The organism is Amycolatopsis methanolica 239 (assembly GCF_000739085.1).
GTDB lineage: Bacteria > Actinomycetota > Actinomycetes > Mycobacteriales > Pseudonocardiaceae > Amycolatopsis_E > Amycolatopsis_E methanolica.
This window is the reverse complement of record NZ_CP009110.1, coordinates 6,007,816-6,063,946: the sequence shown is the minus strand read 5'-3', so window position 1 is coordinate 6,063,946 and position 56,131 is coordinate 6,007,816. Positions and strand designations below refer to the sequence as shown.

Annotated in this window: 51 protein-coding genes, 4 pseudogenes and 2 riboswitches (2 of these 57 running past the window's edge); of the genes and pseudogenes, 26 read left to right on the top strand and 29 right to left on the bottom strand. The window is 72.3% G+C overall.

Features of this window, described 5'->3' with window-relative positions; genetic code table 11:
* The 5 genes in view from mca to AMETH_RS29425 are tightly spaced (at most 55 nt apart) and all read left to right on the top strand, a layout consistent with a single transcriptional unit that may run on beyond the window.
* A protein-coding gene (mca, locus tag AMETH_RS29445; protein ID WP_017984807.1) for a mycothiol conjugate amidase Mca crosses the window boundary here: on the top strand, nt 1–240 show its end. 672 nt of this gene lie to the left of the window's left edge; only the last 240 of its 912 coding nucleotides appear in the window; its start codon lies off the left edge, out of view; it ends in the stop codon at nt 238–240.
* The gene (locus tag AMETH_RS29440; protein WP_026153482.1) at nt 237–557 is read left to right on the top strand and encodes a hypothetical protein; all 321 of its coding nucleotides are present in this window, start codon (nt 237–239) and stop codon (nt 555–557) included. Before mca ends, AMETH_RS29440 begins: the two co-directional genes overlap by 4 nt.
* A gap of 37 nt (nt 558–594) precedes the next feature.
* A complete protein-coding gene (locus AMETH_RS29435; protein WP_017984805.1) occupies nt 595–2,625 on the top strand; it encodes a thioredoxin domain-containing protein in 2,031 nt (676 codons plus the stop codon).
* A 55-nt stretch (nt 2,626–2,680) separates the two neighbouring features.
* A complete protein-coding gene (locus AMETH_RS29430) occupies nt 2,681–3,253 on the top strand; it encodes a hypothetical protein (protein ID WP_017984804.1) in 573 nt (190 codons plus the stop codon).
* Nucleotides 3,254–3,295: 42 nt separating this feature from the next.
* Nucleotides 3,296–5,185 carry an acyl-CoA dehydrogenase family protein gene (locus AMETH_RS29425; RefSeq protein ID WP_017984803.1) on the top strand — a complete coding sequence of 630 codons (1,890 nt, stop codon included), beginning with the start codon at nt 3,296–3,298 and terminating at the stop codon, nt 5,183–5,185.
* Nucleotides 5,186–5,253: 68 nt separating this feature from the next.
* On the opposite strand, the pseudogene AMETH_RS29420 reads toward AMETH_RS29425, so the two are convergent.
* Nucleotides 5,254–5,770: pseudogene (locus tag AMETH_RS29420) on the bottom strand (TetR/AcrR family transcriptional regulator); the annotation flags it as partial.
* A gap of 16 nt (nt 5,771–5,786) precedes the next feature.
* Here AMETH_RS29420 and AMETH_RS37450 point away from each other — a divergent pair.
* A pseudogene (locus tag AMETH_RS37450) lies at nt 5,787–6,280 on the top strand (FAD-dependent oxidoreductase); the annotation flags it as partial.
* Between the two features lie 7 nt (nt 6,281–6,287).
* Here AMETH_RS37450 and trhA read toward each other — a convergent pair.
* Complete coding sequence (trhA, locus tag AMETH_RS29410) at nt 6,288–6,953, bottom strand: PAQR family membrane homeostasis protein TrhA (RefSeq protein WP_017984800.1); 666 nt, start codon at nt 6,951–6,953, stop codon at nt 6,288–6,290.
* Nucleotides 6,954–7,042: 89 nt separating this feature from the next.
* On the opposite strand from trhA, the gene AMETH_RS29405 reads away from it, so the two are divergent.
* Nucleotides 7,043–7,819, top strand: a complete 777-nt coding sequence (locus AMETH_RS29405; protein ID WP_017984799.1) for an isoprenyl transferase — start codon at nt 7,043–7,045, stop codon at nt 7,817–7,819.
* A gap of 418 nt (nt 7,820–8,237) precedes the next feature.
* Nucleotides 8,238–9,551, top strand: a complete 1,314-nt coding sequence (locus tag AMETH_RS29400; protein ID WP_017984798.1) for a PhoH family protein — start codon at nt 8,238–8,240, stop codon at nt 9,549–9,551.
* 39 nt (nt 9,552–9,590) lie between these two features.
* Here the strand turns inward: AMETH_RS29400 and guaB1 are convergent, their stop codons facing one another.
* Nucleotides 9,591–11,030, bottom strand: coding sequence for a GMP reductase (gene guaB1, locus AMETH_RS29395; RefSeq protein ID WP_026153481.1), 1,440 nt, complete (start codon nt 11,028–11,030; stop codon nt 9,591–9,593).
* A 30-nt stretch (nt 11,031–11,060) separates the two neighbouring features.
* On the opposite strand from guaB1, the gene AMETH_RS29390 reads away from it, so the two are divergent.
* Entirely contained in the window at nt 11,061–11,510 is a 450-nt protein-coding gene (locus tag AMETH_RS29390) for a DUF309 domain-containing protein (RefSeq protein ID WP_026153480.1), read from the top strand.
* A 406-nt stretch (nt 11,511–11,916) separates the two neighbouring features.
* Here the strand turns inward: AMETH_RS29390 and AMETH_RS29385 are convergent, their stop codons facing one another.
* The 3 genes from AMETH_RS29385 to AMETH_RS29375 all read right to left on the bottom strand — a co-directional run bounded on the left by AMETH_RS29385 (nt 11,917) and on the right by AMETH_RS29375 (nt 15,462).
* On the bottom strand, nt 11,917–12,900 hold the full coding sequence (locus AMETH_RS29385; protein ID WP_017984795.1) for an ABC transporter substrate-binding protein: 984 nt from the start codon (nt 12,898–12,900) through the stop codon (nt 11,917–11,919).
* Nucleotides 12,901–12,920: 20 nt separating this feature from the next.
* Nucleotides 12,921–13,940, bottom strand: coding sequence for a FecCD family ABC transporter permease (locus AMETH_RS29380; protein WP_017984794.1), 1,020 nt, complete (start codon nt 13,938–13,940; stop codon nt 12,921–12,923).
* 496 nt (nt 13,941–14,436) lie between these two features.
* Nucleotides 14,437–15,462, bottom strand: a complete 1,026-nt coding sequence (locus AMETH_RS29375; protein WP_017984793.1) for a FecCD family ABC transporter permease — start codon at nt 15,460–15,462, stop codon at nt 14,437–14,439.
* A 197-nt stretch (nt 15,463–15,659) separates the two neighbouring features.
* Here AMETH_RS29375 and AMETH_RS29370 point away from each other — a divergent pair, with 197 nt between their 5' ends.
* Nucleotides 15,660–17,114: a CehA/McbA family metallohydrolase gene (locus AMETH_RS29370; RefSeq protein ID WP_223842964.1), complete on the top strand. Its 1,455-nt coding sequence runs from the start codon at nt 15,660–15,662 to the stop codon at nt 17,112–17,114.
* Nucleotides 17,115–17,159: 45 nt separating this feature from the next.
* Here AMETH_RS29370 and AMETH_RS29365 read toward each other — a convergent pair whose 3' ends face one another.
* The gene (locus tag AMETH_RS29365; protein WP_017984791.1) at nt 17,160–18,686 is read right to left on the bottom strand and encodes an ATP-dependent DNA ligase; all 1,527 of its coding nucleotides are present in this window, start codon (nt 18,684–18,686) and stop codon (nt 17,160–17,162) included.
* Entirely contained in the window at nt 18,647–19,573 is a 927-nt protein-coding gene (locus tag AMETH_RS29360) for a DMT family transporter (RefSeq protein ID WP_017984790.1), read from the bottom strand. The genes AMETH_RS29365 and AMETH_RS29360 overlap by 40 nt, the downstream gene beginning before the upstream one ends.
* 68 nt (nt 19,574–19,641) lie before the next feature.
* Here AMETH_RS29360 and AMETH_RS29355 point away from each other — a divergent pair, with 68 nt between their 5' ends.
* Together AMETH_RS29355 and nicT are read left to right on the top strand one after the other, a co-directional pair.
* Nucleotides 19,642–20,220 (top strand): TetR/AcrR family transcriptional regulator, encoded by a 579-nt coding sequence (locus AMETH_RS29355; RefSeq protein ID WP_017984789.1) that lies wholly within the window; start codon nt 19,642–19,644, stop codon nt 20,218–20,220.
* Nucleotides 20,221–20,290: 70 nt separating this feature from the next.
* Nucleotides 20,291–20,460: riboswitch (cobalamin riboswitch) on the top strand.
* Nucleotides 20,461–20,504: 44 nt separating this feature from the next.
* The gene (nicT, locus tag AMETH_RS29350) at nt 20,505–21,557 is read left to right on the top strand and encodes a Nickel transporter NicT (RefSeq protein WP_017984788.1); all 1,053 of its coding nucleotides are present in this window, start codon (nt 20,505–20,507) and stop codon (nt 21,555–21,557) included.
* On the opposite strand, the gene AMETH_RS29345 is transcribed toward nicT, so the two are convergent.
* Nucleotides 21,546–22,100 (bottom strand): sigma-70 family RNA polymerase sigma factor, encoded by a 555-nt coding sequence (locus tag AMETH_RS29345; protein ID WP_017984787.1) that lies wholly within the window; start codon nt 22,098–22,100, stop codon nt 21,546–21,548. The genes nicT and AMETH_RS29345 overlap by 12 nt on opposite strands.
* A 169-nt stretch (nt 22,101–22,269) precedes the next feature.
* On the opposite strand from AMETH_RS29345, the gene AMETH_RS29340 reads away from it, so the two are divergent.
* Nucleotides 22,270–22,998, top strand: coding sequence for a zf-HC2 domain-containing protein (locus AMETH_RS29340; RefSeq protein WP_017984786.1), 729 nt, complete (start codon nt 22,270–22,272; stop codon nt 22,996–22,998).
* Here AMETH_RS29340 and AMETH_RS29335 read toward each other — a convergent pair.
* Nucleotides 22,965–23,787 (bottom strand): annotated as a pseudogene (locus AMETH_RS29335) (helix-turn-helix domain-containing protein). The gene AMETH_RS29340 and the pseudogene AMETH_RS29335 overlap by 34 nt on opposite strands.
* A gap of 123 nt (nt 23,788–23,910) precedes the next feature.
* On the opposite strand from AMETH_RS29335, the pseudogene AMETH_RS29330 reads away from it, so the two are divergent.
* A pseudogene (locus AMETH_RS29330) lies at nt 23,911–24,872 on the top strand (aldo/keto reductase).
* Between the two features lie 42 nt (nt 24,873–24,914).
* Here the strand turns inward: AMETH_RS29330 and AMETH_RS29325 are convergent.
* Nucleotides 24,915–26,312 (bottom strand): class II fumarate hydratase, encoded by a 1,398-nt coding sequence (locus tag AMETH_RS29325; protein WP_017984783.1) that lies wholly within the window; start codon nt 26,310–26,312, stop codon nt 24,915–24,917.
* Nucleotides 26,313–26,415: 103 nt separating this feature from the next.
* Here AMETH_RS29325 and AMETH_RS29320 point away from each other — a divergent pair, with 103 nt between their 5' ends.
* Nucleotides 26,416–27,390, top strand: coding sequence for an NAD(P)/FAD-dependent oxidoreductase (locus AMETH_RS29320; protein WP_038532492.1), 975 nt, complete (start codon nt 26,416–26,418; stop codon nt 27,388–27,390).
* A gap of 1 nt (nt 27,391) precedes the next feature.
* Here the strand turns inward: AMETH_RS29320 and AMETH_RS29315 are convergent, their stop codons facing one another.
* The 6 genes from AMETH_RS29315 to AMETH_RS29290 all read right to left on the bottom strand — a co-directional run bounded on the left by AMETH_RS29315 (nt 27,392) and on the right by AMETH_RS29290 (nt 31,850).
* Nucleotides 27,392–28,240, bottom strand: a complete 849-nt coding sequence (locus tag AMETH_RS29315; protein WP_017984781.1) for a S1 family peptidase — start codon at nt 28,238–28,240, stop codon at nt 27,392–27,394.
* Nucleotides 28,237–29,307 carry a class II fructose-bisphosphatase gene (gene glpX / locus AMETH_RS29310; RefSeq protein ID WP_017984780.1) on the bottom strand — a complete coding sequence of 357 codons (1,071 nt, stop codon included), beginning with the start codon at nt 29,305–29,307 and terminating at the stop codon, nt 28,237–28,239. Before glpX ends, AMETH_RS29315 begins: the two co-directional genes overlap by 4 nt.
* Before the next feature lie 85 nt (nt 29,308–29,392).
* Nucleotides 29,393–29,608 (bottom strand): exodeoxyribonuclease VII small subunit, encoded by a 216-nt coding sequence (locus tag AMETH_RS29305; RefSeq protein ID WP_017984779.1) that lies wholly within the window; start codon nt 29,606–29,608, stop codon nt 29,393–29,395.
* Nucleotides 29,605–30,003: a hypothetical protein gene (locus tag AMETH_RS29300; RefSeq protein WP_017984778.1), complete on the bottom strand. Its 399-nt coding sequence runs from the start codon at nt 30,001–30,003 to the stop codon at nt 29,605–29,607. Before AMETH_RS29300 ends, AMETH_RS29305 begins: the two co-directional genes overlap by 4 nt.
* A gap of 3 nt (nt 30,004–30,006) precedes the next feature.
* Entirely contained in the window at nt 30,007–31,245 is a 1,239-nt protein-coding gene (gene xseA, locus AMETH_RS29295; RefSeq protein ID WP_017984777.1) for an exodeoxyribonuclease VII large subunit, read from the bottom strand.
* Nucleotides 31,242–31,850: a lipid droplet-associated protein gene (locus AMETH_RS29290; RefSeq protein ID WP_017984776.1), complete on the bottom strand. Its 609-nt coding sequence runs from the start codon at nt 31,848–31,850 to the stop codon at nt 31,242–31,244. Before AMETH_RS29290 ends, xseA begins: the two co-directional genes overlap by 4 nt.
* Nucleotides 31,851–31,985: 135 nt before the next feature.
* On the opposite strand from AMETH_RS29290, the gene AMETH_RS29285 reads away from it, so the two are divergent.
* The gene (locus tag AMETH_RS29285) at nt 31,986–32,939 is read left to right on the top strand and encodes a 4-hydroxy-3-methylbut-2-enyl diphosphate reductase (protein WP_081617608.1); all 954 of its coding nucleotides are present in this window, start codon (nt 31,986–31,988) and stop codon (nt 32,937–32,939) included.
* 476 nt (nt 32,940–33,415) lie between these two features.
* Here the strand turns inward: AMETH_RS29285 and AMETH_RS29280 are convergent, their stop codons facing one another.
* The gene (locus AMETH_RS29280; protein WP_017984774.1) at nt 33,416–34,456 is read right to left on the bottom strand and encodes a DUF6542 domain-containing protein; all 1,041 of its coding nucleotides are present in this window, start codon (nt 34,454–34,456) and stop codon (nt 33,416–33,418) included.
* Nucleotides 34,457–34,611: 155 nt separating this feature from the next.
* A complete protein-coding gene (rmuC, locus tag AMETH_RS29275) occupies nt 34,612–35,529 on the bottom strand; it encodes a DNA recombination protein RmuC (protein ID WP_017984773.1) in 918 nt (305 codons plus the stop codon).
* Between the two features lie 164 nt (nt 35,530–35,693).
* Here rmuC and AMETH_RS29270 point away from each other — a divergent pair, with 164 nt between their 5' ends.
* Both AMETH_RS29270 and AMETH_RS29265 read left to right on the top strand, forming a co-directional pair.
* On the top strand, nt 35,694–36,845 hold the full coding sequence (locus AMETH_RS29270) for an exonuclease SbcCD subunit D (RefSeq protein ID WP_017984772.1): 1,152 nt from the start codon (nt 35,694–35,696) through the stop codon (nt 36,843–36,845).
* Nucleotides 36,842–39,805, top strand: coding sequence for an AAA family ATPase (locus AMETH_RS29265; RefSeq protein ID WP_017984771.1), 2,964 nt, complete (start codon nt 36,842–36,844; stop codon nt 39,803–39,805). The genes AMETH_RS29270 and AMETH_RS29265 overlap by 4 nt, the downstream gene beginning before the upstream one ends.
* 2 nt (nt 39,806–39,807) lie before the next feature.
* On the opposite strand, the gene AMETH_RS29260 is transcribed toward AMETH_RS29265, so the two are convergent.
* Nucleotides 39,808–40,317 carry a methylated-DNA--[protein]-cysteine S-methyltransferase gene (locus tag AMETH_RS29260; protein WP_017984770.1) on the bottom strand — a complete coding sequence of 170 codons (510 nt, stop codon included), beginning with the start codon at nt 40,315–40,317 and terminating at the stop codon, nt 39,808–39,810.
* A 21-nt stretch (nt 40,318–40,338) separates the two neighbouring features.
* Entirely contained in the window at nt 40,339–41,841 is a 1,503-nt protein-coding gene (locus AMETH_RS29255; RefSeq protein WP_017984769.1) for an AlkA N-terminal domain-containing protein, read from the bottom strand.
* 106 nt (nt 41,842–41,947) lie between these two features.
* Between AMETH_RS29255 and ychF the strand changes: the two genes are divergently transcribed.
* Entirely contained in the window at nt 41,948–43,030 is a 1,083-nt protein-coding gene (ychF, locus tag AMETH_RS29250) for a redox-regulated ATPase YchF (RefSeq protein WP_017984768.1), read from the top strand.
* 462 nt (nt 43,031–43,492) lie between these two features.
* Here ychF and AMETH_RS38855 read toward each other — a convergent pair whose 3' ends face one another.
* The 3 genes from AMETH_RS38855 to AMETH_RS29235 form a co-directional block, all read right to left on the bottom strand.
* The gene (locus AMETH_RS38855) at nt 43,493–44,170 is read right to left on the bottom strand and encodes a VldE C-terminal domain-containing protein (protein ID WP_026153479.1); all 678 of its coding nucleotides are present in this window, start codon (nt 44,168–44,170) and stop codon (nt 43,493–43,495) included.
* A 369-nt stretch (nt 44,171–44,539) separates the two neighbouring features.
* Nucleotides 44,540–44,758 carry a hypothetical protein gene (locus AMETH_RS29240; protein WP_017984765.1) on the bottom strand — a complete coding sequence of 73 codons (219 nt, stop codon included), beginning with the start codon at nt 44,756–44,758 and terminating at the stop codon, nt 44,540–44,542.
* A gap of 64 nt (nt 44,759–44,822) precedes the next feature.
* Entirely contained in the window at nt 44,823–45,113 is a 291-nt protein-coding gene (locus tag AMETH_RS29235; RefSeq protein ID WP_017984764.1) for a 4a-hydroxytetrahydrobiopterin dehydratase, read from the bottom strand.
* A gap of 33 nt (nt 45,114–45,146) precedes the next feature.
* Nucleotides 45,147–45,256: riboswitch (TPP riboswitch) on the top strand.
* Nucleotides 45,257–45,278: 22 nt separating this feature from the next.
* On the opposite strand from AMETH_RS29235, the gene AMETH_RS29230 reads away from it, so the two are divergent.
* From AMETH_RS29230 to AMETH_RS29220, 3 genes are read left to right on the top strand one after another with little or no spacing between them, the layout of a single operon-like run.
* The gene (locus tag AMETH_RS29230) at nt 45,279–46,319 is read left to right on the top strand and encodes a thiamine ABC transporter substrate-binding protein (RefSeq protein ID WP_017984763.1); all 1,041 of its coding nucleotides are present in this window, start codon (nt 45,279–45,281) and stop codon (nt 46,317–46,319) included.
* Complete coding sequence (locus AMETH_RS29225) at nt 46,316–47,917, top strand: ABC transporter permease (protein WP_017984762.1); 1,602 nt, start codon at nt 46,316–46,318, stop codon at nt 47,915–47,917. Before AMETH_RS29230 ends, AMETH_RS29225 begins: the two co-directional genes overlap by 4 nt.
* 2 nt (nt 47,918–47,919) lie before the next feature.
* Nucleotides 47,920–48,927 carry an ABC transporter ATP-binding protein gene (locus AMETH_RS29220; protein WP_017984761.1) on the top strand — a complete coding sequence of 336 codons (1,008 nt, stop codon included), beginning with the start codon at nt 47,920–47,922 and terminating at the stop codon, nt 48,925–48,927.
* Here AMETH_RS29220 and AMETH_RS29215 read toward each other — a convergent pair.
* Genes AMETH_RS29215 through AMETH_RS29205 form a run of 3 tightly spaced genes read right to left on the bottom strand, consistent with a single transcriptional unit; the run spans nt 48,924 to nt 51,846 of the window.
* Nucleotides 48,924–49,790: an ABC transporter permease subunit gene (locus tag AMETH_RS29215; protein ID WP_017984760.1), complete on the bottom strand. Its 867-nt coding sequence runs from the start codon at nt 49,788–49,790 to the stop codon at nt 48,924–48,926. The genes AMETH_RS29220 and AMETH_RS29215 overlap by 4 nt on opposite strands.
* The gene (locus tag AMETH_RS29210; RefSeq protein WP_017984759.1) at nt 49,787–50,791 is read right to left on the bottom strand and encodes an ABC transporter ATP-binding protein; all 1,005 of its coding nucleotides are present in this window, start codon (nt 50,789–50,791) and stop codon (nt 49,787–49,789) included. Before AMETH_RS29210 ends, AMETH_RS29215 begins: the two co-directional genes overlap by 4 nt.
* Nucleotides 50,788–51,846 (bottom strand): LolA family protein, encoded by a 1,059-nt coding sequence (locus AMETH_RS29205; protein WP_017984758.1) that lies wholly within the window; start codon nt 51,844–51,846, stop codon nt 50,788–50,790. Before AMETH_RS29205 ends, AMETH_RS29210 begins: the two co-directional genes overlap by 4 nt.
* A gap of 143 nt (nt 51,847–51,989) precedes the next feature.
* Here AMETH_RS29205 and AMETH_RS29200 point away from each other — a divergent pair, with 143 nt between their 5' ends.
* The 3 genes from AMETH_RS29200 to AMETH_RS29190 are packed head-to-tail and all read left to right on the top strand — an operon-like array spanning nt 51,990 to nt 54,405.
* Nucleotides 51,990–52,694 (top strand): response regulator transcription factor, encoded by a 705-nt coding sequence (locus AMETH_RS29200; protein ID WP_017984757.1) that lies wholly within the window; start codon nt 51,990–51,992, stop codon nt 52,692–52,694.
* 32 nt (nt 52,695–52,726) lie between these two features.
* Nucleotides 52,727–54,022 (top strand): sensor histidine kinase, encoded by a 1,296-nt coding sequence (locus AMETH_RS29195; RefSeq protein ID WP_051079558.1) that lies wholly within the window; start codon nt 52,727–52,729, stop codon nt 54,020–54,022.
* Nucleotides 54,019–54,405 carry a (deoxy)nucleoside triphosphate pyrophosphohydrolase gene (locus tag AMETH_RS29190; RefSeq protein WP_017984755.1) on the top strand — a complete coding sequence of 129 codons (387 nt, stop codon included), beginning with the start codon at nt 54,019–54,021 and terminating at the stop codon, nt 54,403–54,405. The genes AMETH_RS29195 and AMETH_RS29190 overlap by 4 nt, the downstream gene beginning before the upstream one ends.
* A gap of 1 nt (nt 54,406) precedes the next feature.
* Here AMETH_RS29190 and AMETH_RS41775 read toward each other — a convergent pair whose 3' ends face one another.
* Both AMETH_RS41775 and trpS read right to left on the bottom strand, forming a co-directional pair.
* Nucleotides 54,407–54,493 (bottom strand): mycothiol transferase, encoded by an 87-nt coding sequence (locus tag AMETH_RS41775; protein ID WP_267283500.1) that lies wholly within the window; start codon nt 54,491–54,493, stop codon nt 54,407–54,409.
* A gap of 148 nt (nt 54,494–54,641) precedes the next feature.
* A complete protein-coding gene (gene trpS / locus AMETH_RS29185; RefSeq protein WP_017984754.1) occupies nt 54,642–55,607 on the bottom strand; it encodes a tryptophan--tRNA ligase in 966 nt (321 codons plus the stop codon).
* Between the two features lie 293 nt (nt 55,608–55,900).
* Here trpS and AMETH_RS29180 point away from each other — a divergent pair, with 293 nt between their 5' ends.
* Nucleotides 55,901–56,131 carry the 5' portion of a YciI family protein gene (locus tag AMETH_RS29180; protein WP_017984753.1) on the top strand. It continues 69 nt past the right edge of the window, so the window shows 231 of its 300 coding nt (coding positions 1–231); its start codon is at nt 55,901–55,903; the stop codon falls past the right edge of the window.

Here is a 56,131-nt window from a genome sequence, read left to right as displayed (position 1 = left end):
GACGTCATGGAGCGGGTCACCACGCGCATCGAGTGCGCCGACTACTTCGAGGTCCGCGACGAGGCGCTGAAGGCGCATGCCACCCAGATCGACCCGAACAGCCGGTGGTTCTTCGTGCCGCTGGACATGCAGCGCCGGGTGTGGCCGACGGAGGAGTACGAGCTGGTGCGCTCGCTCGTGGACAGCACGCTGCCCGAGGACGACCTGTTCGCGGGCGTCCGTGAGAAGGTGAACACATGAGTCTCTTGTTGCCGGTGACGGCGCCGGTCGCCACGACCGCCCTCGTCCTCGCGCAGCAGCCGGGCAACGGCGACAACGGCGGCCAGGGCGAGGACTTCGGCAAGTCCTCGCCGCTGGGGTTCCTGATCCTCCTGCTGTTCCTCATCGCCGTCGCCCTGCTGGTGCGCTCGATGACCAAGCACCTCAAGCGCGTCCCGGCCACCTTCGACCCGGAGGAGAAGGCCGAGGCCGACGCCGCCGAGGCCGACGAGAAGGACGCGGCCGGGAAGCCCGATCCGGAGCCGGTCAAGCAGCCGGAGAAGAGCGAGAGCAGCTAGCTCGGCGGCGCTACGAGTGCCGTGACACCCTGGTGGCATGGCCAACCGACTCGCCGCCGCGACGAGCCCCTACCTGCTGCAGCACGCCGAGAACCCGGTCGACTGGTGGCCGTGGAGCGCCGAGGCGCTCGCCGAGGCCAAGCGCCGGGACGTGCCGATCCTGCTCTCGATCGGTTACGCCGCGTGCCACTGGTGCCACGTCATGGCCCACGAGTCCTTCGAGGACGCCGAGACCGCGCGCCTGATGAACGAGCACTTCGTCAACATCAAGGTCGACCGCGAGGAGCGTCCCGACATCGACGCGGTCTACATGACCGCGACCCAGGCGATGACCGGCCAGGGCGGCTGGCCCATGACCTGCTTCCTCACCCCCGACGGCGAGCCGTTCCACTGCGGCACCTACTACCCGCCGCAGCCGCGGCCGGGCGTGCCGTCGTTCCAGCACCTCCTCATCGCCGTCGCCCAGGCCTGGCAGGAGCGCCGCGACGAACTGCGCGAGGGCGCGGGCAAGATCGTCGAGCACCTCGCCGGGCAGCTCGGGCCGCTGCCGCCCGCCCCGGTCGACGCGGGCGTGCTCGACGCCGCCCTGTTGAAGCTGACCGGGGAGGCCGACCGCGCACGCGGCGGTTTCGGTGGCGCGCCGAAGTTCCCGCCGTCGATGGTGCTGGAGTTCCTGCTGCGCCACCACGAACGCACCGGATCCGCCGAGGCGCTGTCCCTTGTGGAATCGTGCGCCGAGGCGATGGCCCGCGGCGGCATCCACGACCAGCTCGCCGGCGGGTTCGCCCGTTACTCCGTCGACGCGTCCTGGGTCGTGCCGCACTTCGAGAAGATGTTGTACGACAACGCTTTGCTGCTGCGGGCGTACGCGCACCTGGCCCGCCGCACCGGCTCCGCCCTGGCCGCCGGGGTCGCGCGCATGACCGGCGAGTTCCTGCTCGCCCGCCTCCGCACGGAACAGGGCGGGTTCGCCGCGTCACTCGACGCGGACACCCTCGGCGAGGAAGGCCTGACCTACGTCTGGACGCCAGCGCAACTGCGTGAGGTGCTCGGCGACGACGACGGCGCGTGGGCCGCGGAACTGTTCAGCGTCACCGAATCCGGCACGTTCGAGCACGGCACCTCGGTCCTGCAGCTGCTGCGCGACCCGGACGACCCGGACCGCTTCGAGCGAGTCCGCGCCGCGCTGCTGGCCGCGCGCGACGAGCGGCCCCAGCCGGGCCGCGACGACAAGGTGATCGCGGCCTGGAACGGGCTCGCCATCACCGCGCTGTGCGAGGCGGGCGTGGCGCTCGACGAGCCGCACTGGGTGTCCGCGGCCCAGGACGCCGCGTCCGCGGTGCTCGGCATCCACCTCCGCGACAACCGCCTGCGCCGCAGCTCGCGGGACGGGACCGCCGGTGACGCGGCGGGCGTGCTGGAGGACTACGGCTGCCTCGCCGAGGGGCTGCTGGCCCTGCACCAGGCGACCGGTGACCCGCGCTGGCTCACCGAGGCCACGAACCTGCTGGACACCGCGCTCGCCAACTTCGCCGTCGCGGACACCCCGGGCGCGTACCACGACACGGCGGACGACGCCGAGGTCCTCGTGCACCGGCCGTCGGACCCGACCGACAACGCCAGCCCCTCCGGCGCGTCCGCACTGGCGAACGCGCTGGTCACGGCCTCGGTGCTGGTCGGGTCGGGCCGGTCCGCGCGGTACCGGGCAGCCGCCGAGGAGGCCGTTCACCGGACGGGCCAGCTGATCGCCAAGGCACCCCGCTTCGCCGGGCACTGGCTCACCGCGGCCGAGGCGCTGCTGGCCGGGCCAGTCCAGGTCGCGATCGCCGGCCCGGACTCGACCGAGCGGGACCTGCTGCGCGCGGTGGCCGCCCGTCGTGCGCACGGCGGCGCGGTCGTGCTGGCCGGGGAGCCGGACGCGGCGGGGGTGCCGCTGCTCGCGGACCGGCCGCTGGTGGCCGGACAGGCCGCGGCCTACGTGTGCCGCGGTTACGTCTGCGACCGGCCCGTGACCAGCCCCGATGACCTGGTCTCAGCCTTGTCCGCCCGCAGTGAACAGGGGAGCTGACGCGTTGGTTCCGGCGTAGCGTGTGTTGCAACGTAATCATGTAATCGCGGAGGCGATGGACATGCGCACACACGCACAGTGGGGACGAGGCTGGAAGGGCCGCGGTCAGGCCGAGGCGCCGCCGGCGGACGACGCGGCGGGCTGGTTCGCCGGACGGCTCCCGGACGGCTGGTTCACCGGCGCCCCGGACATCACGGTGGACCGCGAGGAGATCCTGATCGTCGGCGAACTGCCTGCGCTCACCGACGAGTTCGCCGACGACGCCGCCCGCGCCGCCGCCGAGTCGGGGCGCATCAGCCGGTTCCGCGAGGAGACCCGCGAGCACCGCATCGAGATCGCGCGCCAGGCCGAGCACCGGTACCAGCGCAAGGTGTCCTGGGGCGCGCGCCTCGGCGGCACCGAAGAGTTGTTCACCACACAGTCGGTTCCGGTGATGACGCGCCTGCGCCAGCCCGAGCGGCTGGTGCTCGACACGCTCGTCGACGCGGGCGTCGCGCGGTCCCGTTCGGACGCCCTGGCCTGGGCCGTCCGGCTTGTCGGGCAGCACGCCGAGGAGTGGCTCGGCGAGCTGCGCGAGGCCATGTCGAAGGTCGACGAACTGCGCCGGGAGGGGCCGGATCTGGGCTGAGCTCGCCATGCGGGACCGCGGAAGTTACGCCAGAGTAGGAACATGAACCCCGATGCGTTGACCGCGGTACTGGATGGACAGTGGGCCCAGCTGCGCCGGGAGATTCGCGCGCAGTTCGCCGGGTACGACGTGGACGAGCCCTACGACCTGAGCACGGAGGAGTACCGGGCCTGGGTGCTGGAGCGCCTGCGTGAACTGGCCAAGAGCGGCTGGCACCGGCTCGGCTTCTCCCGCGAGTACGGCGGCGGGGGAGACATCGGCGGTTCGGTCGTGTCGTTCGAGATGCTCGGTTACGGCGACCTGTCGCTGATGGTGAAGTCCGGTGTGCAGTGGGGCCTGTTCGGCGGCGCGATCCAGCTGCTCGGCACGGCGCCGCACCACGAGCGGTACCTGGCCCGCATCATGGACCTGGACCTGCTCGGTTGCTTCGCCATGACCGAGACCGGGCACGGCTCGGACGTGCAGCACCTGCGCACCACGGCCACCTACGATCCGGCGACGCGCGAGTTCGTCATCGACACCCCGGACGTGCAGGCGCGCAAGGACTACATCGGCAACGCGGCGCGGCACGGCCAGATGGCGGTGGTGTTCGCGCAGCTCGTCACCGGCGGGGAAAGCCGTGGCGTGCACGCCTTCGTGGTGCCGATCCGGGACGAGAAGGGCGCGCCGATGCCGGGCGTGGAGATCGGTGACGACGGCCGCAAGGCGGGCCTGAACGGCGTCGACAACGGGCGCCTGACGTTCCACTCGGTGCGGGTGCCGCGGGAGGCGCTGCTCAACCGGTACGGCGACGTCACCGAGGACGGCACCTACACGAGCCCGATCGAGAGCGACAACCGCCGGTTCTTCACCATGCTGGGCACGCTGATCCGCGGCCGGATCAGCGTGGCGGGCGGCGCGATCCACGCCACCGAGCGGGCGCTGGCGATCGCGACCCGGTACGCGGAGAAGCGCCGGCAGTTCGGCCGTCCCGGTGCGGACGGCGAGACGGTGCTGCTGGATTACCGTGCGCACCAACGGAAACTGCTGCCGGCGATCGCGCGCACGTACGCGCTGCACTTCGCGCACGAGGAGCTGACCCGGGCGCTGCACGACATCCAGGGCAGCGCGGACGCTGAAGAACGGGCGCAGCGTGAGCTGGAGTCCCGTGCCGCGGGCATCAAGGCGATCGCGACCTGGCACGCCACCCGCAGCATCCAGACGGCGCGGGAAGCGTGTGGTGGCGCGGGGTACCTGTCGGAGAACCTGCTGCCCGCGCTGAAGGCCGACACCGACGTGTTCACCACGTTCGAGGGCGACAACACGGTGCTGCTGCAGCTGGTCGCGAAGGGACTGCTGACGAGCTACCGCGACCACTTCGCCGACCTGAGCCCGCTGGCGACGGCCCGGTTCGTGGCCGAGCAGTTCGTCGGCGCGGTGATCGAGCGGACCGCGGCGCGCAAGGTGATCGAGCGGCTGGTGGACGCCGCGCCCGGCCGGGACGACGACGATGTGCTGTTCGACCGCGGCTGGCAGGTGAAGCTGTTCGAGGACCGCGAACAGCACGTGCTGGAGGGCTGCGCGCGGCGGCTGCGGCGGGCCCCGGAGGCGGACCCGTTCGAGGTCTTCAACGACGCGCAGGACCACGTGCTGCGCGCGGCGAAGGTGCACGTCGAGCGGATCGTGCTGGAGGCGTTCGTCGCGGCCATCGACCGGTGTGCGGGCCAGGACGCGCGGGCCCTGCTGGAGCGGGTGTGCGACCTGTACGTGCTGTCGAACGTCGAAGAGGACCGCGCGTGGTTCCTCGAACACGGGCGCCTGACGTCGGCGCGGGCCAAGGCGGTGGTCGCCGCGGTGAACGACCTGTGCGCCGAACTCCGCCCCCACGCACGGCTGCTCGTGGACGGCTTCGCGGTGCCGGAACCGTTCCTGCGCCCCGCGATGCTGCGTTAGGCGTGCCCGTGCTGACGTTTGTGATGCCGGGAGCGGGACCTTCGGCATGATCACCGGGCGCGCCTGCCGTCGCGGACGAAGGCCGCCGGCGCGGGGAATCGGCCGGTCGCGAAGGCCCGTTCCAGGTACGGCCACGAGGCCGCCTGCCACTGCGTCTTGTCCGTCCCGCTGGCCCATTCGGCGCGCCGCTCCGCGATCTCCCGTCGCACGGCGCCGGTGACGTACGAGTCGACGGCCGCGACCACCGGCAGCCCGGCGACCACGGCCTCCAGCCTGGCCGGCGCGTTCGGCCCGAGCTGGGGTCGTCCGCCGAGCAGGTCGGCGAGCCATTCGGGCCTGCCGGGTGGCTTCCACGAGCGACCGCAGCACCTCTGGCCAGCCCTCGCCGTCCGGCCGGATCTCGGCCTCCACCGCTTCGACCATCAGGTCGGGCAGCTCCTCCGTAGTTTCGAGGTAGCCGTACAGCCGCATCGGGCCGACGCCCCGCTCGGCGGCGACCTTGCGCAGCGACACGGCATCCAGGCCGTCCGCGTCGGCCAGCCGTTTCGCCGCCTCGACGATCCGTTCCCGGCTCAGCATCGCCATCGTCGGAGCCGGCCTGGACGGCACCCTGCTGCTGCAGGAGGACACGCCCGAGGACGCCCCGCTCGACCGGCCCGAGGTGGACCGAGCCGACCTGCGTGACCTGCTCCTCGACTCCCTCCCCGAGCACACGGTGCGCGGCGTGCTGCGTTTCGCCGGCGGCCGCGCCGCGGCGTACGACCTCCTGGCCGGCGTGGACGGCGCGGAATCCCGGGTCCGCCCGCTGCTCACCGGTTCCCGGCCGGTGCACACCGGCCAGAACACCGTCGAACTCGGGCACCTGATGCCGCCGGCAGGGCAGGGCGCCAACATGGCCCTGCTCGACGGCGCCCGGCCCGGCCACGCGCTCGCGGCGCACCCGGCGACCTCCCCGCAGCGGTCGACGAGTACGAGCGCGAGATGTTCGAACGCACCAGCGCGGCCGCCCGCAAGTCCGCTCGGGTCCAGGAAATGCCGGCGGCGCCGGACGCGGCCCGGCGCATGCTCGCCTTCTTCCAGCCGTCGGGCCGCTGACCGCCGCTCAGGCGTAGAGCGCCAGCCAGACCGCGATGTAGTGCGAGAGCGCGGCCAGCACGGTGCACGCGTGGAAGAACTCGTGGTAGCCGAAGGTGTTGGGCCAGTAGTTCGGCCACTTCACCGCGTAGAACACCGCGCCGACGGTGTAGAACAGGCCGCCGACCAGCAGCAACACGAGCGCGGCCACCCCGGCGTGCGTGGCCAGCTCGGGCAGCACGAAGATCGCCACCCAGCCGAGCGCCACGTAGATCGGCACGCCGAGCCAGCGCGGCGCGCCCGGCCACAGCATCTTCAGCGCCACCCCGGCCAGCGCGCCGCCCCAGACCACGCCGAGCACGACGTACCCCGTCGGCTTCGACATCGCCAGCAGCGTGAACGGGGTGTACGTGCCCGCGATGAACAGGAAGATCATCGAGTGGTCGGCGCGCTTCATCCACTGGTAGGCGCGCGGGCTCCACAACCGGCGGTGGTACAGCGCGCTGACCCCGAACACGCCGAGCACGGTCAGGCCGTACACCGAGGTGGCGAGCGCCGCCAGGCCGGACACCGTCGTCCCGGCGAGCACGACCAGCGTCGCCACGCAGGCCAGCGCGCTGAAGAACGTCCAGAAATGGAGATGGCCGCGGAGCCGGGGACGGGTGTCGACGAAGGGTTCGGTCTCTACGGTCACACCAACAAGGTTACGGCGACGTAGGTTCCGCGCCAGTGAACCGTGGCCCGGCCCACGTCGCTTTCGGACCCTGCGTACATTGGTTGGACGTGAGTCTTCGCTCCTTCGGGTCCAAGCTTGTCTACGGCATCTACAGCCGCCGTCTGATCCAGCAGGCCGCGGGCAAGCACCCGCGCCACATCGCGATCATGCTGGACGGCAATCGCCGGTGGGCACGGGAAGCCGGCTTCACCGACGTCGCCGACGGGCACCGCGCGGGAGCCCGCAAGATCGCCGACTTCCTCACCTGGTGCCGCGAGGCCGACGTCGAGGTCGTGACGATGTGGCTGCTGTCCACGGACAACCTCAGCCGCGCCACCGAGGAGCTCGAACCGCTGCTGGAGATCATCGCCGACGTCGTCGACGAGCTGGCCCACCCCGGCAACCCGTGGCGCATCCGGGTCGTCGGCGCGCTGGAACTGCTGCCCGAGCCGATCGCCAAGCGCCTGCAGGCGGCCGCGGCGAGCTCCGAGAAGCGCACCGGCATGGAGGTCAACGTCGCCGTCGGCTACGGCGGGCGGCAGGAGATCGCCGACGCGGTCAAGAAGCTGCTGCTCCAGCACGCCGACGAGGGCACGTCCATCCGCGAGCTGGCGAAGATCCTCGACGTCGACCACATCTCCGAGCACCTCTACACCTCGGGCCAGCCCGACCCGGACCTCATCATCCGCACCTCCGGCGAGCAGCGGCTGTCCGGTTTCCTGCTGTGGCAGTCGGCGCACTCCGAGTTCTGGTTCACGGAGGCCTACTGGCCCGCCTTCCGCAGGGTCGATTTCCTCCGCGCACTTCGTGACTACGCGTGGCGGCACCGCCGTTTCGGTACTTGACAACGCGTTCCGTGCCGATCCGTTGATTTCTCCTCTACCGACGGTGAGATGACAACCTGGTGAATCACCTGCCTGGCTGCCTGCACGAAACGGCGAACGCAGGTAACTTCCGAAGTGATGGCTCGTGACCTTGCGGACCATCACGGGAGGCCCTGGTAGTGGCGGTTGTAGAGCAGACGGCGCATGAGCCGTTCGCGATACCCACGAGGGGGCCGGCACCCGGCCCTCGTGGCCCTGCGCGCTGACGCGTAAGCGACAGCGAAGAGCGGACCAGCCAGGGTGGTGCCCGGCCCAGCGAGTGTGGGCGTGGTGCCACGTCCACGAGGGAGATGCCGTCGTGACTACGCAGCGTTCGCCCCGTAAGGCCTCCGGCCGCTCATCGAATTCCGCGGAGGGCACCGCAGAACCCCCGAGTTCCGTGCCAGGGCAGCACACCTACGTCCTGGACACCTCGGTTCTGCTGGCCGACCCGTGGGCCATCACGAGATTCGCCGAGCACGCCGTGGTCCTGCCGTTGGTCGTGATCAGTGAACTGGAGGCGAAACGGCATCACCCCGAACTGGGCTGGTTCGCGCGGGAATCCCTGCGTCAGCTCGACGACCTGAGGCTCAAGCACGGCCGCCTGGACGCTCCGATCCCGATCGGCGACTCCGGCGGCACCCTGCACGTCGAGCTGAACCACTCGGACCCGACGGTCCTGCCGCCCGGGTTCCGCACGGACTCCAACGACCACCGGATCCTGGCCTGCGCGCTGAACCTCAAGGTCGAGCGCGAGGCGGTCACCCTGGTCACCAAGGACATCCCGCTGCGCGTCAAGGCGGGCGCCGTCGGCCTGCCCGCCGACGAGTACCGCGCGCTCGAGGTCGCGCCGTCCGGCTGGACCGGGATGGTCGACGTGGAGGTCCCGCAGGAGGCGGTCGACGCATTGTTCCGCGACGGTGTCGTGGACCTGGCCGAGTACGGGCTGCCCGAGGTGGGTGAATCGCCCTGCCACACCGGCCTGCGGCTGGTGGCCGGTTCCGGCAGCTCGTCCGCGCTGGGCAGGCTGACCCCGGCCAAGAAGGTCAAGCTGGTCCGCGGGGACAAGGAGGCGTTCGGCCTGCACGGCCGCTCGGCCGAGCAGCGGATCGCGCTGGACCTGCTGCTCGACCCGGACATCGGCATCGTCTCGCTTGGCGGCCGCGCCGGCACCGGCAAGTCCGCGCTCGCGCTATGCGCCGGGCTGGAGTCGGTGATGGAACGCCGCGAGCACCGCAAGGTGGTCGTGTTCCGGCCGGTCTACGCCGTCGGTGGCCAGGACCTCGGCTACCTGCCGGGGTCGGAGTCGGAGAAAATGCAGCCGTGGGCGCAGGCGGTGTTCGACACCCTCGGCGCCCTGGTCAGCCAGGACGTGCTGGACGAGGTGTTCGACCGCGGCATGCTGGAGGTCCTGCCGCTGACGCACATCCGCGGCCGGTCCCTGCACGACTCGTTCGTGATCGTGGACGAGGCGCAGTCGCTGGAGCGCAACGTGCTGCTCACCGTGCTGTCGCGGCTGGGCACCGCGTCCCGCGTGGTGCTCACGCACGACGTCGCGCAGCGGGACAACCTGCGCGTCGGGCGCCACGACGGCGTGTCGGCGGTGATCGAGAAGCTGAAGGGCCACCCGCTCTTCGCGCACGTCACCCTGAGCCGCTCGGAGCGGTCGCCGATTGCCGCGCTGGTCACGGAGATGCTGGAGGACCACGGGTAAGCGTGGGCGGGGCCGCCTCGCGCGAGGCGGCCCCGTTCCTCACCAGCCAGCGGGCAGCGGCCGTCCTTCGGCGAAGCCCGCGGCCGACTGGATGCCCAGCACCGCGCGGCGGTGGAAGTCCTCGATGTCCCGCGCGCCCGCGTAGGTGAGCGCGGACCGGACGCCCGAGCAGATCTCGTCGATCAGGTCCTCGACGCCGGGGCGCTGCGGGTCGAGCAGCATCCGCGACGACGAGATGCCCTCCTCGAACAGGGCCTTGCGGGCGCGCTCGAAGACGTTGTCGGTGCGCGTGCGGGCGCCGACGGCCCGCTTCGACGCCATGCCGAACGACTCCTTGTAGGGACGGCCGTGCTCGTCGTAGCGCAGGTCGCCGGGGGATTCGTGGGTGCCGGCGAACCAGGAGCCGACCATGGCCGCGGACGCGCCGGCGGCCAGCGCCAGCGCGACGTCACGGGGGTGGCGGACGCCGCCGTCGGCCCACACGTGCTTGCCCAGCTCACGGGCGGCCTTCGCGCACTCCAGCACCGCGGAGAACTGCGGGCGGCCGACGCCGGTCATCATCCGCGTCGTGCACATCGCGCCGGGGCCGACGCCGACCTTGACCACGTCCGCGCCCGCGTCGATGAGGTCACGCGTGCCCTCCGCGGTGACCACGTTGCCCGCCACGACCGGTACCGCGGGCGAGACCGAGCGGACCGCCTTCAGCGCGGCGATCATCTTCTCCTGGTGGCCGTGCGCGGTGTCGACCACGAGCGTGTCGATGCCCGCGGCCAGCAGCGACTCGGCCTTGGCGGCGACGTCGCCGTTGATGCCCACGGCGGCCGCGACGCGCAGTTTCTGTTGCGCGTCCACGGCCGGGGTGTAGATGTCGGCGCGCAGCGCCGCGGTCTGGGTGAGGATCCCGGCGAGCTTGCCGTCGGCGTCCACACCCAGCGCGATCTGGGCGCCTGCGGCGTGCAGGCGCTCGAAAACCTCCCGCGACGGGGTGTCGAGGGCGCAGGTCACGGGCGGGGTGTAGGCGACCTCGGCGACCCGCGCGAACCGGTCCACGCCCGTGCAGGCGGCCTCGTCGACGATGCCGTGCGGGCGGCCGTCCTCGTCGACCACGACGACGGCGCCGTGCGCGCGCTTGCCGATCAGGTTTAGGGCGTCCGCGACCGCGTCGCCGGCGGTGAGGACCAGCGGGGTGTCCCAGGTGGTGTGGCGGCTCTTGATCCAGGCGACGATGTCGGCGACCGCGGCCGGGTCGACGTCCTGCGGCAGGACGACCAGCCCGCCCCGCCGCGCGACGGTCTCGGCCATCCGCCGCCCCGCGACGGCGGTCATGTTGGCGACGACGATCGGGATCGTGGCGCCGGTGCCGTCGACGGTGGACAGGTCGACGTCGAAGCGCGATTCCACGGCCGAGCGGTTGGGCACGAGGAAGACGTCGTCGTAAGTCAGGTCGTGAGCGGGCCCGTGGCCATCGAGAAAACGCACGAGTCCCCAGACTACGGCACAATCAGCGCCATGGCCGATCGAGACCGCGACGCCGAGGGCAAGCCGCGAAACGCCCGCCCGCGTGACGGGCTGGGGCGGCCGCTGCCGTACGGGACGCCGGGGGTGGAGCGCCAGCCGGAGGGCATCGCGCGCACGCCGGCGGAGACGGTGGAGGAGGCCCAGCGCCTGCTGGACGCCGGACGTCCGTTCCACGCGCACGAGGTGTTCGAGGACGCGTGGAAGTCCTCCGACGGCCCGGACCGCGGGTTGTGGAAGGGGCTGGCGCAGCTGGCGGTGGGGCTGACGCACGCCGCGCGCGGCAACGCGAAGGGCGAGGTGTCACTGCTGACCCGCGGCGCCGCGGCGATCGAGCCCTACACGGCGGAGGCCCCGCACGGGATCGATGTGGCCGGCCTAGTCGTCTGGGCCCGGGAGGGTGCGGAGGCGCCGGAGAACCTCCGTACCCCGCGGCTCAAGTAGGGCCCGCCGCGCGGGCTCGCCCCACCACCGCGCGGACAACGCACCGCACCCAGCCACCTCGCCCGGCCATCCCGCCCAGGCGCCCGGCCAGCTCGCGACCGCGCCCTGGCCACCCGGGGGTCGCGCCCGGCCAGCTCGCGACCGCGCCCTGGCCACCCGGGGGTCGCGCCCGGCCAGCTCGCGACCGCGCCCTGGCCACCCCGGGGCCGCGCCCGGCCCAACCCGCGACCACGCCGGGCCACCCCACCGCCGCTACTGGCCACCCGGCCCCCAGCGCCCGGCGGACTCCGCCGCGCGCGGCAGCGCGCCGCGGGCGGCAAAACCGCCGCCGCGAGGGCCAAAACACGCGGCGGGTGCCGTGTTTGCCGTTCCGTGCGCTGTGTTTGCCGGCCGTGCGGCGAACGGGTCACACCACCTTCCGGGAAGCCTCCAGGTTCGTGGCGAGGTTGTTCAGCGCGCGGGCCTGTGCGACGTAGTCCATCGACGAGAACTCCCACGGGAACACCTGCCCGGCGGCGGCCGCCGGCGTTCGGGCGAACGTGGCCTGCTGCATCAGCGTGTCCTTGTCCATCGCGCGCAGCGAGTACAGCACCACGTCGGCCGGGTACTTGCCGATGTTCTCCCAGCTGACCTGCTCCCAGTAGTACTTCGAACCGCCCGGGTCGGGATAGGTCAGGCCGAGCTCGGTGTAGCTGCGCAGCGCCGGGTCGTCGGAGGCCTTGCAGATGTAGACACCGTCGCCGGGGTAGGCGGCAATCGCCATCAGGGTGAGGCCCTTGCCGGTGGCGTTCTTGAACCGGGTGCGGGCGGCCTCGTAGGCCTGCTTTGCGTCGGCGGCGGGCTCGGCGCCCAGCGCCCGGACCAGCTCGACGGTCCGGTCGACGACGTTGGTGGCGGAGCCGGCCATCTTCAGCGCGACGATCGGCGCGATCTCGGCGACGGCCTGCTGCTGGGTCACGTCCTTGAACCCGTACAGCGGCTGGGTCGGGTCGATCTTGGCCGTGCTGTCCACGGGATAGGCGTGGGTGAGGATCAGGTCCGGTTTGGCGGCGGCGAGGGCCTCGATGTCGATCTCGCCGTACGTGCGGCCGACCTGCTTGACCTGGCTGAGGTCGCGACCGGTGAAGTTCACGTCGTCGGCGAGGCCGGTGTAGCCGAACGAGGCGACGGGCGTGATGCCGTAGTTCCACAGGGACGCGATCGCGTCGTTGAGGCCGGCGATGCGCGTCGGGCGGGCGTCGAGGTCGACCTTGGTGCCCAGGTCGTCGGTGAACGACCAGGCGCCGCCGCTCGCGGACGAGTCCGATCCGCTCGAACCGCACGCGGCGAGGAGACCGGTCGCGGCCACGGCCAGGCTGCCGGTGAGGAAGGTCCGGCGGGTCGCTGTCATGGGGTCACCTTTCTTCGGGGTCAACGTCGTCGGAGGAGGAGCCAGATGAGGTAGGGGGCGCCGATCGCGGCCGTGATCAGGCCGACCGGGACCTCCCAGCTGAACGCGGTGCGGCCGAGCAGGTCGGACGCCTGGACGAGCAGAGCGCCGCCGAGCGCGGACGCGACCAGCGGCGGCCGGGACCCGCCGGTGAGGCGCAGCATGATCTGCGCGGTGACCAGCGCGACGAAGCCGATCGGCCCGGCGGCGGCGACCGCGGACGCGGTGAGCCCGACGGCCACGCCGATCGTGCCCAGCCGGGAGGCCTGGATGCGCACGCCCAGCCCGGCGGCCGCGTCGTCGCCGAGCTGGGTGACGGCGAGCGTGCGCGGCAGCGTGAGCGCGGCCGGGATGAGCAGCGCGGCGAGGATGAGCAGGGGGATCGCCTGGTCCCAACTGACGGCGCTGATCGAGCCGACGAGCCACACCGTGGCCTGGGCGGCGCTGTTGATGCTGGCGAGGATGAGGAGCCAGCTGGTGAGCGCCGTGAGGACGGCCCCGCAGCCGATGCCGACCAGCACCAGCCGGAAGCCGTCGACGCCGTGGCGCCAGGAGAACCCATAGACGGCCGCGGCGGCGACGAGACCGCCGACGAGCGCGGCGGCCGGCACGCCGATGGTGGTGATCCCTTTGGCGAGGCTGTAGACGCCGCCGCCGAAGACGATCACCGCGACCGCGGCCGCGGAGGCGCCGCCGGTGACCCCGAGGATGTCCGGGGTAGCGAGCGGGTTGCGGGAGATGGTCTGGGTGAGGGCCCCGGCCATGGCGAGGCAGGCGCCCGCCAGGCACCCGGTGACGGCCCGTGGGACGCGCAGGTCAAACAGGATGTGCCGGTCGATGCGGTGCCCACCGCCCGTGAGCAGCTCGGGCAGCTGGGCGAGCGGGATGGGGTACTCGCCGATGGTCACGCCCACCGCGGTGACCAGCAGGAGCGCCACGAGCACGACGAGGCAGACGGTGGCCGCGCGGGTGTTCCACCGCACGCCGAGGGTGGTGGTCATGCGGGCCCGCCTGCACGGGAAGCCTGGGCGGCGAGTTGCGCGCCGGTGACGCCGGGACGGCTCTGGACGACCGTAACCTGACCCGGGGTGCTCGTGACACCGGGTACCGCGAGTGCAGGGGAACCGCCCAGGCGGCTGGCGCCGAACGACGCAGGTTGGCGGCTGGTGAGTGGCATCAAAGGTTCACCAGCCGGGTTCGGCGGGCGATCAGGACGGAGGCGCCGCTGTCGAGGGCCGGGGGCGCTTGGGGCGGCGGTCAGGTGGCCGGTGCGTGCGATAGCGCCGGGTGCGGCCGAGTGGGTGGGTTGGGGGTGTGTCATCAGGGCTTCACCAGCCGCGTTCGGAGCGCGATGAACGCGAATGCGTCGCCGCCGGGGATGGCCGGCGTGATGCCTGCCGGGGGTTTCTGCTGCGGCCTCGGTCAGGTGGCCGGTGGGTGTGGTGGCGTCGGCTGGGGCTGGGTGTCGGGTCGCGTGGGTGGGTTGGGGGTGTGTCATCAGACCTTCACCAGCCTGGTTCGGCGGGCGATGGACACGAATGCGCCGCCGCCGAGGATGGCCAGCGTGATGCCGGCCGGGATTTCCGCCGGGGCGGCGATCAGGCGGCCTGCGACGTCGGCGAGCAACAGCAGCACCGCGCCGGCCAGGGCGGAGCACGGCAGAAGCCACCGGTGGTCAGGGCCGGTCAGGGTGCGCACCACGTGCGGGACGATCAGGCCGAGCGCGGCGATCGGCCCGGCGGCGGCCGTCGCGGCGCCGGCCAGCAGCGTCACCGCGGCCAGGCCGACCAGGCGACTCGCCGCGACCGACTGGCCCAGCCCACGCGCGGTGTCCTCGCCCAGCGAGACCGCGTTCAGCGCCCGCGTGTTCAGCATCGCCAGCACCAGCCCGGCCACCACGAACGGCAGGATCCCGAGGCTGATGCTCGCGTCGCGGCCGCTGATCGAACCCACCACCCAGCGGCGGTAGACGTCCAGCGTGGGGTTGTCGCTCAGGATCACCAGCGACGTGAAGGTCGACAGCAGCGCCATCACGGCCGCCCCGGCCAGCGCCATCGGCACCGGGCTCAGCTGCCGCCCGCTCGACCCGATGGCGAACACCGTCGCCGTCGCGATCAGCGCCCCCGCGAAACCGAACCACACCTGGCCGCCGGGATCGACCACCCCGAGAACCTGCGCGGCCAGTGCCACCGCAAGCGCGGCGCCCGCGTTGATGCCGAGCAGACCGGGATCGGCCAGCGGGTTGCGGGTGTGCCCCTGCATGAGGACCCCGGCGGCGCCGAGCGCGACACCGACGAGCACCCCCAGCGCGGTGCGGGGCAGGCGCACGTCACGGACGATCGTCGCCGCCTCGCTGCCGTCGTCGTGCAGCAGCACCCGGACGGCGGTGCCGATGCCGAGGTGGTTGCTGCCCAGGACCAGGCTCAACGCGACCGCGACGACCAGCGCCACCAACAGGGACGCCAGGAGCACCAACCGGAGCGGCGTCGTCCTGGTCACCGACAGTGACATGATCGCGTTCACGCTTGTAACTTAGCTTAGCCATACCTAAGCTCGAAAGTGTGACGTTCGTTCAGGTTCTGGACACGCGGTGTACGGGCAGCCGGCTCACGAAGGTCATCCGCCGCTGATGGCATGGCCGCATGTGCATGGGTTGCGGAGTTCCCCGACGCGGTTTCCTCCAGGCGGCGTCGGTGGCCGGCGCGGGGACGCTCGCACCGGTGGCGTTCGCCGAGGCCGCCGAGGGCCAGGCCGAGACCAAAGTGCTGACCGGGCGGTTCGAGCCGGGCACCGCGGACTTCGTGTACCTGCCGGTGGAGGTGCCGGCCGGGGTCAGCCAGTTGTCGGTGGTCTACAGCTACGACAAGCCGGCGGTGCCCAGCGGGACGCCCGGCAACTCGTGCGACATCGGCATCTTCGACAATCGTGGCACGGCACTCGGCGGCGACGGCTTCCGCGGCTGGTCCGGCGGCTTCCGCGACCGCTTCTCGATCAGCCGCACCGAGGCCACGCCCGGCTACCTGCCCGGCGACATCACGCCCGGCATCTGGCACATCGTCCTCGGCCCGTACACGATCGCGCCGCAAGGCCTGAACTACCGCGTCGAGGTGACGCTCACCCACGGCCCGGCCGGCGCGCCGTACCGCCCGAACTACCCGTCCGAACGCACCCGCACGCGCGGCCGCCAGTGGTACCGGGGCGACTGCCACCTGCACACCGTGCACTCCGACGGCAAGCGCCTGCCGTCCGAGGTGGCCGCCGGTGCGCGGGAAGCCGGGCTGGACTTCATCACCTCGACCGACCACAACACGTCGTCGTCGCACGGCGTGTGGGGCGAGTTCGCCGGCGACGACCTGCTGATCATGCTCGGCGAGGAGGTCACCACCCGCAACGGCCACTGGCTCGCGCTCGGCGTGCGGCCCGGCCAGTTCGTCGACTGGCGGTACCGGTCCCGCGACGGCGAACTGCCCGAATACCAGCGTGCGGTGCACCGCTCCGGCGGCCTCTGCGTCGCCGCGCACCCGTACTGCCCGTGGGTCGGGTGCAACTTCAAGTTCGGCTACACCGGCTTCGACGCGGTCGAGGTGTGGAACGGCCCGTGGACGTGGGACGACGACGCCGCCGTGTCCGAATGGGACAACACCCTGGTGGAATCCGTACGCGGCAAGGGAAGCTGGCTGCCCGCGATGGGCAACAGCGACGCGCACAACCCCGGCCAGACGATCGGCCTGCCACAGACCGTCGTCCTCGCCGACGCGCTCACCCGGGACGCGATCCTCGACGGGATCAAGGCCGGGCGCAGCTGGATCGCCGAGTCGGCCGGCGTCGACCTGTCACTCGCCGCGACCGGACCGCGCGGCCAGGCCGCAGGCATCGGCGACCGTCTCGCCGTGGCGGCCGGGGACAAGGTCGCCGTGCGGCTGGACGTGTCGGGCGTGCCGAACGGGACCGTGCGCCTGATCACCGACGAGGGTCAGGTGTTCCAGCAGAGCCTTCCCGCTTCGGGTTCCGGCAGCGTGTCGTGGCTGACCACGCCCGCGGTGTCGGCTTATGTGCGTGCTGAGGTGCGTCACCCCCTTGCTGATGGTTCGGCGGGTGCTCCCGCGTTGTCGGCTGGTCTCAACTTCGGCGCCATGGCGGCGATGACGAACCCGATCTTCCTCGACCGGGTGTGACCCCACCGAGACCGACGGGCTGGAAGCCGTCGCGGCGTGGGGTGATCACTCTGGCTGCGCGGCTCCCTTCAACGTCGCGCGGACGGCGTCGATCGTGTCCGCGTCGGCCGGGTCCTTGCCGGGGCGGTAGCGCACCACGCGGGCGAAACGCAGTGCGACACCGCCCGGGTAGCGCGTGCTGACCTGGGCGCCGTCCAGTTCGATCTCGACCACCAGCTCCGGCCGAACGTGCACCGTCCATTTGTCCCTGTGGGTTTCGATCTCCTGGAACGTCCTGGTCTGCCACGCCAGGAGCTCGTCGGTGAGCCCCTTGAACGTCTTGCCGACCATGATCGGCGGGCCGCCGTCCGGGTCGCGTGCCCCGAGGTGCAAGTTCGACAGGTACCCGGTGCGGCGGCCGTGGCCCCATTCCGCGGCGAGGACGACGAGGTCGAGCGTGTGCACCGGCTTCACCTTCAGCCACGCCCTGCCCCGCCGCCCCGCCGCGTACGGCGAGGCGAGCGCTTTCACCATCACGCCCTCGTGCCCGGCGTCGAGGGCGGCCGCGAGGATCGCGTCCGGATCGGACGGTTCCGTCCTCCCCGGGATGAGGTGCTCGCCGGCCACCCGGCGCAGCGCCTCGTTGCGATCCCGCAACGGCTTGTCGAGCAGGTCCGTGCCGTCCAGGTGCAGGCAGTCGAAGAAGTACGGCTGCAGCAGCAACGCGCGCACCTGCTCCTCGCGCGTGCTGCCGAACCGGCTCATCGTCTCCTGGAACGGCCGTGGCCTGCCGTCGTCGGTCAGCGCGAGCGTCTCCCCGTCGAGCACCACCGACCGGCACGGCAGTGCGCGCACCAGGGACACCAGCTCGCCCACGTGCTGGGTGATCTCGCGCAGCGTTCTCGTGTAGACGTGCACCTCGTCGCCGTCGCGGTGCACCTGGATCCGCGCTCCGTCCATTTTGTACTCGACGATGGCGGACGGGTGTTCGCGCACCGCCTCGTCGAGCGATTCGGCCGGGGACGCCAGCATCGGCCGCAGCGGGCGCCCCAGCTCCAGCCCGAAGCCGCCGAGCGCGGCCTCGCCACCGGTGACCGCGGCCGCGGCGGTGACCGGCAGCTGCCCGGACAGCATGAACGCGCGCCGGACCGCCTCGGCGGGCACGTTCGCCGCCGCCGCGATCGCGTCGAGCATCACGCCTTCCAGCGCCCCCTGCCGCAGCTCACCGGTGAGCAGGCGGAAGAGGAACTGCTGTTCGGCTTCGGTGGCGCGGGTGAACAGCTCCGCCAGCAGGTCGGCCCGGCGCCTGGCCGACCCGCTGCCCGAAGCGGCTCCCACTTCGCCGAGGACCTCGTCGACCCCGGCCAGGGTCAGGTTCGGTTCGTCAGCCGGGCGCGCGCCCAGCTCGGCCAGCGTGCGCCACCCCGTCCCGATCCGGCCCTGGGTGGGCCGGCCGGTCAGGAAGGCGACCACGGCGGGCAGCTCCCGCTCGTCCGCGCGGTTGAGCAGGTCCGCCAGCGTCGCGATCTTCGCCTTGCGCGAGCGGGTGGCCGCTAGCGAGGCGGAGGCTGTGACGACGTCGGCGAGCAACATGCGGACATCATCTCCCGCCCCACCGACAATTTCCGGGGACGCAGGACCAGCGCGACCGCGCCGAGGCAGACGACCAGCCCGAGCAGGCCACGCAGCGTGATCGTGTCGTCGAACATGAGCCAGGCGAGGATCATCGTGGTAGGCGGTGTGAGGTACAGCAGACCGGACACGGTCGTCACCGAGCTGCGACGCAGCACCAGCCAGTAGCAGCCATATCCCCCGAACGTGGAAAGCACGACGACCCACCCGACCGCGAACCAGAAGTCCGGATCCGCGGGCGCGACCAGCTGCCCGGTGGCCGCCGCGACCCCGGTGAACAGGATCGCGCTGGTCACGCACTGCACCACCAGCCCGTCCCAGAGCGGGACGTCGGAAGCCGTCTTGCGCTCGATGAGCGTGGCCGCGACCAGTGCGAGCATCGCCAGGAACGGCAGGGCGTAGGCCAGCGGCGGGGTGCCGGGGCGGCCGGACAGGTCGTCGCCGACCACCAGCGCCACCCCGGCCAGCCCGCCGACCAGCCCGGCCCACCGCAGTGCGCCCGCGCGCTCGCCCAGCACGCACTGGCTCAGCACCACCGCGACGATCGGTTGCAGCGCCGCGATCAGCGCGGACGTTCCGGCGGCGACGCCGAGGTCGGCCGCCGCGTACACGCAGTACAGGTACCCGCCCTGGGAAAGCACGCCGAGGCCGGCCTGGATCACGGCGTCCCGCGGCCGCATCGCGCGCCGCCGGACCACCCACCACACGCCGAGCAGCAGCCCCGCGGCCAGGAACCGCCAGGCCAGGAGGGATACCGCGCCGCCGGACCTGGCGCCCAGCGTGGCGCCGACGAACCCGGAGCTCCAGAACAGGACGAACCCGGCTCCGGCGGCGACGTTCCCTCGCATGCGACCTCCCCGAGTATACCGATCTGTATAGCCTACGGTAGCTATACCGGTCGGTGTACTGTCAAATCGTGGAGACGGACAAGCCGCTGACCCCGGCCGCCGAACGCATCCTCACGGTCGCCGGGAAACTGTTCTACGACAACGGGATCCACGCGGTCGGCGTGGACACGATCGCCGCCGAGGCCGGGGTCACCAAGAAGACCCTGTACGACCGGTTCGGCTCCAAGGCTGATCTGGTAGCCCTCTACCTGCGCCGCCGGGACGAGCGGTGGCGGGAACACGTGCGCTCCTTCGCCGGCCCGCGGACGACTCCCGCCCAGAAGCTGCTGAAGGTCTTCGACGCGCTCGCCGACTGGCTCGACACCGAGAACACGCGTGGTTGCGCGTTCGTCAACGCGCACGCCGAACTGCCGTCGCCCGACCACCCCGGACGGCAGGTGATCACCGCGTCGAAGCAGTGGTTGCTGGGCTACCTGCGGGACCTGGCCGCGGACGCGGGCGCGCGGAACCCGGTGCGGCTGGCGGAGGCGCTGCTCGTCCTGGTCGAGGGCGCGACGGTCGCGGCGTCGCTGGACGTCGCGCCGACCGCGGTGGCCACGGCCAAGCGCGTCGCGAAGTCGCTGGTGGACGAAGCCACTGCGGCGTAGCACAACTCGGCGTCCCGGCGGTAGGGCGCCGGTCACCGGGATGGCCCTTGCCCCGCAGCGAGGCCGAAACGTACCGTGAGCGGGCCGTGGTGCTCGGGAAGTCCGGTGTGAAACCGGCGCGGCCCTCGCCACTGTGAACGGGAAGTCCCGGCCCGGGACAGCCACTGGACGCGAGTCCGGGAAGGCGGGCCGCGGATGTTGATCCGAAGCCAGGAGACCGGCCACGGCACGTTGGACCATCCACGAGGTGCTGGAAGGCGGTCTCCATGGGGAGTTCATCCACCATGTCCTGGCGCAGGCAGGACACCTACCGCACGGGCCTGTTGCTGCTGGCCATCGTCGTGTTGCACGCGGTCGCCTTCGGGATACTCGCGTTGCTCGTGGTGCCCGGGCACTACGCCGTGGGCGCGCAGGTCTTCGGCTTCGGGCTGGGGCTGACGGCGTACACGCTGGGCATGCGGCACGCGTTCGACGCCGACCACATCGCCGCCATCGACAACACCACGCGCAAGCTGATGGCCGAGGGCCAGCGCCCGGTCTCGGTCGGGTTCTGGTTCGCGCTCGGGCACTCCACCGTGGTCGTCGTGCTGGCGGTGCTCGTCGCGATCGGCGCGAAGGGCATCCTGAGCTGGACCGAGGACGGCTCGTCGGCGCACCGGGTGCTCGGCGTGATCTCCACCGGCGCGTCCGGCGGGTTCCTGTACCTGATCGGCATTCTGAACCTGGTCGCGCTGATCGGCATCTGGAAGGTGTGGCGCGAGCTGCGCCGCGGCCGCTTCGACGAGGCCGAGCTGGAGGCGCGGCTCGACTCGCGCGGGTTCGTCAACCGGTTCCTCGGCAGGCTCACCCGCTCGATCCGCCGCCCGGGCCAGATGTACCTGGTCGGGCTGCTGTTCGGCGTCGGGTTCGATACCGCGACCGAGGTGCTGCTGCTGGCGCTCGCCGGGTCCGGCGCGGCCGCCGGCCTGCCCTGGTACGCGATCCTGTGCCTGCCGCTGCTGTTCGCCGCCGGCATGAGCCTGTTCGACACGCTTGATGGCACGTTCATGAACTTCGCCTACAACTGGGCGTTCGCCAACCCGGTCCGCAAGATCTACTACAACCTCACGATCACCGGCCTGTCCGTCGCGGTGGCGCTGGTCATCGGCACCATCGAGCTGGTCGGTGTCGCCCGGGACGACCTGGGCTGGTCGGGCGCGCTGGTCGACTGGATCGCGGACATCGACCTCGACAGCGTCGGCTACATCGTCGTCGGGTTGTTCGTGGTGGTGTGGGCGGCCGCGATCGCGTACTGGCGGCTCGCCAGGGTCGAGCACCGGTGGAGCTCAGCCGAGTGAGGCCGCCCGCCCGTTCGAGCTGAGTGCGGCGGTCAGGTCCTCGCGGGCCCGGAACACGCGGGACCGGATGGTGCCGACAGCGCAGTCGCACACCTCCGCCGCGTCGGCGTAGGACAGTCCGATCACCTGGGTGAGCACGAACGCCTCCCGCCGCTCCGGCTCCAGCTCGGCGATCAGCTTGCGCAGTACGACGAGCCGGCCGTGGTCGGGCGTCTGGGCGCCGCTCTGCTCCGCGGAGGCCACCCAGTCCTCGACCTGGCTGGTCTGCGGGCGGCGGCGGTTGCCACGCAGGTGGTCGGCGGCGACGCGCTTGGCGATCGACAGCAGCCACATCCGGGCGGGCGACCGGCCGGCGAACGACGGCAGGGCGGCGAACGCGCGCAGGTAGGTCTCCTGCACCAGGTCCTCGGCCACGCCGGGGTTGGACAGGTAGGTCAGCAGGCGGTGCAGCTGCCGTTGGGTGGCGGACACGAAGCGCTCGGCGGCCACCCGATCGCCGCGCGCCGCCAGGAAGGCGTCCCGGGTGATCTCGTCGTCGTCCACTTCGCGTTCCTCCCAGTGCGGCCTGACGGTGCGGGCCCTGACCGATGACCTTATGGCCTCTATGGCATCCGGCGTCAAGGAAACATCACGGGCCTGTGAAATCCCAACCGATCCCAGAATCCGGAGCAGTGAGGGGAACTATCCAGCGCGGGCGGACGACAATGCAAATATGGACTGTGCAACCGCGCGCGAGGCGATCTCGGCCAACCTCGACGGCGAGGACCCCGGGGTGGATCCGGTGGCGCTGGACGAGCACGTCTCGCGCTGCGCGGCCTGTCTTACCTGGCAGGACGAGGCGGCGGCGGTGACCCGCCTGGTGCGCCTCGAGCCGGCTGCCGCGTCGCCGGACGTGTCGGCGCGCGTGCTCGACCATGTGCCCGCGCCCGCCCGGCCGGCGCGGCTCGACTGGCCGCGGCTCGCACTGGTCCTCACCGCGATCGCCCAGATGTCCATCGTGGTGTCGCTGTTGTTCGTGCCCCAGCGGATGGCCGATGGGATGGCCGTCCAGCCCGGATCGCACCTCGAGCACGAGGCCGCGGCGTTCAACTTCGCCATCGCGATCGCCCTGCTGTGGGCGGCCGCGAAGCCGCGACAGGCGCGCAGCCAGCTGCCGGTCCTGCTCAGCTTCGCCGCCGTGCTGGTCGGGTTGTCCGTGCTGGACCTGGTCGGCGGCCGGGTCGGCTGGGAACGGCTGGCCAGCCACCTGCCGCTGCTGCTCGGCTTGTTCTGCGCGGTGCTGGTGGCGCGCCGCGACGGCCGGTGGCCGTGGCCGGGCAACCGGGCGGGCGCCGAACCGGCGAGCCGCACCAGCTCGGCCGAGACCGTCGACGACCGCGCCGAACCGGCGGCGCAGTCACGGAAGTATCAGCCGCCCGCCGCGCGGCGCAACGTCGCCTGATCGATGTCGTCGGTGGCGATCCAGCTGGCCAGCAGGCCCAGCGCGCGCTCGGACGCCGAGCCCGGTTCCGCGGTGTAGGTGACGATCGCCTGGTCCGGTTCGTCCGGCAGGCGCAGCGTTTCGTACCGCAGGTGCACCTCGCCGACCAGCGGGTTGTGGATGCGCTTGTCGCCGTGCGCCTTCTCCCGCACGTGGTGCCCGGCCCACAGGCGGCGGAACAGGTCGCTGCCCAGTGACAGCTCGCCGATCAGCTGGGCCAGGCGCGGATCGCCGGGGCAGCGGCCCGCCTCGGCACGCAGGTTCGCCACCAGCTCCGCGCAGACCTGGTCAAACTCGGGGTGCGGCGCGCGTGCCTCGTCCTCGTTCAGGAAGAACAGCTTCGGCAGGTTGCGCTCGCCCGGTGGCAGCGAGCCGAAGTCGAACGCGATCGCGCCGCCCATCGGGTTCCACGCCAGCACGTCGAGGTAGCGGCCGAAGACGAAGGCGGGCACCGCCTCCGGTGCGCTTGCGCCGCGGTGACGCGAGGTTGTGCAGGTAGGCGCCCTCGTCCGGGTTGAGGCGCAACGCCTGGCGAGCGAATCGAGCACCTCGCCCCGACACGTTCCGCGCGCGGCCGTGCTCCAGGCGGGTCAGGTAGTCGACGCTGATCCCGGCCAGCTGGGCCAGTTCCTCGCGGCGCAGCCCGGCCACCTGGCGCCGCGTCACCCCCTGCGGCGGCAGCCCCACGTCGCGCGGGTCCAGCGCCGCGAGACGGGCCTTGAGGAACGCTCCCAGATCAGCTCCGTCCACGTCTCCAGTATCCCGATCCGCCGGCGCGTTGCCTGGTACAACCAGACCCAGGTCGAGCGTTGCCTGGTCCTCCGCCCCGTCCACGGCGAGCGTGGGCACCACACACCAGAGGAGGAACTCGAAATGCGACGACGAATTCTCGGCGGCACCGGCATCGAGGTCAGCGAGTACACGCTGGGCGCGATGATGTTCGGCGCGTGGGGCAACCGCGACCACGACGAGTCGGTCCGGATGATCCACACCGCGCTCGACGCGGGCATCAACTTCGTCGACACCGCCGACATCTACTCCGACGGCGAGAGCGAGGTGATCGTCGGCAAGGCGCTCAAGGGTCGCCGCGACGACGTGGTCCTCGCGACCAAGGGGCACTTCTACGGCCTGAACAGGCCCGGCAGCAACTCCCGCCGCTGGCTGACGCGGGCGCTGGACGCCAGCCTGCGCCGGCTCGGCGTCGACCACGTCGACCTCTACCAGGTGCACCGCCCCGACCACACCACCGACATCGACGAGACACTGTCGGCGCTGCCGGACTTCGTACGGGCGGGCAAGGTGCGCGCGATCGGGTCTTCCGTCTTCCCGGCGCAGGAGATCGTCGAGGCGCAGTGGGTCGCCGAGCAGCGCGGGCACGTTGCGGTTCCGCACCGAGCAGCCGCCGTACTCGATCCTCAACCGGGGCATCGAGGCGCACGTCCTGCCGACCGCGCAGCGCTACGGCATGGGGGGTGCTGACGTGGGGACCGCTGTCCGCGGGCTGGCTGTCCGGGCGGTACTCCGCACCGTCCGATGTGGATCTGCAGGCGGGCAGGGTCGCGCTGCAGAACCACAAGTTCGACCCCGCGATGCCCGGGAACGCGGCGAAACTGGCGGCCACCAACGAGCTGAAGAAGGTGGCCGCCGACCTGGGCCGCCCGCTCACGCACCTGGCCCTCGCGTTCGTGCGGTCGCACCCGGCGGTCACGTCGGCGATCATCGGCTCGCGCACGCCGGAGCAGCTCGCCGACCTGCTGGCAGGCGTCGACCTCAACGCCGTCGACCCCGACTACACGCCGCCCGCGCTCGCGGACAAGTCGCTGCGGCGGCGCTGATCCGGGGCGGAGGCCACCCGCCCACGGGTGGCCTCCACCCGATCACTTGCCGCCGCGCGCCATCCGGAGCACGTCGAGGGCCTCGTCGAGCTGGGCCTCGGTGAGCTTGCCCTGCTCGATGTAGCCGCGCTCGACGACGACCTCACGGATGGTCTTGAGCTCCTTGAGCGCCTGCTTCGCGACCGCGGCCGCCTCCTCATAGCCGATGTACTTGTTGAGCGGCGTGACGATCGACGGCGAGCCCTCGGCGTAGGCCTTGGTGCGCTCCTCGTTGACGGTGATCCCGGCGATCACCTTGTCGGCCAGCAGGCGGGACACCGCGGCCAGCAGGCGCGCCGACTCCAACACGTTGCGCGCGATCACCGGCAGGTTCACGTTGAGCTGGAAGTTGCCCTGCGAACCGGCGTAGGCCACCGCCGCGTCGTTGCCGATGACCTGCGCGACCACCTGAAGTGTCGCCTCCGGGATCACCGGGTTGACCTTGCCCGGCATGATCGACGAACCCGGCTGGAGGTCCGGCAGCTGCAGCTCGGCGAGGCCGGTGCGCGGACCGGAGCCGAGCCAGCGCAGGTCGTTGGCGATCTTGGCCAGCGACACGGCGACCGTGCGCAGATGCCCGGAGGTCTCGACCACGCTGTCTTGGCTGGCCTGCGCCTCGAAGTGGTTGCGCGCCTCGGTCAGCGGCAGGCCGGTCACCTTCGCCAGCTCCTCGGCCACCGCCGCGCCGAAGCCCTCCGGCGCGTTCAGCCCGGACCCGACCGCGGTGCCGCCGATTGGCAGCTCCCCCAGCCTGCCCAGCCCGGACTCCAGCCGCTCGATGCCGAACCGGACCTGCGCCGCCCACGCCCCGGCCTCCTGGCCCAGCGTGATCGGCACGGCGTCCATCAGGTGCGTGCGGCCGGACTTGACGATGTCCCGCCACTCCGCCGCGCGCCCCTCGATGGTCTCGGCGAGGTGCTTCAGCGCCGGGATCACGTCCGTCAGCACCGCCTCGGTGGCGGCGATGTGGATCGTCGTCGGGAACGTGTCGTTCGACGACTGCGAGGCGTTGACGTGGTCGTTCGGGTGCACGTCGCTGCCCATCGCGCGGCTCGCCAGGGTCGCGATGACCTCGTTGGCGTTCATGTTCGACGAGGTCCCGGACCCGGTCTGGAACACGTCGATGGGGAAGTGCGCGTCGTGCCTGCCCTCGGCCACCTCGTCGGCCGCCGCCGCGATCGCGTTCGCAAGGTCGCCCTCCAGCACGCCGAACCGGGCGTTGACCCGCGCCGCCGCGGCTTTGAGCAGGCCGAGCGCGCGGATCTGGGCGCGCTCGAGGCCCCGGCCGGAGATCGGGAAGTTCTCGACGGCGCGCTGGGTCTGTGCCCGGTACAGCGCGTCGACGGGCACCTTCACCTCGCCCATCGTGTCGTGTTCGATCCGGAATTCAGGTTCAGCCATAACCCGAGTCTGGCCCTTCCGCCGGGCGCTCGCTCCGTGTGTTCGCGCACCGGGAATGGTTAGATCGGTGGTGACTTGGATCACGGCGGAAGGGCGGCGGCCCATGGCTCTGTCAGTGGACGTCCTGATCGTCGGCGCGGGCCCGACCGGCCTGTTCGGCGCGTACTACGCCGGGTTCCGCGGGTTGTCGACGGCGGTCGTCGACTCGCTGCCGGAGGCCGGCGGGCAGGTCACCGCGATGTACCCGGAGAAGCTGATCTACGACGTCGGCGGGTTCCCCGCGGTGCGCGGCCGCGACCTGGTCAAGGGGCTGGTCGAACAGGCCGCGCCGTGGAACCCGGCCTACCTGCTCGGGCGCAAGGCCGAGGAGCTTCGCCGCGGTGACGACGGGCTGGACGTGGTGCTCGACGGCGGGGAGGTCGTGCACGCCAGGGCCGTGCTGATCACCGCGGGAATCGGCGAATTCACGCCGCGGCCGCTGCCGGCCGGGGACGGCTGGCTCGGCCGTGGCATGGTCCACTTCGTGCCCTCGCTGGACGCGCACGCGGGGCAGGACGTCGTGGTCGTCGGCGGCGGCGACTCGGCGTTCGACTGGGTGCTGGCGCTGCACCCGCTCGCGTCGAGCGTCGCGCTGGTGCACCGGCGTGCCAGGTTCCGGGCGGCGGAGTCGATCGTCACGCAGGCGCGCGAGCTGGGGGTGCGGATCATCACCGACGCCGAAGTGACCGCACTGCGCGAAGGGCCGGACGGCGCGCTCGCCGAGGTCGAGGTGCAGGTCAAGGGCGAGGAGCCGGTGGTGCTGCCCGCGCATGCGGTGGTGGCCGCGCTCGGGTTCACCGCCGACCTCGGGCCCATCGAGAACTGGGGGCTGGACATCCACCAGCGAGCCATCCGGGTCGACTCGACCATGGCGACCGGTGTGGAACGGGTTTTCGCGGCCGGAGACGTGGCCGCCTACCCGGGCAAGGTCAAGCTGATCGCCACCGGGTTCGGCGAGGCCGCGACCGCGATCAACAACATCGCCGTCACCCTCGACCCGGAAGCACACCTGTTCCCGGGGCACTCCAGCAACCTGTGAGTCAGGCGGGCGGCGGTGGCGTGGAGGTCGTCGTCGGGCTGGGGGAGGGGGTCGGCGTGGGGCTGGGCGCTGGGCTGGGCGCCGGTGCCGGGGGCGGTGGTGGCGCGGTCTGCTCGGCGATCCACTGCGTGTAGGCCAGCGCCGAGGTGTAGATCGACGGCGCGGTCGTGCAGGCCGGATCGTTGTTGCCGGAGCGGCTGGTCAGGCCCAGCAGGAGCCACCGGTCGCCGGCCTGGACCAGCTCCGGCCCGCCCGAATCGCCGTAGCACGCGCCTGCCGTGCCACCCGGCGAATCGGTACACAGCTCGGTCGCCGGGTCGATCGCCGCGCAACGGGCCGCGTCCACCAGCGTCGTGTCCAGCTGCTGGAGGTCGACCGGCGCGGCGCCGCAACCCGGGGTCGGGCATAGCTGGCCCCAGCCAAGCAGCCGCACCGACGTGCCTGGAGCGGCCGACGTGCCGAGCCCGACCGGCGCGGCCTGCACCGGGCCGGCCAGGTGGACCAGGGCGATGTCCCCGCCCGGCCCACTCGGGTTGTAGTTCGGGTGGGTGATGACCCGGTCCGGTTTCGCGACCTCACCGCCCTGCGTGCGGTCGTTGCTGCCGATCCGGGCGGTGAAGGTGTCGGCGGGCTGGTCGTGGACGCAGTGCGCCGCGGTCAGCAGCCACTGCGGGGAGATCAGGGACGCGCCGCAGAAATGCCTGCCCGCGGTGGTCTGCAGCGACGCGATGAAGGGGTAGGTCTGGTCGGCGGACACGCCGCCGACCAGGTCCGGCCGGGCCGCCGCCGACTGCACCACTCCGGTCACGGTGAGCAGGCAGGCGGCGGCGATCAGCAGGAGGCGTTTCACGGTAGCGGTGGCACCACATCGTCGTCGGGGGCATCGGTCAGGACACCGTCGAAGTCGACGGAGGAGTAGGCGCGGAGCTTGGTCAGGCGGTGGTAACCGTCGATCAGCCGCACCGTGCCGGACTTGGAACGCATCACGATTGACTGGGTCGTCGCGCCGCCGGAGCGGTAGTGCACCCCGCGCAGCAGGTCGCCGTCGGTCACGCCGGTCGCGCAGAAGAACACGTTGTCGCCGCGCACCAGGTCGTCGGTGGTGAGCACGCGGTCGAGGTCGTGCCCGGCGCCGATCGCCTTCTCGCGCTCGGCGTCGTCCTGCGGCCACAACCGCCCCTGCAGCTCGCCGCCGAGACACTTCATCGCGCAGGCGGTGATGATGCCCTCCGGCGTGCCGCCGATGCCGAACAGCATGTCGACACCGGTGGTCGGACGGGCCGCGGCGATCGCGCCCGCCACGTCACCGTCGGAGATGAAGCGGATCCGGGCGCCCGCCTCGCGGACCTCCTTCACCAGCTGCTCGTGCCGCGGGCGGTCCAGGATGCACACCGTCACGTCGGAGACCTCGGTGTGCTTGGCCTTCGCGACCCGGCGGATGTTCTCCGCGACCGGCGCGGACAGGTCCACCACGCCCGCGGCCTCCGGGCCGACGGCCAGCTTCTCCATGTAGAAGACCGCCGACGGGTCGAACATCGCGCCGCGCTCGGCGACCGCGAGCACGGCCAGCGCGTTCGGCATGCCCTTGGACATCAAGGTCGTGCCGTCGATCGGGTCCACGGCGACGTCGCAGGCCGGGCCGTCCCCGTTGCCCACCTCTTCGCCGTTGTAGAGCATCGGGGCTTCATCCTTCTCGCCCTCGCCGATGACGACGACACCGCGCATCGACACCGTCGAGATGAGCTGGCGCATCGCGTCGACGGCCGCGCCGTCGCCCGCGTTCTTGTCGCCCTTGCCGACCCAGCGGCCTGCCGCCATGGCGGCCGCCTCGGTGACGCGCACCAGTTCCATCGCGAGGTTGCGATCCGGCGCTTCCTTGCGTCTCGTCGAGCTCGGGGACTGGGTGCCGCTGGTCATTGCTGCCCTCCAGGGTCGTGCTGGCGCGGGTAACGATTCTCTCAGACTCGCGCGCGCTCGCAGGGCACCGTCGTGATGGCGAATGTCACCCTTCGTCGCCGGTTTCGTCTTCCACGGACTTCAGGGCGTCCTCGATGCGCTCGCGCGCGCCTTCCAGGTGACGCTCGCACAGCTTGGCGAGGTGCTCGCCCTTCTCCCACAGCGCCAGCGACTGCTCCAGGGACAGACCGCCCGCCTCCAGCTCGCGGACGACCTCGATCAGCTGGTCGCGGGCCTGTTCATAGCCGAGTTCTTCGGTCACCGGGTTGTGCTCCTCGCGGGTCGACGAGCGCACACTACCGCGCTCGCCATCGCGTGGTCGTAACCGGCGAAGGCCGTGGCGAACTCCTGGCCGTCACCCTCGGTGATCGCCAGTTCGATGGACCCCTGCGCCTGCGCGACCCGCCTGCGGTGCGGCGCGCCCTCGTTGAACCACCACTTCACGCCCACGAAGGCCGAGGTCGCCTCCGACAGCTGCCGCAGGCGCACGTCCAGGTCCCAGCGGCCCGGCACGGCGCACCCGGCCAGCAGCGACGCCCAGCAGGCGCCGGCCGCGGCCTCGGCGGCGCCTGCCCGGTCGAGAACGGCCTGCGCCCCGGCCCGGGCCGCGGCGTCCGTGGTGAGCGGGAGGAACGTTGCCCGAGCGGAACGCAGCACTTCCTACTCCCCAGGTTCGGTGGATTTCGCGACCGCGTGCACCGCTCCGTCGACGACGCGCACGCGCAGCGGAGTTCCGTCCGCTACTTCAGAGATGTGCCGGAGCACCTGGAGGTTGCCCGCGTCGTCCCGGTATTGCACGACCGCGTACCCGCGTTCGAGGGTCGCGGCCGGTCCGAGCGCGGTCAGCTTGCCGCGCGCGCCGGAGATCGCGGCCTGCTCGTGCGAGACCAGGTTGAGCACCGCGCGACGCCCGCGTTCCCGGTGCAGCTCGACCTCGTCGGCGCGCTGGTTGATCGGGCCGAGCGGATCGGCCAGCACGGGGCGGCTGCGCAGCTGGTCGAGCAGGCGGCACTGGGTGTCCACCCAGCCGTGCAGCGCGCGGCGGGCCCGGTCGCGCATCTGCCGGACCCGCTCGGTCTCCTCCTTGACGTCCGGCACGACGCGCTTGCCCGCGTCGGTCGGGGTGGAGCAGCGCACGTCGGCGACGTGGTCGAGCAGGGGGGTGTCCGGTTCGTGGCCGATGGCGCTGACCACCGGGGTCCGCGCGGCGGCGACGGCGCGGCACAGGGTCTCGTCGGAGAACGGCAGCAGGTCCTCGACACTGCCGCCACCCCGCGCGATGACGATGACCTCGACGGACGGGTCGGCGTCGAGCATCTTCAGCGCCTTGACGATCTGTGGCACCGCCTGGACGCCCTGCACGGCGGTGTTGACCACCTGGAACGGTGCGGCGGGCCACCGGGCGTGCGCGTTGACCAGGACGTCCCGTTCGGCGGCCGACGCGCGGCCGGTGATCAGGCCGATGCCCTTGGGCAGGAACGGGAGGCGGCGCTTGCGTTCCTTGGCGAACAGGCCCTCGGCGGCCAGGAGGCGGCGCAGCCGTTCGATGCGGGCGAGCAGCTCACCGATGCCGACCGCGCGGATCTCGGTCGCCCGCAGCGAGATCGTGCCGCGGCCCAGGTAGAAGGTCGGTTTGGCGTAGACGACCACGCTGGCGCCGTCCCGCAGCGGCGGTTCGATGCCGCGCAGCAGGCCGGTCGGGCAGGTGACGGTCATGGAGACGTCGGCGGCCGGGTCGCGCAGGGTGAGGAACGCGGTCTGGGTGCCTGGACGGGCGTTGATCTGGGTGACCTGGCCCTCGACCCAGACCGAGCCGAGCCGGTTGATCCACTCGGCGATCTTGCGCGCGACGGTGCGGACCGGCCACGGGTTCTCGGCGGAGGTGGGTTCGGCGCTCACTCCGCCTCGGTGTCCCCGGTGGCGTTGGCGCGCTGCACGTTGGTGATGCGACGGGCGAGCATGCCGACGAACTGCGCGCGGTTCTCGTGGGCGCGCTCGTACTCCAGCAGCTCTTCGAGCTCTTCGAGGGAGAAGCGGCGCAGGCGGGCGCGCAGCTGGGGCAGGGTGAGCTCGTCGTAGTTGGCCAGGCCGAGCGGGCCTTCGGCGGTGCCTGCCGGGCTGTCGAACTCGCCCTCGACGTGCTCCTCGCCCAGCGCGCGTTCCTCCTGTTCCCAGGGGCTGTCGCCGACGTCGGCGAGCACCGCGTCCGGGCGGTGGCCGTTGCGGTCGGCGCGCGGCTGTTCCGCAGGCTGGTCGGCGGGCAGGTCCTCGTCGAAGGTGGCCCAGCTCGGGGCCTCCTCGACGGGGCGCAGCGAGGCGAGGGCGTCGTCACCGCGGATGGCCAGCTCGGTGACGTGCTGCTGCATCCGCATGGAGAACTGGAGCACGCCGGAGATCACCGTGACCGGCAGGCCGAGCAGGGTTTTCGGCAGGTCGCGGGCCCGTTCGGCGGCGGTGACGGCCAGGCCCGCCGCGACGCGGAGGGGAAGCGGGAGTGGCTTCATGGGTACAGCGTGCCGCACCTTGACGGTTCAGCCCAACCGGCGCGGCGTGGCGACGTGACGGGATGCACACAATTCGGGCTGGGGGTGCCCGGTGGGGGCGGGGTTCGCCTGCCGGGCGGCCCGTACCCTGGACGTATGACTGCTGTCTCCGAGCCCGTCAAGCGTGTGTTGCTGGCCAAGCCGCGTGGCTACTGCGCCGGCGTCGACCGCGCCGTGGTCGCCGTGGAGAAGGCCCTGGAGCTGTACGGGCCGCCGGTGTACGTGCGCAAGGAGATCGTGCACAACCGGCACGTGGTCGAGTCGCTGCGCGAGCGCGGGGTGATCTTCGTCGAGGAGACGTCCGAGGTGCCCGAGGGCGAGCTCGTCGTGTTCTCGGCGCACGGGGTGTCGCCGGCCGTGCGGGCGGAGGCGGAGGAGCGCAACCTGCGCACCATCGACGCGACGTGCCCGCTGGTGACGAAGGTGCACAAGGAGGTCAACCGGTTCGCGCGCGAGGACTACGACATCCTGCTGATCGGCCACGAGGGCCACGAGGAGGTCGAGGGCACCGCCGGTGAGGCGCCGACGCACGTGCGGCTGGTGGACACGGCCGAGGACGCGGCGAAGGTCGAGGTGCGGGACCCGTCGAAGGTCGTGTGGCTGTCGCAGACCACGCTGAGCGTCGACGAAACGATGGAGCGGGTCGACCAGCTCAAGGGCCGCTTCCCGAACCTGGCGGACCCGCCGAGCGACGACATTTGTTATGCGACGTCCAACCGCCAGACGGCGGTGAAAGCGATGGCGCCGGAGTGCGACCTCGTGCTGGTCGTCGGGTCGAAGAACTCGTCGAACTCCCAGCGCCTCGTGGAGGTCGCGAAGCAGGCCGGCGCCAGGGACGCGCACTTGATCGACTTCGCCCGCGAGGTCGACGAGAAGTGGCTGGAGGGTGTGACCACGGTCGGCGTGACGAGCGGCGCGTCGGTGCCGGACGTGCTCGTGATGGACCTGCTGGCGTGGCTGTCCGAACGCGGCTGGGGCGACGTGCAGGAAGTGACGACCGCGAACGAGAAGATCGCCTTCGCGTTGCCCCGCGAGCTGCGGAGCGTCTGACCGCGCTGGTTTTGGTGCCGCCCGGGGTTCTTCCATCGGACGCGTGATACGCGCGTTCCAGCCCGGTTCGTCTGTGCCGGGGATCGCGCGATCGCGCCCTCACCGCACGCGACCCTCTCTCCAGGTTCCGACAGATCCGGTGTTGCCTCCACAGCGCGACGTGCGTCCAACCGGAGCCCGGCGCGCCGCTTCAACGCCGACGCGCCCCCGATCTCAGGCGTGTTTGTCTCTGGAGCCGGCCGCGCCGCCTCAGCCTTGCGCTGCGCTCTCAGGCGTTGTTGTTTCTGATCCGGGCGCGGTGCGCCAGTCGACACGCCCCGTTCTCAGGTGTCGTCGTGGAGTTCGCTCGCTGTCTCAGCCGGCGTGACGCACTCTCAGGCGTCGCTGTGGAGTTCGCTCGCTGCTTCAGCCGGCGCGGCGCACTCTCAGGTGTCGTCGTGGAGTCCGTCCGCTGCCTCAGCCCCCTCGACGCACTCTCAGGCGTCGTCGTCCCAGGGGCGGCGGCGTGGGGGGTTTCCGCGGCGGCCTTCGGGGCCTCGGCGCGGGTCCAGGCGTGGGTCGCCGCCCCGTGGGGGGACCCGGCGGGGGCGGTCGGCAGCCGGGCCGCCGGCGCGTGGTTCGCCGCCGCGCCGGTCGGCTTCCTCCGGCGGCACACCGCGCTGCCGCGGGCGCCGTCCCGGGGGCGGCGTCTTGCCACCGCGGGCTACGCGGCGCGGGTCGTCCCGAAGCCCCGGGTCCCGGCGGGGGTCGTCCCCTGCCGGACGTCGTGCGCCACCGTCCGCGCCGCGACGGCCGCGCCGAGGCGCCTCGTCCGCGGCGCGACGCGGATCGTCGTCGACCGGGCGGCGTCCGGGACGTCGCCCCGCCGCACCACGTCCGGCAGCGACCGCACCCGCGGCAGCGCCGTCACCGCCCGGGCGGTCCTCCGCGCCGGTATGGTCCTCCGCCGGACGACGCCGACGCGGCGCGTCACCCCGCGCTGCACCGCCGCGAGCCTGGCTGCCGGGACGCTTCGGGTCCGTGGGCCGCTCGCCGTCGCCGGCCTTCGGCTTCGCGTCCGGGTTGCGTTCCCGGTAGATCCGGACGATGCCCAGCACCAGGGTGCAGCCCGTCGTGATCGCCATTGTCGGGAAGCCGTTGATCAGCGGGGTGCCGACCGCCAGCACCTTCGTCAGCATGTCGCTGTTGTCCGGCAACCCGGAGACCAGCAGCACGACCCCGGGTACGGTGATCCCCAGAATCAGCGGGGGCTGCACCATTGGCCCGAACAGGCTGCGCCGCTGCACGCCACACACCGCGCCCACCGCGCCGACGAAGTACGCGCCCTGGAACAGCCAGCCGAGTTTGTTCTGCGTCTGCATGTCGATGACCGCGCCGATCACTGCCAGCCCGAAGGCGAGGAGCACGGCACCCCACCACGGCAGGCCGCGGCGTTCACCGACGATGGGACGCTGATCCCACGGCACGGGGATGTCGTCGGCGTCGGAATCGCTCCGGCGATCGGGAATGGCGGTCACGAGGCAACACCGTAACCTGTAGCCGACCCCACTGGCTCCCCATACCGCCGAGGATGCGGTTCAGACCACTGGCGCGGCCCGCGGGCACCCGTCGTGATCAGGGGTTTCGGCTCGTCCGGCCGTGTTGGCAACCTGCCGGTAACGCGAATTTTTCACTAGCTCGCGGCTATCTCGTCCCCCCTTCGGATGGGTGCCACTTCGGTCGGGCTGGCGGCCGCGTCCGACAGTGGCGCCACGGCTGCCCGGAACCCTTCGAGCGCCTCCATCTCCCGCCGCCGCGCCGATAGGAACCGCTGGAGGTGGGTGCTGCTGAGGTTGAGGGCCTCGACCGCGTTGCCGGCCGCCCGGTGCGCGGCCGCCGCGCCTGCCCGCACCCGCTCGATGTCGTCCACCACCGCCCGGTCGCTCGCGGCGAACAGCGCGGCCGACGCCACCACCGCGAACCCGGTCGGACCGCACAGGAACACCCGCCGGTCGAGCATCCAGCGCAGCAGTTCGGGATCGGTGTCCAGCGCCGCTACCACGGCCGCGTCGGATGGCACGAACATCACCGTGCCGTAGATCGCGTCGGCCCAGCGCTGGTACCCCTTGCCCGCGAGCTCGGCCGCCCGGGAGCGGAGGTTGCGGACGTGGACCCGCAGCGCGTCCATCCGCTCGTCTGGATCGTCGGTCTCGACCGCTTCCGCCCAGCAGGCCAGGCTCGCCTTCGCGTCGACCGGCACGGCCCGGTCGCCACCGACCCGCAGCACCATGTCCGGTTTGGCAGAGCCACCGCCACCCAGGTCCGTCTGCAGCGTGTAGTGCAGCCCCTCGCGCAACCCCAGCGCCCGCGCGGTCTCCGCCAGTACCTGCTCGCCCAGCTCGCCCCTGCCGGTGATCGAGGCGAAGGCCACTTCGTACCTGCGCAGCGCGGCCTGCTGCTGATCCACGCGTGACCGCTCGGCCTCGACCTGCCGGGCCGCCGCGTCCGCGCGGCGCATGCTGTCGCTGTAGAGCCGCCACAGCAGGACGACCGCCACGACCAGGACCAAAGCGATCGCGACGGCTGCCGTGCTGATCACGGTGGAGGCCACTGCCGCCCTCCTTTCTTGATCGTCGAGAACGTGACCGCATCATGACGGAGGGCACCGACAAAAACGGGGCCCGCCCGCGCGGATCCCCTCCGAACACACGTTCGGGTGAAGCATCGCGGTGTGTCTGCGGGATTCTGTCGGACCCCCCTCCTAACTTGGGCCACGTGAGACTCCTGCACACCTCCGACTGGCACGTCGGACGCACCTTCCACGGCCTGGACCTGCTCGCCGAGCAGGACGCCGTGCTCGCGCACCTCGCGGACGTGGTCGCCGCCGAGGGGGTGGACGTCGTCCTCGTGTCGGGCGACATCTACGACCGCGCCGTGCCGTCCGCCGAGGCGGTGCAGGTCGCCAACCGCGCCCTGAGCCGCCTCCGGCACGCCGGCGCGCACATCGTCCTGACCTCCGGCAACCATGACTCGGCGCCGAGGCTGGGCGCGTTCGGCGAGTTCGCCGCCGCGGGCGGTCTGCACCTGCGGACGACGATCGACCGGATCGCCGATCCGGTCCTGTTCGACGACGAGCACGGACCGGTCGCGATCTACGGCATCCCTTACCTGGAGCCGGAACCGGCGCGGCACACGCTCGGCGTGACGGGCGCGCGCGGGCACACGGGCGTGCTCACCGAGGCGATGCGCCGCATCCGCGCCGATCTCGCGGAGCGCGCTCGGGGAACTCGCTCGGTCGTGCTCGCGCACGCGTTCGTGACCGGCGGCGCGCCGACCGAATCGGAGCGGTCCATCGCGATCGGCGGTGTGGAACAGGTTCCCGGCTCGGTCTTCGACGGCGCGGACTACGTCGCGTTGGGGCACTTGCACGGCCCGCAGACGCTCGCCGAGCACCTGCGGTACTCGGGCAGTCCGGTCGCCTACTCGTTCTCCGAGGCGCAGCAACGGAAATCGGTGTGGATCGTGGACCTCGACGCGTCCGGCCTGACCGGCGTGCGGCGGCACGAGCTGCCGGTTCCGCGCCGGCTCGCGAAGATCACCGGCAGGCTCGCGGACCTGCTCGCCGACCCGGCGCACGACGAGCTGGCCGAGTGCTACCTGTCGGTCACGCTGACCGACGCCGTCCGTCCGGTGGACGCGATGCGGTTGCTGCGGGAGCGGTTCCCCCACGCCGTGCACCTGGAGTGGCAGCCGGAGAGCGGGAAGACGTCCGCGGCGTTGCGGTACGCCGCGGCGGTGCGGGGCCGCTCGGACGAGGAGATCGCGCACGGCTTCCTCGACGACTGTCGTGGCGCGCCGCCGAACGAGCGTGAGGCCGCACTGCTGCGGACGGCCCTGGAGAAGGCGGACAGGGAGGACGCGGCATGAGACTGCACCGGCTGGAGGTGGCGGCCTTCGGACCGTACCGGTCCCGGGAGGTCGTCGACTTCGACGCGCTCGGCGCCGACGGGCTCTTCCTGCTGCACGGCGACACCGGCGCGGGCAAGACGACGTTGCTGGACGCGGTGGCGTTCGCGTTGTTCGGCACGGTTCCCGGCGCGCGCGGTCAGGTCAAGCGCCTGCGCTGCGACCTGGCGGAACCGGATGAGCCGACCGAGGTCGTGCTCGAACTGACCGTGCAGGGGCAGCGGCTGCGGTTGCAGCGCAGCCCCGAGTACCAGCGCCCGAAACGGCGCGGCGAGGGAACGACGACGCAACAGGCGAAGGCGGTGCTCCAGTGGGTCGGCCCGCCGCCCGCCGGCCAGCCGGCTGAGGGTCTGACGCGGATCGACGAGGTCGGCCGCACGGTCCAGCGTCTGCTCGGGATGAGCGCGGAGCAGTTCTTCCAGGTCGTGCTGCTGCCGCAGGGCGAGTTCGCCCGGTTCCTGCGCGCGGACACCGACGAGCGCGAGAAGCTGCTGGAGCGGCTCTTCGGCACCAAGCGGTTCGCCGAGGTCGAGGGCTGGTTCCGGGAGCGGAGGGCGGACCGGCGGCGCGAACTCGACCAGCAGCGCCAGGAACTGCGCGAGTGGACGGCGCGGTTCGCCCAGGTGGCCGGGGAGGACGTGCCCGAAGAGGACGTGGCGGGCTGGGTCGCGCGCACCGGCGAGCGGATCCGGTCCAGCGTGGAGCAGGCCCGCGACGACGAGAAACGTGCCAGGGCGGCGCGTGAATCGGCTGATGAGCTGCTGGCCGAGCGGCTGTCGGCGGCGGAACGCGTCCGCCGGGTGCGGGAGGCGCACCGGCGGCTCGCGGCACTGGCCGAGCAGGAAGAGGAACGGAAGCGCTGGGCCGCCGAGCTCGAGGCGGCGAGGCGAGCGGCGGCAGTGGTGGGTGTCGCGGCACAGGCGGACCGGTGCGCGGCGCAGCTGGACGAAGCCCGCGAGGCCGAGGACCGCAAGGCAGCAGCGCTCGCGGCGACGGGCTTCGCGGACGTGCAGGCGGACACCGCGGACTTGCGCAAGCTGTCCGGAAAGCTGCGTGAGGAGGCCGGTGCGCTCGCCGGGCTGGTGGCCGAGGCCGAGCAGCAGGTTCGCGATCAACGGGACATCGAGCGTCACGCCGAGGCAGCGAGCGAGGCGAGGGCCCGCGTCCAGGTGCTCGGGGAGAAGCTGGCGGGCATCCCGGAGCGTGCGCGAGACCTGCGGGAGCGCCTCGACGTCGCGATCGACGCCGAGGCGAAGCTCGGTGAGGTCCGCAAGCGCGAGAGCGAACTGGTCGCCGCGGTCCGGGACGCGGAGCGCCTGCCCGCGGCCGAGCGCGCCGTGGCGGACGCCGGAGCGGCGGCGCGGGTGGCCATCGACCAGCACCAGGAGGCGCGCGAACGGTTCCTCGAGCTGCGAAGGTGGCGGCTCGACGGGATGGCGGCCGAGCTGGCGTCCCGGTTGACGTCCGGCTCGCCGTGCCCGGTGTGTGGTTCCTCCGATCACCCGGCTCCGGCCATGGCCGCGCCGGAGGCCGTTTCACCGGAGCAGGAGCAGGCGGCGGAAGAGGCGGAGAGCCGGGCGGAGCGGCGCCGCAAGGCGGCGGAGGCGGCCAAGCACGACGCCGAAACGAAGCTCGCGGCCCTGCGTGAACGTCTGCGGGGCCGGACCGGCGCGCAGCTGACCGAGGAACTTTCCTTGCTGCGCAGGGAGATCGCCGGGCTCGACGCGCTGGCGCAACAGCGGGCGCCGCTCGCGAAGCAGGTGCAGGCAGCCGAGACCGAGCAACGGGAGCTGGAAGAGAAGCGCGCGGCCGAACTGCAGGCGGCCACGGCCGCCGAGACCCAGCACCGGGCGCTGACCGAGCGTGTCGCCGAACGCGCCCGGCGCCTGGAGGAGGCGCGCGGTGGCCACCCCGACGTCGCCGCCCGCCGCGCGCACCTGACGGGGATCGTGCGAGCGCTGGACGCCCTGGCCGAGGTGCGGTCCGCGGCCGCGAGCGCCGCCGAACAGCTCGAGCGTCAGCGTGCGGAGGTCCGGGAAGCGCTGTGGCGGGCCGGTTTCGAGACCGTGGACGAGATGCGGGCCGCCGCGCGTGACGAGGCGACGGTCCGTGATCTGGAGAAGCGGCTGGCCGATGCCCGTGCGGCGGAGGCGGCGGCGCGGGCCACGCTGAACGAGCCCGAGCTGTTCGGGGTCGGGCCGGACGACGAGGTGGACGTCGAGTCGGCCAGGGCGAAAGCACAGGCGGCGCGGGAACGGGCCGAGGCTGCGGTCGCTGTCCTGCGGTCAGCGACGGCCCAAGCCGATGCGCTGGGCACGCTGGCCGAGCGGCTGGCGGCCGCCACCGAGCGGCTGCGGCCGCTGGAAGAGGAGTTCGCCGAGCTCGACGCGCTGACCGACGTGGTCAACGGGCGCGGGCAGAACGCGCGGAAGATGTCGCTGCGGTCGTACGTGTTGGCGGCCCGGCTGGAAGAGGTGGCCATCGCCGCGACGGCGCGGTTGCAGACGATGAGCCAGGGCCGCTACTCGTTCGTGCACTCCGATGCGGCCGGATCGCACGGCACGAGAGGCGGACTGGGACTGGACGTGCTGGACGACTTCTCCGGCACGGTCCGTCCGGCGAAGACGCTGTCCGGCGGGGAGTCGTTCCTCGCGTCACTGTCGCTGGCCCTCGGGCTGGCCGACGTGGTCGCGGCGGAGACCGGCGGCTCGCTGCTGGACACGCTGTTCGTCGACGAGGGCTTCGGGACGCTCGACTCCGAGACCCTCGACGTGGTGATGAACATCCTCGACGAGCTGCGGGCCGGTGGCCGGGTGGTCGGCCTGGTGTCCCACGTGGAGGAGCTGCGGCAGCGGATCCCGACCCGGTTGCGGGTGCGCAAGTCCCGCACCGGGTCGAGTTTGGAGCTGCAGATGGCGTGATTTCAGGAGCGGTACGGGGTTTCGTGGTCGAGCAGCCAGCGCTTGACGTCGACGCCCCAGCGGAAGCCGCCGAGCGCGCCACCGATGCGGAGCACCCGGTGGCAGGGCACGAACAGCGCCGCGGCGTTGCGGGCGCAGGCCGAGGCCGCTGCCCGGACGGCGGCGGGACGGCCGGCGAGCGCGGCGTACTCGGTGTAGGTGACCGGCTTGCCTGCGGGCACCGTGCGCAGCACGTCCCACGCGTGCTGTAGGAACTCGCCGGACCGCTGGCGGACGGGGATGTCGTCGATCGCGTCGAGTTCACCGTCGTGGTAGCGGCGGACCGCGGTGCTGACCGCACCGAGGTCGCGCTTCTCGCGGAGGTCGGACGGGCGCAGTGAGGGGGAGATCTGGGGAGTCAGTTCGCCGAGGTCGGCGGTCCAGCCGGAGGCCAGGACGGCGCCGTCGCTCGCGACGATGGCGGTGAACGGTCCGATCCGGGTGTCGGTCGTGGACCAGTGGGCGATGCTCATGTCGGTTCTCCTTGACGGGGTTCAGGCTTGGCTCGAGCGCCACAGGTACATGCCGGCGTAGGACCGCCAGGGGCGCCACGCCTGTGCGCGTTCGTTGAGTGCGGGGATGTCGTCGGCGATGCCGAGGCCGGCCGCGCCTTTGCGGAGGATGAGATCACCGGTGAGCAGCACGTCGGGAGCGCCGAGGACGCGCATCAGCACGTAGTCGGCGGTCCACGGACCGATGCCGGTGAGGCCGAGGAGTTCGGCTCGCAGCTCGGCGGGATCGCGTCCGACGTGCACGTCGACGTCACCGGAGGCGAGCGCGGCGGCGGCGCCGAGGATGGCGTCGATCCGGCGCTTCGGGCCGCGCAGCACCTCGTGGCCCCGCTCGGCCACCGCTTCGGCGGTGGGGAACAGCAGGAGGTCGTGCTGCCACGGGACCGGCTCGCCGAGCGCCGCGGTGAGGCGGCCGGCGGCGGTGCGCGCGGCGGCGACCGAGACCTGCTGGCCGAGCGTGGCGCGCAGCACCAGCTCGAAACCGTCGGCGGCGCCGGGGACGCGGATGCCCGGGGTCGCGGCGACCGCCGGGGCCAGTGCCGGATCGGTGGCGAGCACGCGCGCGACGGCCTCGGGGTCGGCGTCCAGGTCCAGCAGGCGCCGGGCCCGGGTGACGGCCGCGCCGAGGTCGCGGACGTCGGCGAGCCGCAGGTCGCAGCGCACGTGCCCGTCCTGCGGCGTCAGCGTCACCGTCGCGGCGCCGTGCGGGAGCCGGAGGGTGCGGGCGTAGCTGTGCCCGTCGACGGACTCCACTGCGGGCACGGCCCGGGCGGCGAAGAAGCCGAGGAGCCCTGCGGCGTCGAACGGCGGGCGGAACGGCAGTCGCAGGGACAGCCGGGTCCCGGCCGTGCCGGCTTCGGGCTCGGCGGCGCCTGCCTGGCGGCGTGCCGCGGCGGCGGCCGTCCGCAGCTGCGACGGAGTGCGGGCGAAGACCTCGCGGATGGTGTCGTTGAACTGCCGGACGCTGGCGAAGCCGGCCGCGAACGCCACGTCGGACAGCGGCAGCTCGGACAGCTCGATGAGCAGCCGCGCCGAGTGCGCCCGGTGCGCGCGGGCCAGTGCCAGCGGTCCCGCGCCGAGTTCGGCGGTGAGGACCCGGCCGAGCTGCCGCTCGGAGTAGCCGAGGCGGCGGGCCAGGCCGGGCACGCCGTCGCGCTCGACGACCCCGTCGGCGATCAGCCGCATGGCCCGTGCGGCCAGGTCGGCGCGCACGTTCCACTCGGGTGAGCCGGGCACGGCGTCGGGCAGGCAGCGCCGGCAGGCACGGAAGCCGGCGGCCTGGGCCGCGGCGACGGTCGGGTAGAACCGCACGTTCTCCTGCCGCGGGGTGAGCGCTGGGCAGGACGGCCGGCAGTAGATGCCGGTCGTGCGCACGGCCGTGACGAACTGGCCGTCGAAGCGGGAGTCGCGCGAGGCGACGGCGCGGTAGCACCGCTCGTTGTCGCGCCAGAGTGCCTGCTCGGCGGGTGCGGCGATGGCTGTCATGGGTTCGATCCTGCCAGCAGGTCAGGCGCCTGACTGGCGGAATTCCGACATGGCCGTGAACGGGCGGCCGGGCCGGGTGGTGGGCCCGCCCCGTAGACTTCGGGCCGTGAGCCTGACCCTCGGTATCGTCGGCCTGCCCAACGTCGGCAAGTCGACCCTGTTCAACGCGCTGACCCGCAACGACGTGCTCGCCGCGAACTACCCGTTCGCCACGATCGAGCCGAACGTCGGCGTCGTGCCGCTGCCCGACGAGCGTCTGGACAAGCTCGCCGAGATGTTCGGCTCCGCCCGCACCGTGCCGGCCACGGTGTCCTTTGTGGACATCGCGGGCATCGTGAAGGGCGCGTCCGAGGGTGCCGGGCTCGGCAACAAGTTCCTCGCGAACATCCGTGAGGCCAACGCGATCTGCCAGGTCATCCGCGTGTTCGACGACCCGGACGTGGTGCACGTTGACGGCCGGGTGGATCCGTCGTCGGACATCGAGACGATCAACACCGAGCTGATCCTCGCCGACCTGCAGACGCTGGAGAAGGCGCTGCCGCGGCTGGAGAAGGAAGCCCGGACGAAGAAGGAGAACCGGCCCGCGCTGGAGGCCGCGCAGAAGGCGAAGGACATCCTGGACAGCGGGCGGACGTTGTTCTCCGCGCAGAAGGAGGTCGACACCTCGCTGCTGCGTGAGCTGAGCCTGCTCACCCTGAAGCCGTTCCTGTACGTCTTCAACGCCGACGAGGGCGTGCTGACCGACCAGGCGAAGCGCGAGGAGCTGATGAAGCTGGTCGCCCCCGCCGACGCCGTGTTCCTGGACGCGAAGGTCGAGGCCGAGCTGCTCGAACTCGACGACGAGGAGTCGGTGCGCGAGCTGCTGGAGTCGGTCGGCCAGGCCGAGCCCGGCCTGCACGCGCTGGCCCGCGCCGGGTTCCACACGCTGGGCCTGCAGACCTACCTCACGGCGGGCCCGAAGGAGTCCCGCGCCTGGACGATCCCGCAGGGCGCCACCGCGCCCCAGGCGGCGGGCGTCATCCACACGGACTTCGAACGGGGCTTCATCAAGGCGGAGGTCGTGTCCTACGAGGACCTCGTGGAAGCCGGCTCGATGGCCGCCGCGCGCTCCGCGGGCAAGGTCCGGATGGAAGGCAAGGACTACGTCATGGCCGACGGCGACGTGGTGGAGTTCCGCTTCAACGTCTGATCCGGGCCGGTGTACCGCGCGCGGGATCGCGCGTCGAGCCGCGCGGGGATCGTCGCTCACGGGGAGATGTACTGGAAGTCGGTGGTCGTGGCCTGGGCGGCTCGGGGGAGATGTCCGGGGGCGTCAGCGCGATCGCGACCACGAGCCCGCTGACGAGGATCCGTCCAGTCGCACCACGCGCCAGACCGGGTCGTCGAACGTAATGCGGTTGCCGACGGACCATGACCGCTTCTCGAAGGTCAGGCCGGGGGAAGTCCGGACGCGGCTAACGCCAGGGTGGCCGTCTGGCGGAGGGCGTTTGAACGGGACTGTCGGGCAGTCCGAGGCCTCGTGAGGCGCACCGCGAGGGGATGGCGCCCCGACGTGGGGTGCGAGAGATCTCGAGCGGCTCGTGAAGCACCCAGCGGTGCGGAAAACGCCCAGGCCGGGGGATGCCTGGGCGTTTCCGGAACAACACCGCGGTCAGCAGGTCACGTTCACCGTGCCGCTCGACTCGAACGACACGTGCACGTGGTCGTAGTGGTTGGCCGTGGCGTCGCCGCGGTCTTCCATTGTCGACCAGCCGCTGCCGTCGTTGTAGCGCTGCCTCCAGATCACGTACTTGACGTTGAACTCGGACTGGTTGGCCAGCACGTAGTCCGCGATGGCGTTGCCCTTGGACGTGTCCACCATGAAGTCGAGCGCCAGGCCGCTGGGGTGGTCGCTCGTGCCGGAGCGGCCCGCTCGGCCGCCGATCTCGTCCACGCCGAACTTCGCGGCGATGTGGTTGCCCACCTTCGCCACGTGGGGCAGCGTGCCCTCGAGCACCGACGAGCAGGCGTTCGCCGCCTTGGTCGTCGTCTTCGGGGTCGTCGTCGTGGACTTCGGCGTCGACTTCGAAGTGGTCGACGGCGGGGGCGCCACAGACGGCGTGGTCGTCGACGGCGGGGGAGGCGGCGGCGGGGTGGTCGTGCTGCTCGACGTGCTCGCCGGGGCCGAGGTCGTCGGCAGCGGCTTCATCTGCGCCGCCATGCTGGCCGTGTCCGGCCTGCTGAAGTTACCGGTCAGCCAGACCGCGAAGCCCAGCACGAACGCCGCGGCCAGGCCGATCGCCAGGGGGACTTTCAGCGATTTCGCTTTGGATCTATGTCGACCCACCATTTCGGAAGATCACCATTTTCGGGGAGGGGACTTTTCGGCCGTTCGGGGGATGGCCGCCCGTGACATTACGAATAGGACACGGAAAAGTCACCAACGAGTGGTCATGGACACAGATCAACTGCGCATGAAAACGGCCCGCCGGGGCACCGGCGGGCCGCTGACCTGCTGGGACTCAGCCCAGCGCGGCGAGCACGAGAACGGCGAGCAGGGTGATGGCGGTGGCCAGGCCGGTGACCCAGGCGCGCTGGCCGGGCGGCAGGGCGGGCGTGCTGTTCATGGCGGCGAACCTCGGGGTGAGCAGGGACTTCCGCGCGTGACAGCGCCCGTGACGCCCCCGTCGTTACAACCCGGCGGCCGACGTGGCCGAAATCACTCCTGCGGTCCCCGATGTCGCGCCGTGTACCAGAACACGGCACCCGCCGCGGCGATCATCAACCCGAACGCCAACGTCCCGACCACCACCGCGCGCGTCTCGCTCGGCGGTTCGACGGGGACGGACGTGACCGCCGAAGCGGTCCCGGCGAGCACTCCCAGCAACAAGGCGACGGCGGCTCCAACGGCGGCCAGTCGCGTGACAACCTTCCTCATGGTGCGTTCCCTCCACCAGGGGCAACGCACGGGACCGGCCGCGAAGTTGCCGGTCTGGCCTAGATCACAGCGCGTCGATCGTGCTGTCGATCTGTTCGGCGAGCGACACGTCCTTCGCGGTGATCCCGCCCGCCGAATGGGTGCTGCACCGGAACGTCACGGTGCGCCACCGGATGTCCATGTCCGGGTGGTGGTTCACGCCCTCGGCGATCTCGGCGACGCGGTTGACCACCGCGATGGCCTGCGGAAAGTCGGCGAGTTCGGCCGTGCGCTCCAGCGCGTCGCCCGCGCGCTGCCAGTACGGCAGCTTGTTGAGGGCCTCGGAGATCTCGGTTTCGCTGAGTAGTTCCGCCATGTGCTCCATGGTGGTACAGCGGCGAGTACGCTGCACGGTTGCCACGGGAGTCCGGGTCCACCGGGCTGAGAGGCGGGTTCGCCCGCGACCGTTCGCACCTGATCCGGATCATGCCGGCGCAGGGAGGGCCCCGACCTTTCTCGCCGGAACGAGCGAGGAGTGGTCATGAGATTCCGCACGGGCGTCCTGGTCGGCCTTGTCGCCGCCCTGACCGCGGGCTGCACGCTGGCCGGCAACGACGCGGACAACGGCCCGGCCACGGTCACGCTCGTCACCCACGACTCGTTCGCCGCTCCGCAGCAGGTGCTCGACGCCTTCCAGCAGCAGACCGGCATCACGATCAACGTCGTGAAGAAGGGTGACGCGGGCGCGCTCACCAACACGCTGGTCCTCACGAAGGCCAACCCGATCGGCGACGCGGCCTTCGGTGTCGACTCGACCTTCGCCTCGCGCGCGCTCACCGAAGGCGTCTTCGCGCCCTACACCAGCCCCGAGGCCGACCGCGGCCCGCAGCGCTACGCCGTGGACTCCGAACACCGCCTGTCGGCCGTCGACGTGGGCGACGTCTGCGTCAACATCGACACCACCTGGTTCGCCGAGCGCGGCATCCCAGAGCCCGTGACCTACGACGACCTGGTCAAGCCGGAGTACAAGGACCTGCTGGTCGTGGAGAACCCGGCCACCAGCTCGCCCGGCCTGGCGTTCCTGCTCGGCACCATCGCCCGCTACGGCGAGCAGAACTGGCAGGCCTACTGGACCCGGCTGAAGGACAACGGCATGCGCGCCGTCGCCGGCTGGGAGGAGGCCTACGGCCAGGACTTCTCCGGCTCCTCCGGCAAGGGGCCGCGGCCGATCGTGGTGTCCTACGCGTCCTCGCCCGCGGCGGAGATCGGCGACGACGGCAAGCCGCGCACGAAGGCGCTGCTGGACACCTGTTTCCGCCAGGTCGAGTACGCCGGCGTGCTGGCCGGGTCGCCGAACGCCGCCAACGCCCAGAAGGTGATCGACTTCCTGCTGTCCCAGCAGTTCCAGGCGACGGTGGCGGAGAACATGTACGTCTACCCGGCGCGGGAGGGCGTGGCGTTGCCCGCGGCGTGGACGACGGCCGCCCCGCTGCCGCCGAACCCGGCGAGCCTGCCCGCCGAGACGGTGCAGGCCGGGCGTGAGCGGTGGATCGAGCAGTGGCGCTCCTTGCTCGGCCAGTGAGCCGTGCCGGGCTCGGGCTGGCGGCACTGGCCGTGCTGCCGCTCGGGTTCCTGGTCGTCTTCTTCGCCTGGCCGGTCGTCGCGATCCTGCGGCTGGGCTTCGCCGACGGCGAGGTGCTCGCCGCGCTGGCCGAGGGCGAGACGTGGCGTCTGGCGTGGTTCACGGTCGCGCAGGCCGCCGGTTCGACCCTGATCGCGGTGGTCGCCGGGTTGCCGGTCGCGTTCCTGCTGGCGCGAGTGCGGCTGCCCGGGGTGGCGGTCGTGCGGACGCTGGTGCTCGTCCCGTTCGTGCTGCCCACCGTGGTGGTGGGCCTGGCGTTCCGGGCGCTGTGGCCGGACGGCGGCTGGCTGTCCATCGTGCTGGCCAACGCGTTCTTCAACGTCGCCGTCGTCGGCCGCACGGTCGCCGGGCTGTGGGCGTTGCTGGACTCGCGGGCCGAGGACGCCGCCCGCGCGCTGGGCGCCTCCCGCTGGCGCGCGTTCCGCTCGGTGACGCTGCCCGCGCTGATGCCGGCGATCACGTCCGCGGCCGCCGTCGTGTTCCTGTTCTGCGCCACCAGTTTCGGCGTGGTGCTGATCCTCGGCGGCGCGCGGTACCGGACGCTGGAGACCGAGATCTACCTGCGCACCGAGAACCTGCTCGACCTGACCGGCGCGGCGGCGCTGTCGCTGGTGCAGATCGCCGCCGTCCTGGGTGCGCTGCTGCTCGGCGCGGCCGCCCGCCGCCGCCGGGAGAGCGCGCTGCGGCTGCGGTCGCGGCGGGAGACCGCGCGCCGCCCGGTCGGCGGGGAGTGGGCCGTGGTCGGCGCCGCGGTGGTCGTGCTCGGCCTGCTGCTGACCCCGATCGTCGCGTTGCTGCTGCGCTCGGTGTCCACCGTGGACGGCTGGAGCCTGGCCGGCTACCGGGCGCTGTCCGGCACCGGGAACGACGGCACGCTCCAGGTCTCCGGCTGGGACGCGGCGCTGAACTCGCTGCGCACCGCGACCGACGCGACGGTGCTGGCGATGGTCATCGGCGTGTCGGCGTCGGTCCTGCTGGTCGCGCTGCGCCGGTCGCCGGGACGGCTGGCGCGCGGGGTCGGCGAGTCGATGGACGCCGCGCTGATGCTGCCGCTCGGCGTGTCCGCGGTGACCGTCGGGTTCGGCTACCTCATCACGCTCGACGCGCTGCCCGGCGACCTGCGCCGGTCGCCGCTGCTGGTGCCGCTCGCGCAGGCGCTGGTGGTGATCCCGCTGGTGATCCGCACGGTGCTGCCCGTGGTGCGGTCGATCGACGACCGCCTGCGCCAGGCCGCGGCCACCCTCGGCGCGAGCCCGGCGCGGGTGTGGCGCGAGATCGACGTGCCGCTGGCCTCCCGCGCCGTCGTCGCCGCGGCCGGTTTCGGCTACGTCGTCGCGCTCGGCGAGTTCGGCGCGACGAGCTTCCTGGCGCGCCCGCAGACGCCGACGCTGCCGGTCGCGATCGCGGCGCTGATCGCGCGGCCGGGACAGCTCAACAACCAGATGGCGTACGCGGCGTGCGCGCTGCTCATGCTGGTCACCGCCGCCGCGGTGATCGTGATCGACCGGCTCGCGTCCGGCCGGGTGGGGGAGTTCTAGCCATGGCGTTGACCGTGTCCGGCCTGACCGTGCGGTACGGCTCGTTCACCGCCGTCTCCGGCGTGGACCTGGAGATCGCCGACGGCGAGGTGCTGGTGCTGCTCGGCCCGTCCGGCTCCGGGAAGTCGACGCTCCTGCGCGCGATCACCGGTCTGGAGCCGATCACCGCGGGCAGTGTGCGCTGGGACGGCGCCGACCTGGCGCGCGTGCCGGTGCACAAGCGCGGGTTCGGGCTGGTGTTCCAGGACGGCCAGCTGTTCCCGCACCGGGACGTGGCCGGGAACATCGCGTTCGGGCCGCGGATGCACGGGATGGCGCCGGCCGAGCGCGCGGAACGCGTGAGCCGGCTGCTCGACCTCGTGGGCCTGACCGGCTACCAGAAGCGGCGGGTGACCGAGCTGTCCGGTGGCGAGGCGCAACGGGTCGCGCTGGCCCGCGCGCTCGCGCCGGAGCCCCGCCTGCTGTTGCTCGACGAGCCGCTGTCCGGTTTGGATGCCGGGCTGCGTGAGCAGCTGGCCGTCGACCTGGCCGAAATGCTGCGCAGCGCGAAGATCACCGCGCTGCTCGTCACGCACGACCAGGAGGAGGCGTTCACGCTCGCCGACCGCGTCGCCGTGCTGCAGGCCGGGAAGATCCGCCAGGCCGGTGCCGTGCGCGAGGTGTGGCGGCGGCCCGCGGACGAGAACGTGGCGCGATTCCTCGGCGTCACCACGATCGTCGACGGCGAGGCGGCGGACGGGATCGTGCGCTGCCCGTTCGGCGAGGTCGCCATCCCGGAGGCCGCGGACGGGCCGGTGCGGCTCGGCCTGCGTCCCGCCGGGCTGCGGCTCGCGAGCGTCGGGATCACCGGCGAGGTGCTGACCAAGGTGCACCGCCGCGACAACGTCCGCCTGTCCGTGCGCACGAGCGCGGGCACGGTGGACGCGGTCGCGGCGGTGTCCGCCGACGTCAACCCCGGTGACGAGATCAGCATCGCTCCGGACCCCGACGGCGTGGCCCTGATCGGTTAACCGTCCTTCGTGGACAGCCGCGCGTAGGCGAGGGACAGCCCGATCACGACGTAGCATGCGGCGCGGATCGCGCCCTCGCCGAGCTGGTCGGCCGGGATCGGGTCGCGCAGGATGTCGGCGATCGCGGTCCAGGACTGCGGCAGCAGGAACGGGTGCAGCCAGTCCACCGCCGACAGCAGGAGCAGGACCGTCGACACCACGACGCCGGCCAGCATCGACACCACCACGACCATCGGGTGCTCGGTGCACGCCGAGATCGCCAGCGCGATCGCCCCGACCGCCCACAGCTGCAGCGTCACCCACGCCGCCGCCAGCGCGACCCGGCCAAGCGCGTCCACAAAGGACAGCGTGTTGCCGGACAGCGTGAACAGCGAGCCGGTCCCGTTGATCACCAGCCCGGTCACCGTCGCGACCACGGCCATCAGCAGCGCCGCGGCGAGCGTGAACGTCGCCACCCCGAGCGCCTTCATCAGCAGCAGCCTGCCCCGGCTAACGGGCGCGAGCAGCAGCCCGCGCAGCGTGCCCACGGCCGATTCGCCGGCGAGCGCGTCGCCTGCCGACATCGCGGTGACCAGTGGCAGCAAAAGGTTCAGCGTCAGCCCGAGCGTGGCCAGCGGCAGGACCAGCGCGTTCCCGGCCGCCGACGCCAGCAGCGCGTTGTCGCCGTCACCGCCGCCCGGTCCGGCGCCGCTGTCCCCCGCGATCGTCAGCCCGATCCCGACGATCACCGGGATCAGCGCGAGCAGGCCCAGCACGATCAGCGTGCGCGGGCGGCGGAAGATCCACCGCAGCTCGGCGCGGTAGAGCCGGTGGAACGGCACACTCCACCGTTCCACCGGCGCCGCGTCCAGTGTTGCCGTCATGACGTCCCCTCGTCCACATCCGGCAGGCCACCGGTTTCGGAATCCCGTTGCGTCAGCCGCGCGAACAGGTCCTCCAGCCCGGTGCGGGCCCGCTTCGCCTCGTGCACGGGCACCCCGGCCCGCACCAGCGTCTCGATCACCTGCGGCGCGGTCGCCGCGGTCAGGTCGGCTCGCACGCCCTCCGGTGTGAGCCGGCCGGGGATGCGGTTGTCGCGCAGCGCGGTGAGCGCCCCGTCACCGTCCGGAGTGGACACCACCAGCGACGGCGTGCCGGACTCCAGCAGCTCGTCCAGCTCGCCCTGCGCGACCACCGTGCCGTCGTGCAGGACGGCGACGTGCGTGCAGGTCGCCTCGACCTCGGCGAGCAGGTGCGACGACACCAGCACGGTGACACCCTCGGCGTGCAGTTCGCCGATGATGTTGCGGATCTCCCGCGTGCCCGCCGGGTCCAGCCCGTTCGTCGGCTCGTCCAGCACGACCATCCGCCGCGGCACGAGCAGCGCCGAGGCGAGCCCCAGCCGCTGCTTCATGCCCAGCGAGTACCCCCGGTAGCGCCGGTGCGCCGCGTGCCCGAGCCCGACCCGCTCCAGCGCGTCGTCGACCGCGCGGGGGATCGCCGCCGACGACAGCCGCGGCTCGGCGGCCGCGACGCGGCGCAGGTTCTCCCGCCCGGACAGGAACGGGTGGAAGCCTGGCCCCTCGACCAGCGCGCCCACCTCGGGCAGCGCCCGTGGCGCGCCGTCGGGCATCCGGTGCCCGAGCAGCTCCACCTCGCCCTCGGTCGGGCGGACCAGGCCGAGCAGCATCCGGATCGTGGTGGTCTTGCCCGAGCCGTTCGGCCCGAGCATGCCCAGCACCGCGCCCTCCGGCACGTCCAGATCGACCTGGTCCACCGCGACCGCGGTCCGGTACACCTTGCGCAACCCCCTGGTCCGCGCGGCGAGTGCCGGACCCGCGGTGGGCGCTTCGACCGAAGCGCCCACCGGCAGTGTCTCCGTCATTTCGCTCCCAGAGCCTCGATCAGCACCTGCTCCGGCACCGCGCCGACGGCGAAGCGGCCGTCGTCGGTGACCAGCGCGGTGCCGACCTTCGTGGTGATCACGTAGCCGGTGCCGAACGCGCCGCTGACCGGCTTGCCGAACTGCGCCAGCAGGGCCTTCGGGTCGACGTTCTGCCCGCGCTCGCCCTGCTGCGGCGCCAGCGCCTCGGCCGGGAACGAGCCGGTCAGGACGCTGTCCCAGCCGTCCCCGCTGACCTGCACCGCGTCCTCGACGGCCCGCTGGTCCGGGTGCTCGGCCGGCGCCTGCTCCTCGGTCACCTTCGCGCCTTGCGGCGGGGTGAACTGGAACTCGCTCGCCGGCTGCGGCGCGAACGCGATGTCGCTGAACGCCACCTGGAACGCCGGGTCCGACGTGCCGTAGGTCGTCACGGCCAGGCGCAGCGGCACCCGCTTCTCGGCGTCGACCGCGACGCGCACCTCGCGCAGCAGCGTGCGCTCGGTCGGCTTCGGCGTCAGCACCAGCTCGTATGCCGCGCGGCCGGCGACGCGGGCCGTGCCCTCGACCGTCACCGTGCTGCTCGCGCGGACCTTCGCGAGCACCTGCGTCGTCGCCGTCGCCGGGTCGCTGAGCTGGTACTCCTCCGGCTTCCGCAGCGCCTCCGGCGGCACGGTGACCTTCGTGGCCTCGTTCGACGCCGAGTTGTACGTCCACACGGTCGCCCCGTTGCGGACGATGGTGTGCTCGCTCGCGCCCTGCTCGATCGCGAGCTTGCTGTTGCCCGCGCCGTCGTTGTAGACGCGGGCCGCGTCGATGTCCAGGCTCATGCCCCCCGGCAGGGTCGAGACCGGCAGGCCCAGGTTGTTGTCCACCTCGACCGTGCCCGCCAGCGCCGGCGTCTTGGTGGTGGCCACCGACTGCACCAGCTCCTCGGCGCTGATCGCCGGCAGCTCGGGCGCCTCGCCCGCGGCCGCGGGCATCGCGAGCCAGGCGAGCCCGGCGGCGCCGAGCGCGGACCCGGTGACCGCGGCGGTGATGGCCTTCGTCTTCGGCTGCATCTGTTCTCCCTGTGTCAACCGAGCACCAGTGTGCTCTTCCCCGCCGCTGAGACTCCCCGGTCGGCCCTGAGATGGGCCTGAGATGCTGAGAGACCGCTGAGAGCGCGCGCCCGAGCTGGAAAAACCGGGCATGCTAGACAACCGTGAACCCTCGGATCCTCGTGGTGGATGACGAGCCCGGTGTGCGCAAGGCGCTGCACCGCGGGCTGCGCGCGGAGGGCATGGACGTCGTCACCGCTACCGACGGCCCGAGCGGCCTGCGCCTCGCGCAGACCGGGTCGTTCGACGTGCTGTTGCTGGACATCATGCTCCCCGGCCTGTCCGGGTACCGGGTGCTGCAGGCGCTGCGCGCGCAGGGCATCACGACGCCGGTGCTGATGGTGTCGGCCAAGGACGGCGAGGTCGACCAGGCTGACGGGCTCGACCTGGGCGCCGACGGCTACCTGGTCAAGCCGTTCTCGTTCGTCGTGCTGGTCGCGCAGATCCGCGCGGTGCTGCGGCGCGCCTCCAGCGAGGGGACGCGCGGGCCGCTGCGCATCGGGGGTCTGGTCGTCGACCGCGCCACCCGCGAGGTGCACTGGCACGACGACCCGGTCGCGCTGAGCCCGCGCGAGTTCAGCCTGCTGGAGGTGCTGGTCGGGCGGGCCGGGACGGTCGTCACCAAGGACGAGCTGCTGCGTGCCGTCTGGGGTGATGAGCAGGCCGCGACCCGCAACGTCGTCGAGGTCTACGTCGGGTACGTGCGCCGCAAGCTCGACGCGGTCGGGGCGGGTGCGCTGGTGCGGACCGTCCGCGGCCACGGCTACCTGGCCTCCGACGCCGCGCTGGACGAGGTCCTGCCCGGGTGACGTTCCTCCGCCGGTGGTGGGAACGCCGGTCCATGCAGTTCCGGATCACGGCGCCGGCCGCCGCGGTCACGCTGGCGTTCCTGCTCGGCCTCGCCATCGTGGCGGGGCGTGGCCTCGGTCCGCTGCGGGACTCCTCCGTCGACACCGAGCTGTCCGAGGCGCTCGTTCCCGCCGCCGCGGCCGTGTCCGCGGGGCAACTGCCGGCGCCGTCGGACGGCGTCATCCTGCGCGTGCTCGACACCGCGGGCGCGCCGGTCGACGGGGGCCCGGCCGCCCCGCTCGGGCCGGGTGACGTGCGTGCGCTCAAGGCGGGGCAGTCGGTGACCGTGGACCGGATGCGGTGGCTGGGCTCGGTGGTGACCGCGCCGGACGGCCAGCTGCGGCTGGTCGCGGCCGGGACCGGGCTGGTGGGCCAGCGCGCGGCCGTGCAGAAGGCGGCGACCTGGTTGCTGTGGGCGGCCGGGATCGGCGCGGTGCTCGCCGCGATCGCGACCTGGCTCGTGGTGCGGTTCGCGTTGCGGCGGGTGAGCCGCCTGCGCCGCACGGTCCGCGCGCTGCCGCCGGGGCAGCGGGTGCCGCTGCCCGAGGCCGACGACGAGCTGCGAGCACTGGCGGCGGACTTCAACGCGTTGCTCGCGCGCCAGGAGGAGGCGGCGCAGCGGCTGCGGCGGTTCACCGGCGACGCCGCGCACGAGCTGCGCTCGCCGGTCGCGTCGATCCGCGTGCAGGCCGAGGTCGCCGTCGCGAACCCCGATCCCGAGCTGGCGCGGGAGACGCTGGCCGACGTCCTCGCCGAGGCCGAGCGGTTGTCCGCGCTGCTGGACGGGCTGCTGACGCTGGCCCGGTCGGACGCCGGGGAGCTGTCGCCCGCCGAAGCGGTCGAACTGCTCACCGAGGCGCGCGCGGCCGCGGACCGGCTGCCGCCCGGGTCGCCCGCCGTGCGCGTGACCGGGGTGGTCGGGCAGGCGTGGGCGCACGCCGCGCACTCCGAGGTGGAGCTGGTGCTGAACAACCTGCTGCGCAACGCCTGCCGGTACGCGTCGTCGCAGATTGTGGTGTCGGTGCTGCCCGGGCATTCCACGGTGCGGCTGGTCGTGGACGACGACGGGCCGGGCATCCCGCCCGAGCACCGCGACCGCGTGTTCGACCGGTTCTACCGGGTGGGCGCCGACCGGGCCCGCACTTCCGGCGGCACCGGGCTGGGGCTGGCGATGGTCGCCGAAGCGGTGCGGCGGCGCGGCGGGCGGGTGTCCGTCGGCGAGTCGCCCGAGGGCGGTGCCCGCTTCCAGATCGTCTGGCGATCGGCCGGTAACGTCTCCACCTCGTGAAGGTGATCGTGGGAGCGGCCATCGTGCGGGGCCGGTCCCTGCTCGCCCAGCAGCGCGCGTACCCGCGCGAGGTGGCCGGGCTGTGGGAACTGCCCGGCGGCCGCGTCGAACCCGGCGAGTCCGAAGTGGACGCCTTGCGGCGGGAGTGCCGCGAGGAGCTGGGGGTGGACGTCGTGGTCGGCTCGCGCGTCGGCCCGGACGTGCCGCTGCGGGCCGGGCTGGTGCTGCGGGTGTTCGCCGCCTCGCTGACCGACGAGCGCGCCCGGCCGGAGGCGCTGGACCACAAGGCGTTGCGCTGGCTCGACGCGGACGGCCTGGACGGCGTCGAGTGGCTGCCCGCGGACCTGGAACTGCTCCCGGACCTACGGCGGTTGCTGGCCTGAGTCAGCGTCCCGTGGGCCCGAGCAGCCAGTGGCGTTCGACGTGGGTGAGGTGCTTGACGAGGCCGATCAGGTTCGTCCCGGACGGCACCCCGGGGGTGCGGGACTGCGGTTCCGGGACGCCTGCGCCTCCGCGACCACCGCCGCGCGCAGGTAGGCGAGGAAGCCTGCCAGCACGTCCGTCTCCCCGGGGCCGGTCCTCGACGGGCACGAAAATTTGCCGGATCAGCAAGACCGGGTCACATGCCCGCGCCGATGAGCCGCATCGCCGAGGTCAGGCGGTGCTCGCCGCGTTCGGCGGCCCGGCTCGCGCCCTCCTTGCGGATCCGCGCCAGCTCCGCCGGGTCCGCCAGCAGCTCCAGCGTCCGCTCCCGGATCGGGCGCAGCGTCTCAACCACCGCCTCCGCCACGGCCTCCTTCAGCGCCCCGTAGGACGAGAACTCCGCCGCCACGTCCGCAGGCCGCTCGCCCCGGCAGCCGGCCAGGATCTCCAGCAGGTTCGCGACCCCGGGACGCTCTTCCGGCGCGTACTCGACGCCGGTGAACCCGTCGGTGACCGCGCGCCGCACCTTGCGGCGGATCAGGTCCGGCTCGTCCAGCACGAACACCACCCCGGCCGCGTCCCGCGCGGACTTCGACATCTTCCGCGCCGGGTCGCTCAGGTCCCGCACCCGCGCGCCCGTCGGCGGCAGCACCGGCCGCGGCACCGTGAACACCTCGCCGTAGGTGCCGTTGAACCGCCTGGCCAGCGCCCGCGCCAGCTCCACGTGCTGGTTCTGGTCCTCACCGACCGGCACTTCCGCCGCGCCCTGCAGCAGGATGTCGGCGGCCATCAGCACCGGGTAGGTGAGCAGGCTCAGCCGCACCCCGGGCTGGCCGCTGCCCTTCTCCTTGAACTGGATCATCCGCGCGGCCTCGCCATAGCTGCACGTGCACTCCAGGATCCAGGTCAGCGCGCCCAGTTCGCGGGACAGGTCCGACTGCACGAACACACGCTCGGCCGGGATTCCGGCCGCCACCAGGATGGCGAGCATCTCGCTGGTCCGGCCGCGCAGCTTGCCCGGGTTGTGCGTGGTCGTCATGGCGTGCAGGTCGGACACGAAGTACAGGTCGTCCGGCCCGCCGTCGGTCGCCCAGCGCTGGATCGCGCCCAGGTGGTTGCCGAGGTGGGTGTGGCCGGACGGGGTGATCCCGGAAATTCGCATCGGTTGCTTCCTCGGGTCGGTGGCCACCCCCGCCACGGCCCCGGGAACGACGAAGGCCGCCTGCGCGGGCGGCCTTGTCGTGGGTTTCAGCGCACGTCGGAGGGACCGCCTGCCGGCGGCCACCAGAAGTTCACGTTCGTACGCACGCGGACAGCGTAGCAGCGCCCGAAGGTAATATCCACATTGCCTTTCGGAAAGCAATTCTTTGGAATGTAGAACCGCTGTTGCACAGATTACTGGCAAATGGCTGAGAATTGTTTCCCGGGGGTCCTCGCCGGGTCTACCGTGACGGCATGTACATCGTGCTGATCGACTACACGGCCCCGGTGGAGGAAGTCGACTACCACCTGGCCGACCACGCGAAATGGCTGGACCGGCACTTCCGGTCGGGCGAGTTCCTGACGGCCGGGCGGCGCACGCCGCATTCCGGTTGCGTCATCATCACGCGGCCGATGCCGCGGGTGAAACTCGAGGCGATTCTGGCCTCCGACCCGTTCCGCCTGCACCGGCTCGCGCGGCACGAA

Coding starts and splice junctions, on each gene's coding strand:
- AMETH_RS29360 (WP_017984790.1), bottom strand. CDS start 19,573: ATGCGAGGGAACGTCGCCGCCGGAGCCGGGTTCGTCCTGTTCTGGAGC.
- AMETH_RS29440 (WP_026153482.1), top strand. CDS start 237: ATGAGTCTCTTGTTGCCGGTGACGGCGCCGGTCGCCACGACCGCCCTC.
- AMETH_RS29365 (WP_017984791.1), bottom strand. CDS start 18,686: ATGTTGCTCGCCGACGTCGTCACAGCCTCCGCCTCGCTAGCGGCCACC.
- AMETH_RS29385 (WP_017984795.1), bottom strand. CDS start 12,900: ATGACAGCGACCCGCCGGACCTTCCTCACCGGCAGCCTGGCCGTGGCC.
- glpX (WP_017984780.1), bottom strand. CDS start 29,307: ATGACCAGCGGCACCCAGTCCCCGAGCTCGACGAGACGCAAGGAAGCG.
- AMETH_RS29325 (WP_017984783.1), bottom strand. CDS start 26,312: ATGGCTGAACCTGAATTCCGGATCGAACACGACACGATGGGCGAGGTG.
- AMETH_RS29430 (WP_017984804.1), top strand. CDS start 2,681: ATGGACATGCGCACACACGCACAGTGGGGACGAGGCTGGAAGGGCCGC.
- AMETH_RS29260 (WP_017984770.1), bottom strand. CDS start 40,317: ATGAGCATCGCCCACTGGTCCACGACCGACACCCGGATCGGACCGTTC.
- AMETH_RS29265 (WP_017984771.1), top strand. CDS start 36,842: ATGAGACTGCACCGGCTGGAGGTGGCGGCCTTCGGACCGTACCGGTCC.
- AMETH_RS29210 (WP_017984759.1), bottom strand. CDS start 50,791: ATGACGGAGACACTGCCGGTGGGCGCTTCGGTCGAAGCGCCCACCGCG.
- AMETH_RS29390 (WP_026153480.1), top strand. CDS start 11,061: ATGGCCGATCGAGACCGCGACGCCGAGGGCAAGCCGCGAAACGCCCGC.
- AMETH_RS29285 (WP_081617608.1), top strand. CDS start 31,986: ATGACTGCTGTCTCCGAGCCCGTCAAGCGTGTGTTGCTGGCCAAGCCG.
- AMETH_RS29235 (WP_017984764.1), bottom strand. CDS start 45,113: ATGGCGGAACTACTCAGCGAAACCGAGATCTCCGAGGCCCTCAACAAG.
- AMETH_RS29240 (WP_017984765.1), bottom strand. CDS start 44,758: ATGAGGAAGGTTGTCACGCGACTGGCCGCCGTTGGAGCCGCCGTCGCC.
- AMETH_RS29195 (WP_051079558.1), top strand. CDS start 52,727: ATGCAGTTCCGGATCACGGCGCCGGCCGCCGCGGTCACGCTGGCGTTC.
- AMETH_RS29230 (WP_017984763.1), top strand. CDS start 45,279: ATGAGATTCCGCACGGGCGTCCTGGTCGGCCTTGTCGCCGCCCTGACC.
- trpS (WP_017984754.1), bottom strand. CDS start 55,607: ATGCGAATTTCCGGGATCACCCCGTCCGGCCACACCCACCTCGGCAAC.
- AMETH_RS38855 (WP_026153479.1), bottom strand. CDS start 44,170: ATGGTGGGTCGACATAGATCCAAAGCGAAATCGCTGAAAGTCCCCCTG.
- nicT (WP_017984788.1), top strand. CDS start 20,505: ATGTCCTGGCGCAGGCAGGACACCTACCGCACGGGCCTGTTGCTGCTG.
- AMETH_RS29290 (WP_017984776.1), bottom strand. CDS start 31,850: ATGAAGCCACTCCCGCTTCCCCTCCGCGTCGCGGCGGGCCTGGCCGTC.
- AMETH_RS29320 (WP_038532492.1), top strand. CDS start 26,416: ATGGCTCTGTCAGTGGACGTCCTGATCGTCGGCGCGGGCCCGACCGGC.
- AMETH_RS29340 (WP_017984786.1), top strand. CDS start 22,270: ATGGACTGTGCAACCGCGCGCGAGGCGATCTCGGCCAACCTCGACGGC.
- AMETH_RS29425 (WP_017984803.1), top strand. CDS start 3,296: ATGAACCCCGATGCGTTGACCGCGGTACTGGATGGACAGTGGGCCCAG.
- AMETH_RS29205 (WP_017984758.1), bottom strand. CDS start 51,846: ATGCAGCCGAAGACGAAGGCCATCACCGCCGCGGTCACCGGGTCCGCG.
- AMETH_RS29215 (WP_017984760.1), bottom strand. CDS start 49,790: ATGACGGCAACACTGGACGCGGCGCCGGTGGAACGGTGGAGTGTGCCG.
- AMETH_RS29380 (WP_017984794.1), bottom strand. CDS start 13,940: ATGACCACCACCCTCGGCGTGCGGTGGAACACCCGCGCGGCCACCGTC.
- AMETH_RS29255 (WP_017984769.1), bottom strand. CDS start 41,841: ATGACAGCCATCGCCGCACCCGCCGAGCAGGCACTCTGGCGCGACAAC.
- AMETH_RS29220 (WP_017984761.1), top strand. CDS start 47,920: ATGGCGTTGACCGTGTCCGGCCTGACCGTGCGGTACGGCTCGTTCACC.
- AMETH_RS29435 (WP_017984805.1), top strand. CDS start 595: ATGGCCAACCGACTCGCCGCCGCGACGAGCCCCTACCTGCTGCAGCAC.